A 57,671-nucleotide genomic window follows, 5' to 3' on the forward strand; every position below is an offset into this window, starting at 1 on the left:
GTGGCGCGTGGCACGCCGCTCGATACTGCGCTGAAGCGTGCGCAGGAGCTGCTGGCGATGGTCGGGCTCGATGCCGGCGCCACCGGTCGCTATCCGCATGAATTCTCCGGCGGTCAGCGCCAGCGCATCGGCATCGCACGCGCGCTCGCGCTCGATCCGGAGATCATCGTCGCCGATGAGGCCGTCTCCGCGCTCGATGTGTCCGTGCAGGCGCAGGTGCTGCGCCTGCTGGAGGATTTGAAGGCGCGGCTCGGCCTGTCAATGCTGTTCATCACGCATGATCTGCGCGTCGCCGCGCAGATCTGCGATCGCATCGCCGTGATGCAGAAGGGCGAGATTGTCGAGCTGAAGCCGACGGCGGCGCTGTTCGCCAATCCTGAGCACGCCTACACGCGCGAGCTGCTCGCGGCCGTGCCCAGACGCCGCCCCGAGATGGCGGTGATCTCGTAGGATCCGTCCGGGACGCGCCAGCAATGCTCGCGCGGGATCAGCGATCGTTTCGGAGACTAAGCCCTTGCAGGACCGCTGCCAGTCGTAGGTGCGGAGCTCGGCGGCAGCCCGCGCGGCGGTCGTGGCTGCAATATCTTCTTCACGGGAGCGGGCAGCAGTCCCTCGCGAATGGCCTGCTTGCGGGCCACCTTGCGCTGGCGCCGGATCGCATCCGACTTCTCGCGCGTCTTGCGCTCCGACGGCTTCTCATAGGCTCTGCGGCGCTTCATCTCGCGGAAGACACCTTCGCGCTGCATCTTCCGTTTCAGGATGCGCAACGCCTTGTCGACGTCATTGTCACGAACCAGAACCTGCAAAAGCGTCCTCCTTGCTTCATTTGTCGAAATGTCTGTAGGCAAAAGCAACGGCAGCGGTGCTGGTCCGGCATCGCGTGAGCCGGACGGCTGCGATCTTTCGATCTAATGAGTTGTGCGCGCTGCCATTCGACACAGTGATCCGCTTCGGGGGAAGGCGGGAGCACAATGTGTCTCTCAGCCATCGATGGCCGGGCCGTTATCGATGGTGTGACGAAGATAGGCGTTGTGGGCAGCCAACGCCAGCTCGCTGATTGGGCGCGCTGCGACGCCGAAACATTTTTGCTCGCGGCCTTGTATTCTCGCCGGAAAGGTTTAGTTTGACAGGAGTTCGATTAGCCGCTGTGCCTTTCTGAATGTGCCCGTGGGCTATTTCCCGAAGTCATCGCTCAGTTGAATGAGATCGCGCGGTCGTCGTGCGATGATTGATTTCTTGGAGAAAGAACATGCCGCAGGGTACCGTTAAGTGGTTTAATGGTCAGAAGGGTTTCGGTTTCATTCAGCCGCAGGACGGCGGAACTGACGTTTTCGTTCATATCAGCGCCGTCGAGCGTGCTGGTCTGGGCGGGCTGGCCGAAGGCCAGAAGGTCAACTTCGACCTGAAGACCGACAAGATGCGTGGCAAGGTCAGCGCAGAGAATCTCTCGCTGGCTTGATCACTGCCAAGCCATTTCACGGATGTACTGAAATGGTTGGTTTGCCCGCTCGATCCTGCGATTGAGCGGGCCATTTGCGTTCGCACGACAACCGCAGCCTTGCGGAAGGAGCTGTCCATGGCGAAGCGAGCCTCGGAGCCATCGCCAGAGAGCGTCGCCAGGGCGCAGCGGCGGCAGATCGCTGCCGAAGAGGGCGCCAAGGCGATGGCCGATACCGACCAACGTGCCGCTGCAATACGCCAGAACATGGCGCGGCTGCGCGCACTCAGGCTTGCCAAGGAAGCCGAGGACGCAATGGCGGGCAATGCTGCGGCCTCTGCGCCAAGTCCCAAGCGACGGAAGAAGGCGCTCCGTTAGAGCGCGCGTTTGTGCGCCTGCTGCTATGGCGTCAGCGCGTGTCCAGGCGAGTGTTTCGCGTCCAGCTGTAATGTCCTGCCGAGGAGGCTGACGTGGCCAGATCCATCGCATTGAACTTGCGTATCGCCAAGGATGATGCGGACGGCGAAGGGAAGACGATCGCGTTTGCGCTGGCGATCGGTTCTGCGCGGCAGGTCTGCCACCTCGAGACCAGCTTCTGCACCCGCAATCAGGCCTTTGCCTATTTGCAGCGAAATCGCACCGTGTTCGAGCAGCGGGCCCGCGAATTATTTGCCCGTGGCGAAGTCACGGATGGCGTCATTCATCTGAAGATGATCTGACATCTCGCCGCCAGGCGGCGCCCTGGTCGCGGCAGCATAGCCGCCGGTGCGGCGCCGACCGGCGCTCGAGCATGATCCGGACAGCCGCAACGGGGTGTTCGAAAGCGCCTGCTCCAACCAACATCGCTATCTTAGTCCGCCTTCTGCTTGATCGGCAGCGGTACGCGTTCATAGGTCGCCGGCAGGTTCACCGGTCGATAGTCCTTCGATTCCGCGATTCGCATCAGGACGCTTTCGTGGATGAAGGCGCCGTCGGGGATGAAGCGCGGCTCGCAATTCGGAATGTAGAAGCCGAAATGCACCTTGCGTTCCGGCCATTCCTTGTATTTGGCCTTCTTGGGAAGATATTCGAGCAGACGCCAGGCTGGCGTCATCGAGTGATGGAGCTGACCCTGGACGCTCGGGGCGACATAATGAAACGGGCTGTTCTTGCGCTGAACGCCCCAGGCCAGCTGGTTGACGGTGCGCGGGTTGACCGCGAGCCCGGCCTCGACCGCCTCATCGATCATCCATAGCAATGGATATTTCGACGCCGCCGATTGCGCTTCCGGATAGCCGCCGCCGACGTCGCAATGCACGCCGGCGAACCACACCTGCTTGGCATCCTGCGGCCGCGCCTGCGCCTTGTTGAAGCGGTTTGGCGTGAAGGTCTGCGGGATGTTCCATGCCTTGAGGCGGAACATGCAGCGCCGCTCGTCCATCGCTGCCGCTTGGCGGAAGATCTTCACGCTCGGATTCTGGATGGTGAAAGCGAGTTCTTCCAGGCTGGGCCATGCAAGCAGGCGATCGGTGCGCGGCACGATGACGCTCGCGACCGTATCCCATACGCCCACGAAGTGGATGGTCGGCCAGCGTGACGACGTGATCCGCGCGAATTGCGCGGCCTGGTCGTCGCGGCTTTCCGGAATCGGTCCGTCTTCCTCGGTGCTCTCGAGCTCGGTGGTGACGCCGCGCCCGGCCTTCGGATTGTCGGACGAGTATTTCTTGTAGGCGATCACGCCCGAGCCGGCGAGATTGATCTGATCAGGAGAGATCAATCCGACCTTGTGAATGAGTCCGGCCAGCACGCGTACAGTATAGGCGCCGCGCGAGAAACCGAACAGGAAGATGCGGTCGCCGTCTTCGTAATGCGTCGCGAGGAAGCAATAGGCATTGATGACGTTGTCGTCGAGCCCGTAGCCGGTCGCAAGCCCGAGCACCATGTTGAAGTTGGCTTTGAAGCGATGCCAGCTGTCGGGCTGCGTCAGCGTGCCGACACCGGGATCGTAGAACACCGCCTGATGCGGCGACGTCTTGTCGGTCTTGCGCAGGCAGCGATAGAGCTTGAGGACATTCGAGATGTTCTCGCTGATCTCGTTGCCGGTGCCGTCGCAGCAGATGACAATGTTCTTCATGGCAGCGTAATGCCCACAATAATTCTACCGCAACGAGTGTAGAGCATCCGACGAAGCTTGGGGAGATTGGTTGGCAGTGGCGATCGGCTCGCGTCGTCGACAGGTGGCGGGCGTGCTCCGGACGGCGATGTCGCTCGATGATGAGGCTGCGTTGTGAACTTCCGGTCGCTGGTCTTGGTCGCACGTCGCCCGTCGCGCGAGGTGTTCGTGCCTGCAGTCAAGTGTCGTCCAGGCGCTGTCGGGCGTCGTCAAACAGAAACGGCCGGATCCTGCGATCCGGCCGTAGTTTTACTCGACGTGCTCAAGCGGGGCCTTGATGCACCCGCTTTCGCGTCATTGATGAATTCAGCTGGCCTTCGCGACCGGCGCTGCCTCGGCAGCCTTCTTTTCGATCGCGCGCTTCAGCTCCAGCGCGCGCGGCGACAGCGTCGCGGCGTTCGCCTTCAGCAGATAGGCGTCGAGGCCGCCATTGTGGTCGACGCTCTTGATCGCATTGGTCGAGACGCGCAGGCGCACATTGCGGCCGAGTGCATCCGAGATGAAGGTCACGTTGCACAGGTTCGGCAGGAAGCGCCGCTTGGTCTTGATGTTCGAGTGGCTGACCTTGTGGCCAACCTGGGGGCCCTTGGCCGTCAGTTCACAGCGCCGCGACATGGCAATAAATCCTCTCTCATCCCCGCACCCTTCGTCCGCCAGTCTCGGCGGGCCGCGGGGGTCCAAAACTCGTCCAGCTCTTCTCTGGGAGATGCGGTCCTATAGGGGGGATGCGGCTTTTCGTCAAGGTTTTGAAGGCCGCAGCGAAACACGATGGCTGCGGCCCGCCGATCGATGGGTCCTCGCCGCGCGCCGCACGGGATGAAGCTGCGGGCCGGGCGCGAACGCCGGCGGATCGAAAAGCGGGCGTACAATCAATGGTATAGGGGGCAGTTTAGACCATATAAAGGGCGTATTCGCGGGCGATGGATCGGATCCCGGTGCGAGCAGGGCGACGCGGCAAAGCAGGCGCCGGCGGGCAAGGCGCAAGCCCAGCCTCCGGCAGATGTCTGGGCGCGGTTGTGGCGGGCGGTTGGAGCGCAAAGCGCTGGACAAGCCGCTATTGTCGGATGGTTCGCGTTGTTTGAAGGCGTTTTTGGCTTAAGTAGCAAGGACGACGCGCCGGGGTGATCCGGCGCACAGGCAGGCGGATCGGCAGGATCATCCCTCACGTGAGCATCATTTCGGCTTCCTCATTCCTCTCCTGTCGGCTGGTCGCGGCCGGTTCCGCTCTCGGCCTGCTGCTGCTGGCCCAGAACGCCCAGGCGCAGGCCCGGCTGGATGCGCAATATGAAGCTTCGCTCGCCGGTATCCCTGTCGGCAAGGGCACCTGGGCGGTCGAGATCGGCGACGACCAATATGGGGCCTCGGCCCAGGGGGGCACCGCCGGGCTGCTCAAGAGCTTCTCGCAGGGGGCCGGTACCGGCGCAGTCCAGGGACGTGTGGTCAATGGTGCGCTGGTCGGCCAGAGCTACCAGGCCTCGACCACCACGGGGAAGAAGTCCGAGCAGATCCACATCAATCTGCAGAACGGGAATGTGAAGGATTTCGCCATCGAGCCGACGCCGCCGGTCGATCCCGACCGTATTCCGGTGACGGATGCGCATAAGCGCGGTGTGCTCGATCCCATGACGGCCTCGCTGGTGCGCGTGCCCGGCAATGGCGAGCTGCTGGCGCCGGATTCGTGCCGCGGAGCGGCGCCGGTGTTCGATGGGCGCATGCGCTACGAGCTCAAGCTCGACTACAAGCGCATGGAGAACGTGAAGGCCGACAAGGGCTATCGCGGCCCGGCGCTGGTCTGCGCGATCTATTTCACGCCGGTGGCGGGCTACATCCCTGATCGTCCCGTGATCAAATATCTGGCTCAGGCCCGCAACATGGAGATCTTCTTCGTGCCGATCGCGGGCACCCGCGTCCTGGTGCCGTTCAAGATGGTGATCCCGACGCCGCTGGGAACCGCGATGCTGGAGGCCACGTCCTTCATCACCCAGGCGACACCGCACGTCGCCAAGACGCAGTAGCGGCAGACTCTCATCGCCGGCGGCTGCCCTGTGAACGTCCGAGCGCAGCCGAAAGCTTGGCTCACACGCTCGCGTCATCGCCGTTTTGCGCGAATCCGTTTGACTCTTTCCTTATTCTGATTCGACTCAGACCCTGTGACCATGCGTGGCGGTTCCATGGCGAAAGCGTTGCTTGTGGACTGGCCAAAAGCTTGATCTAGTGGAGTGGTCAACGCAGAGCGCGAGATGTTGCGGTGAACGAAGCCGGAAAGGCGATGGAGTCAGCGATTCCTTCGTGATTCGTTCTCAAGGCGTTCCGAAGCTTAAGCGGCGTCACTATATACGTCACAATGTGAGACAAGGGCGAGGATCGCAGCCGCTTCAGAACCCCGACAAATTCAGCATCCATCGCGCCTGACCCGCGCGCCTACAACGCCGGCCCGAGACCCAAATTTAACGAATGGCTTTTTCGTCTTCTTCGGCTGCCTCGCCTTTCGAGCGCACGCCCGATCGCGTTGCCGGCAACGGTGTCACCGCCGTGCTCGGCCCGACCAACACCGGCAAGACGCATCTGGCGATCGAGCGCATGCTCGCGCATTCCTCAGGGATCATCGGCCTGCCGCTGCGGCTGCTGGCGCGCGAGGTCTACAACAAGATCGCCGACCGGGTCGGCAGCGAGGCGGTGGCGCTGATCACCGGCGAGGAAAAGATCAAGCCGAAGGCTCCGCGCTATTGGGTCTCGACCGTCGAGGCGATGCCGCGCGATCTCGATGTCTCGTTTCTCGCCGTCGACGAGATCCAGATCGCCGCCGATCTCGAGCGCGGCCACGTCTTCACCGATCGGATTCTCAACCGCCGGGGTCGCGACGAAACACTGCTGCTCGGCGCTGCGACGATGCGCCCGATCATCGAGCGGCTGTTGCCGGGCGCCTCGATGGTGACGCGGCCGCGTCTGTCGCAACTCGAATTCGCCGGCGACCGCAAGATCACGCGGCAACCGCGCCGGACCGCGATCGTCGCCTTTTCCGCCGACGAGGTCTACGCGATCGCCGAGCTGATCCGGCGCCAGCATGGCGGCGCCGCGGTTGTGCTGGGCTCGCTATCGCCGCGAACGCGCAACGCGCAGGTGGAGATGTTCCAGAACGGCGACGTCGACTATCTCGTCGCCACCGATGCCATCGGCATGGGTCTCAATCTCGATGTCGACCACGTCGCTTTTGCCTCCGACCGCAAATATGACGGCTATCAGTTCCGTCGTCTCAACCCGTCGGAGTTTGCTCAGATCGCGGGGCGTGCGGGCCGTGCAACGCGTAACGGCACCTTCGGCACCACTGGGCGTTGTGCGCCGTTCGAGCCGGAGCTGGTCAACGCGCTGCAGAACCATACTTTCGATTCCGTGAAGGTCCTGCAATGGCGCAATTCGAGGCTCGATTTCGCGTCCCTGAGCGCGCTGCAGGTGTCGCTGGCGCTGGCGCCTGCGCATGAGGCGCTGACGCGGGCGCCGATCGCGGAGGATCTGCGCGTGCTCGATCACGCCGCGCGCGACGCCGAGGTGCGCGATATGGCCCATGGCGCGGCGGCCGTCGAGCGTCTGTGGGAGGCCTGCCAGATCCCGGATTATCGCCGGCTGTCGCCGGCGGCTCATGCCGAGCTCGTGACCACGCTTTACGGGTTTCTGATGCAGAAAGGGCGGATTCCCGATGCCTGGTATGCCGCGCAGGTCGATCAGGCCGACCGTGTCGACGGCGACATCGACACGTTGTCGGGCCGGATTGCACAAATTCGCACCTGGACCTTCGTCGCGAACCGACCGGATTGGCTGCGTGATCCCGACTATTGGCAGGGGATTACCCGCGAACTTGAAAATAAATTGTCAGACGCCCTTCATGAACGGCTCACGGAGCGTTTCGTTGATCGTCGTACCAGTGTATTGATGCGGCGCCTGCGGGAGAACAGTGTTTTGAATACGGAAATCGGCAAGACCGGCGAAGTGATCGTTGAAGGGCACACGATCGGTCGCCTCGATGGATTCACCTTCGCGCCCGACGCCGCTGAGGCTGGCTCTGAAGCCAAGGCCCTGCAGGCTGCCGCCCAGAAGGCGTTGGCTGGCGAGATCGAGGCCCGGGCTGAGAAGCTGTCCAATGCGCCGGACGAGCATCTCGTGCTGACCGCCGACGGCACCATCCGCTGGACCGGCGATGCGGTCGCCAAGCTCGTCGCCGCGGACGACGCGCTGCATCCGCGGCTGCGGATCATCGCCGATGAGCGCCTGACGGGCGCGGCGCGCGACAAGGTGCAGGCGCGGCTCGATCTGTGGCTGAAGACCCATATCGAGAAGCTGCTCGGGCCGCTGTTCGAGCTGTCCAAGGCCGAGGACATCACGGGAATCGCGCGCGGCATCGCCTTCCAGCTGGTGGAAGCGCTGGGTGTCATCGAACGCGCAAAGATCGCCAACGAGATGAAGGATCTCGACCAGCCCTCGCGGGCGACCTTGCGCAAATATGGCGTGCGCTTCGGGGCCTATCACATCTATGTCCCGGCTCTGCTCAAGCCCGCCGCGCGGGCGCTGGCCGCTTTGTTGTGGGCCGAGAAGCAGGGCAATGTCGACATGTCGGCGCTGACCGGCGCACAGCATCTGGCGAGCTCGGGCCGCACGTCGTTCCCGGTCGACAAGGCGTTGCCGCGCGATGCCTATCGGGTGCTCGGCTACAAGCAGGCCGGCGAGCGCGCTGTCCGTGTCGACATTCTCGAGCGCCTCGCCGATCTGATTCGTCCCGCGCTGGCCTGGCGTGAGAATGCGCCGGGCGAGAAGCCAGCGGGGGCCTTCGACGGCCGCAGCTTCGTCGTGACCCAGGCGATGACCTCGCTCACCGGGTCGGCCGGCGAGGATTTCGCCTCGATTCTGCGCGCCCTCGGCTACCGCATGGAAAAGCGCCCGCCGCTTTCGCCGAAGGTGGTCGAGCAGCCCGCAGAGTCGCCGGCGGCAGAGGTTTCTCCCGCTGCGGCGGAGGCGACCGGCGAGGCCGTGGTGGCAGAGACGCCGTCGGCCGATGCGGTCGAGGCGAGTTCCCCCGAGCAGGCTCCGACCTTGGCGGAAGCCGCCGTCGCGCCGGTGACCGAGCAACTGATGGCCGCGCCCGAAGCGCTCGCGGAGTCTCCTGCGCAGACCGCGCCGGCCGATGAGGCGCCCGCGCCGGTCTCCGCGCTGGCGTCGTTGCCACTTGTCGATTTCGTTGCCCGGGCTGCGGCTGGTGAGCCTGAAGCCGCCGCGCCCGATGCGGCGGCTCCAGATGCGGTCGCGGTGGACGCTGCGTCCGGCGCCGCTGAGACCGAGGCCGCGCAGCCGGCAACCGGCGAGGCGACGCCGGCCGGCGCAGCATCTGCCGAGGCTGTGCCCGCCGAGGCGGAGCCGGCGGTCGCGGCCGAGCCGGTTCTTATCGAGGTCTGGCGGCCTGGCGGGCGTTCGGAGGAGCGCCGGCCGCGCCATGACCACCATCAGCGCAACCGGCACCAGCGCCCGCAGCACGACCGCGGACAGCCCGCCGCTGGCGGACAGCAGGCCGGTGGCGAGCAGGCCGCTGGCGCGGCGCCAGCCGAGGGCGAGACGCGCGACCGCCATCGCGGCCATGGTCGCCGCGACCGGATGAAGGAGTTCGGCAAGGACTTCCGGAAGGGCCCCCGTGAGGCGGCCGCGGCGCCGGCCGAAGGCGCGCCGGCGCGTGAGGACCGTGGTCCGCGCCGCGACCAGGACGCCAAGGGGCGCGACCAGAACCGCGATCGCAACAAGGGCGGCAAGTTCGGCGGCGACCGTGGCGGCCGGGACTTCGGCAAAGGCGGTCGCGACAAGCGCGACGGCGGCCCGGCGCTGCGGCCCTACGCCTCCAGCGGCGGCGGCGGACGGGACCGCGACCGGCCGGTCGATCCGAACTCGCCGTTTGCCAAGCTCGCCGCGCTCAAGGAGCAACTCGCGGCGAACAACCGCAAGGACTGATCCGCGTCGCTTGAGCGCGCCGAGCCGAGATGACAACGCCGACGTCCGACGTCCCTTCAGAGCGCCAGCGCCTCGACAAATGGCTCTGGCATGCGCGGGTGGTGAAGGCCCGCACCAGCGCCGCGGCTCTGGTGACCTCCGGCCATGTCCGCATCAACGGCGTCCGCGAAACCTCGCCGGGCCATGGCGTGAAAGCGGGGGACGTGCTGACGATCGCGCTCGACCGCAATGTGCGCCTGCTCAGGGTGACCGCCTTCGCCGAGCGCCGCGGCGATGCGACATCGGCCCGTGCGCTCTATGATGAGCTCGATGGCGGCGCACGATGACGATCTGCTGTGTTCAATCCGACAGCGGTTCAGTTCTTCGTTCTGCTTCACTTGCGGCACATCACGTCCTGCGCTAGTGCAGGCGTGATTTGTCGATCCGTTCCGGAGCCCTGGATGACTTACGTCGTCACCGAAAACTGCATCAAATGCAAATACACCGATTGCGTTGAGGTCTGCCCGGTAGACTGCTTCTACGAAGGCGACAACATGCTCGTGATCCATCCGGACGAATGCATTGATTGCGGCGTCTGCGAGCCGGAGTGCCCGGCCGACGCCATCAAGCCGGATACCGAGCCGGGGCTCGAGAAATGGCTCGGCGTGAACGCCGAATATGCCAAGGCCTGGCCGAACATCACCCAGAAGAAGGACCCGCCGGGCGATGCGAAGGAGCACGACGGCGAGGCCGGCAAGTTCGAGAAATATTTTTCGCCCAAGCCGGGCGCCGGCGACTGAGCAACCCGAGGCGGCGCGGCCAAGCCCTCATCGAGGCCTCGCCGAGAGATCACAGCCGAGAGGAATCCCGGCGCGCAAACAAAGGGGTAGGACGATTTTGCAGCCGGCGGGACGGCCGCAAAATTCTTCGAAACAAGCGCGCCTCGTTTAACCCTAACTTTGCGGATCCGTCACAATACCGCCCCTGCGCCCTCTAAATCATTGATTTTTGCGGGAAATGTGCTATATATGGCACATTCTCAGAGCCGAACCCGGCCATGCGTATACTTTTTTGGCCGCCCTTTTAGGTTCCCGCAACATCAAACAGGGGCGTGGCAGTTCCGCGCGCAGGCTGTGTCACAGAAAACGCGTAAAAAGAGTGCTTCCAAGAGTACCAAAAAAGCCGCCGCGGCCAGCCGCAGCGTTTCCAAGGGCCGTGCACGAGCTCCTGTAAAGGAGATTCGGGCTGCCGCAAAGGCCTCGGCTGCCAAGTCCACCAAGAACAAAAGAAGCGCAATGCCTGAAAAGACTGCCAAGACTGCCGCGAAAGCATCCGCCGCGAAGACCACTCTTGCAAAGGACTCTGTTGCGAAGACCGCAGCGAAGCCGGCAGCTGCGCCCAAGGCTACCAAGACGGCTATTCCTGCGGCTGCCGCCGCTGCCAAGGCCCCTGCCGCCGCCAAGCCGGCTCCGGCGCCCGCGGCTGCCGCTGCTGCTCCCCGGGTCGAGGAGAAGAAGTTGCCGACCCAGCGTCAGGGCTTCAAGACCAACGAATTCGTCGTCTATCCTGCTCACGGCGTCGGCCAGATCCTGGCCATCGAGGAGCAGGAGATCGCAGGCGCGAAGCTTGAGCTGTTCGTCATCAACTTCATCAAGGACAAGATGACGCTGCGCGTGCCGACCGCCAAGGTCGCCAATGTCGGCATGCGCAAGCTGTCCGATCCGGCGCTGGTCAAGAAGGCGCTGGAGACGCTGAAGGGCCGTGCCCGCGTCAAGCGCACGATGTGGTCGCGCCGCGCCCAGGAATACGAAGCGAAGATCAATTCGGGCGACATTGTCGCGATCGCCGAAGTCGTGCGCGACCTGTATCGTTCGGAGTCGCAGCCGGAGCAGTCCTACAGCGAGCGCCAGCTGTACGAAGCCGCGCTCGACCGTCTGTCGCGCGAGATTGCGGTCGTGCAGCACTCGACCGAAACCGAGGCCGTCAAGGAGATCGAGACGCAGCTCGCCAAGAGCCCGCGCCGCGGCGCCAAGACTGAAGCCGATGCGGTGGCCGAGGGTGATGCCGACGCCGAGGGCGATATCGATGATATCGACGGCGACGACAATGCCGTGGCCGACGAGGCCGCCTGATCAATCGTTAGCGCGTTTTCGAATTTGTTGCTTACGAAGGCCCGGCCGCAAGGTCGGGCTTTTTGTTTGGCGAGCGCGACGGCGGCCCATCGCCGCCCCCTCATGACCCTGGGGCGCGGTGCCGAGCCTTGCCTCGCGCGCCTGGAGCTTGTGGTCGGCCCTCCGGAAGCCCGGCTCAGGCTCAGAAGGGGCGGCAGGCGCCGTTGTGGGCTGCTCTGCGTCGACATGGAAACCCGGGCGCGAGGGCTCTGAGGACGCCCGCCTCGAGGCCGCGGAGCGGCGGCAGATGACGCTCTGGCTGCAGCGCTTGAGGAGGCCGGTTACCGAGGGCCAGCCCCATCGGGAGCTGTCGTCCACGAGGGACGGCAAGCCGCAGGCGATCTTGAGCCGGTCGTTCAAGCCAGGACGGAGGAGCAGGTGCTTCTGTGGCGACCGGAGGAAAATTCGTGGTGCGCCGCGCCGCCGACGCCCAAGCTGGCGTCAAGCGAATGATCGTCGAAATTGCGTCGCTGCAGGCCACAGGCTGGTCATTCACGGCATTTGTTCATTCAGGGGCGTCCAGACTAGCCCTCAGCGACCGCCGCCTGCACTGACCAAAGGCCGCCGCGCGACACAGCAGCATGTGCGCGGGCAGGGCAAGCCGTCAGAAACACGCCTGCCCGGCGGGCCGCGTCACTCCACCACGATCTTGACGCGGTCGCGGACCTTGACCTGGGCGCGGGCGTCGAGGCCGTTGAGAACGCGGAAGCGCTCGATCGGGCGGTCGACGCCGGACATCCGGTGCGCCAGCGACTCGACGGTGTCGCCCGGCTGGACCGTGATGACCTTGATGCGCAGCGGGCGCGCCGACTGCGATTCCTCAAGGCTGAGGCGGCGGAAGGAATTCACCGTCTCGCGCGCGTTGCGCTCGCTCTCGGTGCTCTTCTGGCGGGACGCGAAGATGAAGCGGTAGACGTCGCTGCCGACGCGCAGCGCATAGACCTTGAACTGCCAGGGGTCGCCGCTGGCCGTGGTCGACGCCGCCGGGAAGCCGTTGATGGTCAGCTCCTCGGTCGCTGACTTGTCGACATTCTCCATCCAGCCGGAGTTGAGATAATCGCCGAGCGTCTGCTGTGCGGGCACCCGCACGACGTCGAACCGCATCGCCTGGGCGCCACCTTCGCGCACGCCGATCACCGCCTGCGCGGTGTTGTCGAGGGTGAAGTTTTCGGGGGCCTGGAACGTGAAGCCCAGCTTGGGATGCAGGAACCGCCGCCCACGCACGAAGCCTTCGCTGGGGTCCTCGCCGAAGACGATATTGTCCACCGCGGCCAGATAGGTCTCGCGGTCGTGCTCCCTGGCCTCCGGCGAGACGTATTGTTTCGCAATCGCCGCCGCATTCTGCACCCGCTCCGGCGTCGCCGGATGCGAGGAGAGGAAATCCTGCGCGCGGGGGTCGATCGCGACCTTGCCGGCCTTCAGCTCGGCATTGCGCTCCATCGAGGTCAGGAACCGGGCCGCGCCATAGGGATCGAACTTGGCCTTGGCCGAGATGCCGACACCGATGCCGTCGGCCTCGAACTCCTGGGTGCGCGAGAAGCTCGCCATCGTCAGCTTGGTCTTGGCGAGCGCCAGCGCCGTCAGATCCGGATCATTGCTCATGTCCGACACGACGCGGGTGACGACCGCCGCCTGGCGCGCCTGGTCCTCGCGGATCGCGGCGTGACGCGCCAGCACATGCGCCATTTCGTGGCTCAGCACCGACGACAGTTCCGAGGTGTCGTTGGCAAGCGCGATCAAGCCGCGGGTGACGTAAAGCTGTCCGGTCGGCAACGCGAAGGCGTTGACCGCACCCGAGTTCAGGATCGTGACCTTGTAGCCCTGGTCGGGCCGGTCCGACGCGGCAACCAGCCGGTCGACGATACGGCTGATCAGGCCCTCGAGCTGGGGATCCTCATAGGCACCGCCGTAGGTTGCCAAAATGCGCTCGTGCTCGCGATCGCTGGCGGGCGTGCTCTGAACCATCGCCGGCTTCGGCCGCGGCGTCGGCATCGGCGCAGTCGCTTGCTGCAGCTTGCCCATGTCGCTGCAGCCGGCCAGCATCAAGCCGACGCACAGCAAAGCTGGTGCGATCCGCGAACCGCAGTTCACCATCGTCATGCGTGCACGAACAGACAGGTTCACGTCGCTACTCACGTACCTTCGCGGATCAGTTGCCGCTCAACATCTCGATCTGTGCGATCTGCGTCAGTTCCAGTCTCGGGCCTTGATGCGCCTCGATCCAACCGCGCACCCGAACCCGCCGATTCGCAAGTGATTTTGTGTCGATGCCGGCACCTTCCATTACCGGCATCATACGCTTTGGAATAATCACCGCGAAGCCCCGTGTCCAGTTACGCGCGAAGTTCAGATAAGTTGTTGTCCCTGTCTGTCGTACGGACAACACCTTCCCTTCGACAACCGTAAATAGCCCTGCGCGAGCCAAAATATCGTCTGGACTTTCCGCGTTTTTTATGACGGTCGGGGACGTCCAGAGTCCGCGCGACGCGATGCGCGCGTCTGCCTCCGCTGCAACCAGGGTGAGAGCGCAATCCCGGTCCTGAACATCGGTGCCACGCAGGACGCTGCCGCGCGCCAGCAGCTCGCCCTGGACCGTGCGCTCCTCCCCCGCCAGGAACGCGAAGGCCCGCTGGCGGCCATAGCGGTCCGGGGCATCGTCCTCGCCGCGGAGCACGACATCGCGATCGCGCAGCAGCGCGCCGAGGGTCGCGACGGCGGCCGCGGCATTGTCCGGCGGCGGCTCGATGCCGGCGAGCCTGACCTCGCGGCCATCAGCTAATCGGAAGCTGCGCGCATCGACGATCTCGGTGACGCGCCCCTCGCCCAAGGTCGCGAACATGCAGGGCGCCGCGCCGCTCGTCGTGATGGCCACTGACTGCGTCGCCAATATCAGGACGGCCCCGAGCCAATCTCTGTTGCGAAGTCCGCAGCGGATCGTCGACGCATTTGCCATGCTGCATGATGGCACTTTTCATCCATTCCATTAAGCGGAAAACCACGTTGCGCGATGGCACTTGTGAGTGCTTGCCGCTGAGATGCGCCTGCGCCATGATGCGAACTATCAACGAGGCTGCCGCCATGTAGCGGCATGTCCGGCAGGGAGGAATCGATGAACAGGTCCATTGGCGGCGCGGCTGCGTCGTTGTTCATGCTGGCGTCAGCGCTGACGCTGTCGGTCGGCGCGGCGCATGCGCAGAGCAAGCCGCCGCTGAAGATCGGCGGCATTCTCGACATGTCGAGTCTCTATGCCGACATCACCGGTCCCGGCAGCGAGACCGCGGCGAAGATGGCGGTCGAGGATTTCGGCGGCGAGGTGCTGGGACGCAAGATCGAGGTGCTCGCGGCCGATCATCTCAACAAGGCCGATCTCGCCGCCAACATTGCCCGCGACATGCTCGACAATCAGGGCGTCGAGATGATCTACGACGTCGCGGCCTCCGCCACCGCGCTCGCCGCTGGCGAGATCGCCAAGGCGCGCAACAAGATCATCATCTTCAACGGCCCCGGTTCGGTCCGGCTTTCCAACGAAGCCTGCGGCCCCTACACCGTGCACTACGTGTTCGATACGTTCGCGCAGGCCAACGTCACCGGCCTTGCGGCCGTGAAGTCCGGCCTCGATAGCTGGTTCTTCCTCACCGCCGACTACGCCTTCGGCCAGGACCTGGAGAAGGACACGACCGCTGTCGTGGTGAAGTCCGGCGGCAAGGTGCTGGGCAGCGTGCGGCATCCGCTCAATACGTCCGACTTCTCGTCCTTCCTGCTGCAGGCGCAGGCCTCCAAGGCCAAGGTAATCGGGCTCGCCAATGCCGGCGGCGATACGATCAACGCGATCAAGCAGGCCGCGGAATTCGGCCTCACCAAGGGGGGCCAGAAGCTGTCACCGCTGCTCGCTTTCGTCTCTGATATCGACAGCGTCGGGCTGGAGACCGCGCAGGGGCTGCTGGTCGCGGAGGCGTTCTACTGGGATCTCAACGACGAGACCCGCGCCTTCACGAAGCGTTTCATGGAGCGCACCAAGCGGGTTCCGACCTCGGCCCAGGCCGGCGTCTATTCGTCGGTAACGCACTATCTGAAGGCGGTGAAGGCGGCCGGCACCACGGATCCCGACGCCGTGATGAAGGTCATGCGGGCAACCCCGATCAATGACATGTTCGCCAAGGGCGGCCGGATTCGCGAGGACGGCCGCATGGTGCATGACATGTATCTGTTCGAGGTCAAGAAGCCCTCGGAGTCGAAGGCCAAGTCCGACGACTACAAGCTGCTTGCGACGGTGCCCGGCAACGAGGCCTTCCAGTCTCTGGAATTGTCGCGCTGTCCGCTGTTGAAAAAGTAGCAATCGCCATGGCGCGAAGCCGCCGGGCTCGCCGCAGGCGGGACTCGCGGCTCTTCGCATCGAGGGCCAACCCGGAGACGTTCCGTCATGACCACGAACACCACCGTGCTGCAGCATCTGGACGCCGGCCTGCTCACGATCACGATGAACCGTCCTGAGCGGCGCAACGCGCTCAACAGCGACATGACCAAGGGGCTCGTCGAGGCGGCGCATCGCGCGGCCGATGACCCGGAGGTGCGCGCGGTGCTTCTCAAAGGCGCCGGCGGCACCTTCTGCGTCGGCGGCGACGTCAAGGCGATGGCCGAGGCGAAGGGGGCGCCGTCGTTCGAGACCAAGGTGTCGACGTTGCGCGAGCGCATGGAGGTGTCGCGCTTGCTGCACCAGATGCAGAAGCCGGTCGTCGCGCAGATCGACGGCGCCGCTGCGGGCGCCGGCCTCTCGATTGCGCTCGCCTGCGATCTCCGCGTCGCCGCAGCCTCCGCCAAGATCACGACCGCTTTCGCCAAGGTCGGCCTGTCGGGTGATTTTGGCGGCACCTATTTCCTGACGCAGTTGCTCGGCAGCGCCAAGGCCCGCGAGCTCTATCTGACCTCCCCGATCCTTTCCGCGCAGGAGGCGCTGGCCCTGGGCATGGTGACGAAGGTGGTGCCAGACGCCGAGGTCGACGCCGCCGCGCGCGCCCTTGCGCTGTCGCTGGCGGAGGGACCGAGCGTGACCCTCGGCTACATCAAGCGCAACATCAACAATGCCGAGACGATGACCTTGGAGGCCTGCTTCGATGCCGAGGCGGTGCATCACTCGCGCTGCAGCGACACCGAGGATCACAAGGAGGCCGCAAAGGCCTTCGTCGAGAAACGGGCGCCAGTGTTCCGAGGCCGATAGGCCGGGCCGGCGCCATGATCGATCTCCATCTGCGCCAGATCTGTCTCGTCGCGCCGCGGCTCGCGCCGGTGGTGTCGGACATCGCGGCGATCATGGGCCTCGACGTCTGCTATCGTGATCCGCATGTCGGCAAATACGGGCTGGAGAATGCGCTGCTGCCCGTCGGGCCGATCCTGCTCGAAGTGGTGGCGCCGATCCGCGATGGCACCGCGGCGGGCCGCTTCCTGGAGAAGAGCGGCGGACGCGGCGGCTATATGGCGATCTTGACCTGCAAGGATCCGGACAGCCGGGCCGCTCGCGCCAATGCCATGGGCGTGCGGACCGCCAATGTCATCGATCATCCGCCCTATCATGGCGTGCAGTTGCACCCACGCGACTGCCGCGCGGCCTTCATCGAGCTCAATCACACCGCGGGAAGCGACGACCTGTTGGGCCCGTATCCGCCCGCGGGGCCGGATTGGACGCGAGCCATCCGCAGCGACGTGACCCGCGCGCTGACGGAGGTCGCGCTGCAGAGCCCCGAACCGGCGTCGCTGGCGGCGCATTGGGGCCGCATTCTGGACCTGGCCCCTGCAACGCGTGCCGACGGCGTCCAACAGCTGACGCTGCCGAATGCCCGCATCCGTGTCGAGCCGGGTGAGCGCGAGCTCATGAGCGGCCTGACGTTCCTCGTCGCGGACGCAGCGCGTGTCGCCGATGCCGCGCGGGCGCGCGGCTATCGGATGTCACATGATCGCTTCGAGATTGCCGGTGTGACCTTCACGCTCACCGCGTGAGCGCGTCTGCGAGTCGGGCCAGCCGCAGCACCGGCCCTCTGCTCACCGCCCCTTGAAATTCGCGAAGCGCCGTTCCTCGGTGGCCTTGACGCCTTCCTTGAAATCCTCCGTCGCGCGGAGCCGTGTCTGCTCGGCAAGCTCGTGCTCGGTGGCGGCCATCACCCGGTCGGCGAGGCCGGCGCGCATCGTGGCGCGGGTCGAAAGCAGGCCGAGCGGGGCGCATTCGGCGATCTCTGCGGCGAGCTTCATGGCGGCTGTCCGCACCTGGTCCTGCGGCACGCATTCATTGGCGAGCCCCATTTTATAGGCGTCCTCGCCGGTGACGCGGCGGCTGGTGTAGAACATCAGCTCGGCGTTGTTCTTGCCGATCAGCTCCGGCAAGGTCACCGTCAGTCCGAAGCCCGGATGGAAGCCGAGCTTGGTGAAGTTGGCCGAGAAGCGTGCTTCCGGGCAGGTGACACGGAAATCGGCCGACACCGCGAGGCCCAGCCCGCCGCCGATCGCCGCGCCATGGACGGCGGCCACGATCGGCTTCTTGCAGCGGAAAATGCGCACCGCCTGCATATAGAGATGGTTGATCGGTCCGAGACTGTCGGCCGGGTCGCCTTTTGCCTCGGCTGCCTCCTGCGCCTGCCGCGCCGGGTCGGTGAAGTTGGCGCCGGCGCAGAACGCCTTGCCCTGCGCCGCCAGCACCGACGCGCGGATCTCGATGTCGCGGTCGAAGCCCTCGAGCGCATCCGCGATCTGGTTGATCAGCGAAATGTCGAAGAAGTTGAGCGGCGGCCGGCGGATCTCGATCAGGCCGACATGGCCGTGGATCTCGACGCCGATGTCAGGAAAGTGGGTCATGTGGGGATCTCCAATTCTGCTTCTCGGGGCGTCATTGCGAGCGAAGCGACGCAATCCAGAGTCCTTGCTCGGTCCTGGACTGCTTCGCATCGCTCGCAATGACGGAGTGTGTTGTCGATGCTGTCAGCTTGCGATAGCCAGGATGCGACCCGGCCTCACCTCAGCCCCAGCCCGCGCGCGATGATGCCGCGCAGCACCTCCGTTGTGCCACCCTGAATGGTGAGCTTCGGCGCGGTACGGATCGCAAAGCTCAGCTGGTTCTCCAGCGTCTCGCGATTGCCCGCCTCCTCCTCGACAAAGGCCGCGAGATCGCGCACGCGGTGCGGCAGTTGCTGCTCCCAGATCGTGCCGACATCCTTCACGATCGAGGCCTCCACCACCGGCTCCTTGCCGGCCTGCAGCATGCCGGCGACCGAGACCGACATCCGACGCATCGTGTGCAACTGCGCCACCAGGCGGCCGATGCCCTCCGCGCCACGGGTGTCAGGATCAGGACCCACGGCGCGCACCAGCTCGGTCAGCACATAATAGGTTTCAAGGAAGCGTTCAGGCCCCGACCGTTCATAGGCGAGCTCCGAGGTCGCCTGCTTCCAGGCGCCGTCGATCTCGCCGAGCTGATGATCGTCGGGCACGAACGCGTCGGTGAAGACGACCTCGTTGAACTCCTTCTGGCCGGTGATCTGTCCGATCGGGTTGACCTTGATGCCCGGCGATTTCATGTTGACGAGGAACTGCGTCAGCCCGTGGCGCCGGTTTTCCTTGGTCGCCGGCGAGGTCCGGAAGATCGCGATCATGTAGTCGGCCATGTGCGCCGACGTGGTCCAGATCTTCGAACCATTGATCAGCCAGCCGCCCTCGGTCCTGGTCGCGCGGGTCTTGGCGGCGAACAGGTCCGAGCCGGAATTGGGCTCGCTCATGCCGATGGCGAAGCACAATTCGCCGCGGCAGATCCGCGGCAGGATGTCCATCTTGATATGTTCGGGCGCATAGCGCAGCAGGATCGGCCCGCTCTGGCGGTCGGCGACGAAGAAGCGGCGCACCGGCGCGTTGGCGACCCGCATCTCCTCGGTCACCACGTAGCGCTCCAGGAACGAGCGCTCGTGACCGCCATATTTTTTCGGCCAGGTCATACCGATCCAGCCACGCTCGCCAACCCGCCGCGAGAACTCGCGGGCATCGGCATCCTCGCGCAGCGGCTGGAACGGGTTGAACGTGCCGGCTGCGATCTCCTCGGCGAGAAAGGCGCGCACCTCCTTGCGCAGTTCCTCGCATTCGGGCGGCAGACGGATCGGATCGAAACGGAGCGCGGTCATCGGCTATCCTTCTCGTTTCGTTTCAGCGTGATGCGACCAGGGGCCACAGCTCGTCGGCGCCGCGCGCAGCGATGCGCCGGCCGAGCGCGACGGCCCAGTGGCTCTCGGAGCCGAAATCGTCGCGCCAGGCCAGCGCGCGCAGCGAGAACCGGTGCAGGATGTGCTCGGTGGTGAAGCCGATCGCGCCGTGCACCTGGTGGGCGATCGCGGCGCCTTTTTCGGCCGCCTCGGCACAGCGAATCTTCGCCGATGCAGCCTCGAGAAACACGGCGTCGTCGAAGGCGCCGCTGCGGGCGATCGCATCGGCCGCCGAGGTCGCGGCGGCGTTGGCGGCCGCAGCCTCGCCGGCCAGCCGTGCAAGGTTATGTTGCACCGCCTGGAATTTGCCGATCGGCTTTTCGAACGCGACACGCTCGCCGGCATAGGTGACGCTGATCTCGAGCAGCCGGTCGAGCGCGCCGGCGATCTGCAGGCCGCGCACGACGCCGCCCATCAGCATCATGTTGTCCTGATCGAAGCCGGCGGGCGCCGAACGGATGGCCACCGGAGCCATCCTGTCGAAGATGACGGTGTCGCTAGGATCGTTGGCGAGCGACAGGCCGGGCTCGATGCGCAACTGGTCCGCCGCGACCAGCGCAATCGAGACGCCGTCATCGCCATGGGCGACCACCGCGACGTGTCTTGCCGCTTTGGCGAACGCGACGCCACGGGCGCGGCCGGACAGCGTGCCGTCGGCGCCGAGCGCGATCCTGTCGTTCGGGCGCGCGGGCGCGATCGTCATGCTGCCCTCGGGCGCAGCGATGCCGCCTTGTTGCAGCAGCCAGCCGGCCAGCAGCGTCTCCGCCAGCGGCACCGCGACGGCGAAACGGCCGGCAGCATTGACGACCGCGAAGCCGTCGGCGAGATCGGCACCGGCCCCGCCGAGCTCCTCGGCGACCCATGCGAGCGGCAGGCCGGCCTCGCTCAGCGCCTGCCACAGCGGTAGCCGCCAGCCGCCGTTCTTGTCGTGATTGATCGTCTGCGGATCGGCGAGATCAGCGAAGATCTTCTCCGCGGTCGCGACCACGATGTTCTCAGCTTCCGCCACGGCGTTCCTCGTCCTGATTATTCGACCTTGTTCGACCTCGCTGCAGCACGAGATCCGCGTCGGTCGTTTGCCCGGCATGATGAGCGCAAGCGGCGATGATGACAAGCGCTGGCGCCGCAACGCCGTGCCCGCGCGCCGCATGGGCTGCGTTGATTTCCGCGTTGCGGAGATTGCAGCGATTTGCACGGCACCAGAACTTGGCTAAGAAGGCAGCCGGATCAGATGAGAGGGAGAGGCCGGCATGCCGACCAAGGGTCTTTGCGCGATCGTGACGGGTTCGGCATCGGGTCTCGGGGCCGCGACCGCGCTCTTGCTGGCGAAGGCCGGCATGCGCATCGTCGTCAATTATTCGAACAGCAAGACCGAAGCCGAGCAGACGGCGGATCTCTGCCGCACGGCGGGCGCCGACGTCGTCGTGGTGCAGGGCGACGTGTCGCGCGACGAGGACTGCAAGACCATCGTCGCGGCGGCCGCGCCCTGGGGACGGCTCGATGCGCTCGTCAACAATGCCGGCACCACCAAGCATGTCCCGCACGATCAGCTGGATGGCCTGTCGGCCGAGGATTTTCAGCGCATCTACGCGGTGAACACGATCGGTCCGTTCCAGATGATCCGCGCGGCGCGTCCGCTGCTCGAAGCCGCCGCCAAGGCGAGCGTCCGCGCCTCCGCCGTCGTCAACGTCTCCTCGGTCGCAGGCATCAGCGGCATCGGCTCCTCCGTGGCCTATGCCGCCAGCAAGGGCGCGCTCAACACCATGACCTTGTCGCTGGCGCGCGCGCTGGCGCCGTCGATCCGCGTCAACACCGTCTGTCCTGGCTATATCGACACGCCCTGGTTCACCAAGGGCCGTGGCGAGGCCGGCGCCAAGCAGGTGCGTGATGCCGTGGTCGCGCGCGTGCCGCTGCGCGCCGCGTCGACGGCAGAGGACATCGCGCAGCTGGTCGCGTTCCTGGCCACCCCGGCATCGGGGCACATGACCGGCGAGGTCGTGCGTATGGATGCCGGGATGCATCTGGTCGGGTAGTCGTTGCGAGCAGCCGAGACAGTCCAGCTCTTAGACGCTGGATTGCTTCGGCCGATGCCGTTCGCGCGCCGGCGCACACGTCGCTTTCGTCCGCAATGACGGGCGACGTCGGCGCTACCCGTTGAAATCGCGGACCTTGCCGCTGGCGACCAGCCGGTTCCACACGAACAGGACGACGATGGCGCCAATGGTCGCCGTGATGTAGCCGGCGCCCTCGTCTGGGCTGTAGTGGCCGATCGTCTGCCCGATCGCGGTGGCGACGAACGCGCCAACGATGCCGAGCACGACGGTCAGAATGAAGCCGGAGGGATTGTTAGGCCCTGGCGAGAGAATCCGCGCGAGGAAGCCTGCAACCAGCCCGACGATGAGAATGTGCAACACGAGTCCTGTCCTTCCCGTCACGTCATCCAGGATCGTCAGATCCGGCCTGCGAGCTCATGCTCGGTCGGCAGCCGTCCGTCCGGCGTCAGCTGATCGATCACCTTCGGCAGGTACTGGCTCAGCCCGTTCAGCAGTTCGTCCCGCGACAGACCACTCTGCGCGGTGAGCTGATCGAGCTGGTCGGCGCCGAGTGCGTTGGCGAGGTCGCCGGGCGAGATCGGCTTGTTCTCACCGGGCGAAACCCAGGAATTGGCGGTGTCGCCGTGGCCGTTCTCCTGGAATTGCCGCAGCAGATCGCCGAGGCCGCCGGACAGCACGCTGCCTGCTGCACCACCGGCCAGCAGGCCGCCAAGTCCTCCGGCGAGAATGTTGCCAAGTCCGCCGCCAAGTCCCCCGCTAAGCCCGCCGCCAAGCGGCCCGCCCTGACGGCCGGTCGGCTGCGGCGGCGGAACCGGCGCAGGCGCCGCATTGGGCTGCTGATTGCCTTGCGAGAAGTGCTTCACCGCCTTCCACGCCAGCAGCGCGAGGATGGCCATCGTCATCGGCGACATGCCGCCGTTCTGCTGCGTGGTGGGGTGACTCGGCCCATGCGGGCCGTTCTGCATGCCGTTCAGGATATCGAGTAGACCCATGATCCGCCTCCTGCGCCCCGCACGTAAAAATACTGATTGGAGATGACGGTTACAAGGCGCTTACGGCAACTCGATTGCATCGGCCGCAATTCTACCGGAAGGCCGCGCAAGGCCAGCCGTGTCGGTGATCGGCTTAACTTCAGGACAACGTGCCGCATGACCTGTGTCCGTGAACAGCCCTTCACGGACAAAGGATATCAGCATGTCGTCCGCGTTCCGCGGTTTCCTGCAACAGGCGCTGCGTCTTGGCCATGACGAGCGTGCCAACATATCCATCATCTTCGCGATGGCGCTGCTGCCGATCCTGAGCGCGATCGGCTGCGCGGTCGATTATACCCAGGCGACCCGGTTGCGCAGCAAGCTGCAATCAGCCGCGGACGCAGCCAGCGTCGCATCGATCTCGCAGCAATCGCTCGGCTATAATGCGGCGCTGCAGATGACCAGCGACGGCACGGTTCAAGTCGCGGTCGAAGAGGCGACCAAGCTCTTCAACGGCAACGCCGCCAACAGTCTCGGCTATACCAACCTGTCGCTCAACGCGCAGGTCACGAAAACGGGCGTGAAGCTCGCCGCGACGGTCGCGTTTTCCGCCGACGTGCCGACCACCTTCATGACGGTCGTGGGCTACCGCAAACTGACGGTGACCGGCACCTCCAAATCGACCTCGTCGCTGCCGCCTTATCTGGACTTCTACCTGATGCTGGACGTCTCCGGATCGATGGGCCTGCCATCGACCGACGCGGAGCAGACGCGCCTGGCCGCGATCAATCCCGACAACTACAAGCAATATCCGAACGGATGCACCTTTGCATGCCACTTCACGAGCGCGAGCTCCTGTCCGGCCGCGAACCAGAAGTACAATACCAACGGCTCTTGCATGGGCTATCCGATGTCGCGGGTCAGCTATAGCGGTGTCAAGAAGCTGTTGACGAGCAATGGCGGCAAGCTCCCGAGCTCGCTCCTGTCGAGCCTCGCCGCGGTCACCTCGTGCCCGACGGATGGCTCCGATGCCTGCATTCAGCTGCGTGCGGACGCGGTCGGCGCGGCCGTGCAGCAGCTCCTAGTGACGGCGAACGCGACCCAGAAGACGCCGAATCAGTTTCGCATCGGCCTCTATCCGTTCGTTCGCTATCTCTATGCCTATTCGCCGCTGACGGCGAGCATCAACGGCTCTCCGACGACGCCCGGTACGATCAATTACGCCGCGGCCAATCTCGCAAGTCAGCTCGATACCGGGGCCAATGCCAGCCTGGGCTCGGGCGGCACTCATTTCGAGAACGCCTTCCCGACGATGAACGGCATCATCACTTCGGTCGGGGACGGCAGCGCGTCCAACAAGACGCAGCCTTACGTCTTCCTGATCACCGATGGCGCGCAAAATCCGCAAGTCTATTGGAACGGATCATGGTCGGGCAGCAATTCGGCGACGACCATGGACACGTCGAAATGCACCACGCTGAAGAGCCGTGGCATCATCGTGTCCGTGCTCTACATTCCCTATCAGCCGATCCAGAATCCGACGAGTTTCGCCAATTCCGAGGATTTCTACGCCAACGCCAACATTCCCAAGATTCCGCCGAGCCTGCAGGCCTGTGCGTCACCCGGCTATTTCTATACTGCGAATTCGCCGGCGGACATCACGGCGGCGCTGAACGCGATGTTCAACCACGCGCTGGTCACGGCTCACATCACCAATTGAGTGTCAGGGAAGGGTTGAGCGGTCAGCGCAGCGCGCTCGCGTCACGTTGCGAACTGAGACGCTGCTGCGCGCCGGCTCCGACGCGGGGCCATGGCAGCTGGTGCGGACAGAACAGGGTGGCTCAGGACCTGACCTCAGGACATAGCCTCAGGACTTGGCCAAAATACTTGGCCAAAATACTTGGCCTCGGTACCCGGCGTCAGCACCGGGCTCAGTACTTGGCGTCGGCGCGCTTGGGGGCTTTGCCGGCCGCGACTTGTCCCTGGCCAGGCCCGCTGAAAATCTTCTTCAGCTCGCCGAGCTTCTCCGAGAGGACCGGGAAGTTGCAGGAGAAGGAGTCCCTGATGACGCCCTTGGCGCATTGCGCCGCTTTCACACGCGCCCGTGCTTCAACCGTCGAGCCCGGAGGCGTCCCGGCCTGTGGCGGCCGGGCCGGCCGCTGTGGCGGCGTCGCAGGGATCGCTGGCTTCGGCGGCTCGATCGCAGCCCGCGCTGTCATGTCCTTGAGAGATGTCGGCTGCAGGTCCTGCGGCTGCGGCCGCGTCATCATCGCCGAGCTCATATTGGCATGGCGCTGCCGCTCGAGATATTGCGTGTACTGCTGATCGATGAACTTTTGCTCGTCGGGAGTCGGATTGGGACCGGCGATGTCGAAGCTGCGATCCTGCATGAAGTCGTAGTAGACGTAGCCGCCGCCCGGTTTCCGTCTCCCGGCAAATTTCGCGTTGCATTGTGCGAGCGCAGCCGTCTTCTCTTCTTTGGTCGCGGACTTCTCGGCCGCGTCGGCGCATTCCTCGAAGTCCGACGGAGCGCGACTCCACCATTGCGCTTGCGCGCGTTCAGGTTGAATCGCGGGCAGGCAACTCAATGCAGCAAAGACCAGAATTGGCAGGCGGGGTGGATACACGAACGGCTTCCTCAGCGTGTCCCGCCTCAGATGACGGGAGATTGTCGCCAATTTGCGGCGGGGTGTCTCTCTGATGTTGCGCAATTTCCGGCTTTCTTCGTGGCGGACTCGAGTTCCGTGATCTTGTTGCCACAGTTGAGCGGCGCCGGAGCGGCACGACGCGCCTGAATCGTTCCTTGCTGTGGCGGCGGTACGATAGGGAGCACCCTTCTACCATTTTTATCACGTCTCGGTTGATGAACGAATCTTGACGCTGGAAAGATTTGCGTTGACCTGCGCTGGAGCTCGTTCTAGGTTATCTTGACAATGGAAAGATATGTCGCGGCGTCGCGCCGAAGAGAGGCTGGTATGAAGGTATTCCTCACCATCAAGCTCGCGCTGCTGCCATTCGTCGTGTTCTGGGCTGTGCTCGCCTGGCAACAGCCTGCCTGGGCGGTCTGGTCGGGCCTCGGCCTGTCCCTGGCCGGCAATCTCTGGCGCGCCTCTCGCGCGGAGCTTGCCCCGCTGGAACTCGGCGGCCTTGCGCTGTTCGTTCTGCTGGGAATCGCCAACGACGTGGCGCCGAGCTGGACGGCTGCCAATGCATTATGGCTGTCCCTTGCGGGTCTCGGTGGGATCAGCTTCGTTTCGCTCGCGGTTGGCCGTCCCTGGACGGCGGATTACTCGCGGGCGAGCTACGCGGACAGCGCGTCGACGCCGCAGTTCCAGCTCATCAACATGCTGATGACGGGACTCTGGGGCATGCTGTTCCTCGTGCTCGGCCTGTGCCGGTGGGCCGGCGTGTCGTCTTGGATCACGACCGCGATCGTGGTCGGCGGTGCGCTGATCTCGATTTTCGGTCCGCACTTTGCGATCCGCCAAGCCTTGATGCGGATGCGGGCCTCACGCGAGGAGTGCCATTGGCCGGCTCCGAGCTTCTCCGAATCCTCGACGATCGATTGCGACGTCGCGGTGATCGGTGCCGGCATCGGCGGGCTCACCGCGGCAGCGCTGCTCGCCGACGCTGGACTGAAGGTGAAGGTGTTCGATCATCACGTCGTGCCCGGCGGCTTCTGCCATAGCTATCTGCGCAAGGCCCATCACGACAACAAGCCGGTGCTCTACCGCTTCGATGCCGGGCCGCATGACTTCTCCGGGGTCTGGCCGGGCGGGCCGGTCGATAGCGTCTTGCGCCGGCTTGGCGTCGCCGACCGGATCCAATGGAAGCGCGTTACTCATTCCTACCGCCTGCGCGGTCGCCGCATCGACGTCCCCGCGGATTGGCGCGCTTATGTCCGGCTGCTGTGCGAGATGTTTCCGGCCAGCGCAGACGGGCTCGTCAAACTCTTCGATACGATCCATGCGATCTTCGAGAGCATGTACGCGACCGGGCGCGGCCGCAGCGGCATTCCCGGAATGCCGGAAACGCTGGAAGAGCTGCTGGCCTTCCCGCGCAAGCATCCGCAGGCCTTTCGCTGGATGAGCCGGCCGTTCGACGACCTGGTCGCCGCGCATGTCTCGGATCCGGAGCTGATTGCCTATCTCAACGCGTTGTCGGGCTATCTCGGCGACGGCAGCGAGCGACTGAGCTGCGCGCAGATGGTCCCGATCTTCGGCTATTATTTCAAGGGCGGCTTCTACCCGGTCGGCGGCTCCGGTCGGTTGGCCGACGTGCTGACGGAAGCGATCACCGCGCGCGGCGGCGAGGTGCTGCTCAAGTCCAAGGTGACGCGCATCCTGGTCGAGCAGGGCCGTGCCGCCGGCGTGGCGCTCGGCGATGGCCGCACCATCCGTGCGCAGGCCGTGATCTCCAACGCCGATCTCGGGCGCACCTTCACGGAACTCCTGAAGCCGGACGATCTGCCGGCCGCCTTCCGCGCGCGCGCCGCCGCGATCCTGCCGGCGAACTCCTGCTTCTCGGTGCATCTCGGCCTGGATGTCGTGCCGGAGATCGCGCCAGCCACGCATCTCGATACGCCGATGGGGGTGGGCCTGGCGGTGATGTCCAAGCTCGATCCCTCCGCGGCGCCGGAGGGGCATGCGACGATGACGATCATCAGCCTGCTGACGCATGAGGAAGCCAAGGCGTGGTTTCCGGACGAGGGCGGCGACGACTGGAAGAACTGGCGGCGCTCGCAGGCCTATGACGCGCGCAAGCAGCAGCTCGGTGATGCCATGGTCGCGGCCGCCGAGACCATCATTCCCGGCCTCTCGCAACATATCGTCTACCGGACGGACGCCAGCCCGGTGACCTATGCGCGCTACGATCTCGCCAAAGCCGGCTCGATCTACGGTGTGGCCCGTGCGGGCAGGCTCAAGGGCGCCAAGGCGCCCGTGCGCGATCTCGTCATTGCCGGAGGCGGCAATGCGGGGGCGGGTGTCGAGGCCGTGGTGATTTCCGGCGCCGAGGCGGCCGAGGCCCTCGTGCCCGGCCTGTTGGCGCGCAAGCAGGCCATGCCGACTCAACGGCCAACGCCCGTGCTGGCGATCGCCTGAATGTATTTTGGATGGCTGTGGAGCACAGATCTCCACCGTTGTCTCGCGCCATGCGCGAGACTGTCGTCGATGGCACGCTATACTAAGTCCGGCCAGCTTGCGGGGGGATGGCCGTGCGATACCGTCACAGACAATGGGGCCTGGTCGCCATTGCGACATGTCTCGGATCGGGCGCGCTTGGCGCGGTGCTGCTGTGGAATGCGGGCCATGGCATCGTCGCCGCCGGGTTGCTCGCGACCGAGCTGGTGATCGCGCTGCTGTTCGCGTCGCTGACGGTGGAGATCGGCGACGGCGAGCTGTGCTGGTTCTTCGGCCCCGGGCTGTGGCGCTACCGCGTGCCGCTCGACGCCATCACCGAGATCGCGGTCGTGCGCAACAAATGGTGGCATGGGCTCGGGGTCGGCATCGTCTCAGGAGTCCGATTCTACACCGTATCCGGACTCGACGCGGTCGAGCTGCGGCTTGTGCACGGCCATGTGCGTCGCATCGGCACCGACGATCCGCACGGTCTCGCCGCGGCGATTCGCGGCGCGCGGTCGGCGCAGCGGCGCGCCGCTCAGGGGGCGTAGAGATAGCGCAGCAAGGTGCGGCCGACACTCTCCAGGCTCTGGGCCGAGCACTGCTCGATCGTATCCTGGGTGGTGTTGAAATAGGGTTCGTAGTCGAAGTCGATGACCAGGAAGCTCGGAATGCCGGCCGCCTGCAGGGCGGTGTGGTCGTCGCTGATCGGGAAGGTGGTCGGCTCGGGCGAGAAGGCCGACGGCGCGATGCGGCTGCCGATGCTCCAGAACTTCTTGACCTCGGGCAGGGCCGAGGTCAGTGAGGACGGCTCCGGCTGCAGCTTGAGGTCTTTGTCGCAGACCATGTCGAAATCGACCGCCTTCTCCGGCTTGCGCGACGGATAATAGTCCTTCAGGTGCGCGGCGAAATGCGGCGAGCCCAAAGCACGCCAGGCCGGATCGCCCGCGCCCAGCGATTTCGGACCTTCCTCGCCGTCGAAGAAGATCATGTCGATGCCGACATCCAGCTTGGGCGACAGCGACAGCACGCGCGCCGTCTCCAGCAGCAGCGCCACCGCCGAGGCGGAGTTGTTGGCGCCGGGCATCGGCGCGTCGGGCGATTTCGGATCGCGATAGGCCTTGATGATGCTGTCGTAATGGGTCGCGACGATCACGCGGCGCGGATTCTGGATCTGGAAGCGGGCGATGATGTTGGTGAGCGGGATCGCCTTGCCGTCATCTGCCTTGGCGGTGAAGCTTTGCGTCAGCACTGCATCGGCCGCGCTCTTGGCCATCGCCGCCTTGATGTAGTCGATCGTCTTCTGGTGGCCCGGCTCGCCCATCGAGCGCGGCGTGAATTGCAGCAGATCGGCAATGTGCGCCATCGCGCGCTGGCCGTCCCACAGCTCGATCTGCGGCTCGGCCGCGCGTGTGGCAGGCGGGGTCAGCAGCACCACCGCCGCGGCCGCCAGGGCGGCGAGGCGAGGCCAGGACTCAGTCATCGACTCAGTCATCGCAAAGCTCTTCAATGATAAATGTCAGGACGTCTTCTTGCCGAAGGGGATGAACGGGATGGCGGCGCAGCCGGCCAGGATCACGGCGAAATAATAGGTGATCGCGCGCGAGCCGATGGTGGGGATCAGCGCGAAGGTCGTGACCAGCGTGCCGACGACATTGCCGATGGTGGAGACGCCGTAGACGAGGCCGGCGACGCGGCCGGCTTCGCCGGCCGAGCGGGTCAGCAGGCTGACCGCGATCGGCGAAAACGTGCCGAGCAGCGTCAGCGGCACCAGCAGCAGCGCTGTCGCGGCCATCAATGTCGCCGAAGGGCCATCACCGATCGTGTCGAGAATGTCGGCCATGACGGTGTCGGCGGTCGCCGGCACCAGCGCCATATAGGCCGCGGCGATCAGGATCATGGTGCCGATGGTGCGCGTCGTGGGCTGGCGGTCGACGATGGCGCTGCCGGCGAAATAGCCGATCGCCAGCGCGCACAGCACGGTCGAGATCAGGCTGGCCCAGGCGCCGATGCCGCTGCCGAAATAGGGATTGAGATAGCGGCTGCCGAGCATCTCGAAGCCCATCAGCACGCAGCCGACCAGGAACGAGCAGATATAGATCGCCAGCAGGCCTGCGCGGGAGACCGGTTCGCTCACGGCAGCTTCCTGTTGTGGCGCTCGATGCTCTTGAGCGCTTCGACCGGCGCGAAATCGTCGGTCAGCACTTTGGCCTTGGCATCGATCACCTGGCCGTTGTCGATGTCGACGCGCTTGCGCTGTGCCAGCATGTCGGCGAGCTTGTAACGGAAGCCGAACTCGTTGTCGCGCTCCTGGGCGATGGCCGCCAGATCCTCCGGCTTCCGCTCGTCACCCGGATAGGCGACCATCACGATGTTGCCGCCGGCTTCGTAGAAGTCGACCTGCGGGAATACGCTGTGAATGGTCTTGACCGCGGCATCGAACAGCATGGTCGAGGGTTCGACGTTCTGCGCCACCACGCCGCCCTCGGCGAGATGGTCCTTGATCAGCTGATAGAATTCCTTGGTCAGCAGGTGGAACGGCACGAACGGCCCGCGATAGGCGTCGATCAGGATGATGTCGTAGCGCTCCTTGGATTCCTGCACGTAGAGCCGGCCGTCGCGGTTGACGACATGGAAGTTCGGCTCTTCCTTGATGCCGAAATATTTCTTGGCCAGCTCCAGCACGGTCGGGTCGAGCTCCACCGACGTCACCTGCACCTTGGGCAGGAAGCGATGGAGGTACCAGGCGGTGCGGCCGCCGCCGAAGCCGATTTCCAGGATCGAGCGGACGTCCTTGGCGTACATCACGCTCGCCGTCATGAAGCGGGTATAGTCGACCGGCAGGTCGAGCTCGTCACGGGTATTGTAGACGCTCTCGGTATAGATGCGCCGGTTGTGACCGAAGGTCATGCTGCGGTAAGGCGCCTGCTCGTAGACATAGATGTTGTTGTAGAGGGACTCCTTGGACTCCAGGAGATTACGGGTGTCCTGCGCGCTTGCGGCGGCGATGGAGACGAGTCCTGCGAGTGCGCCTGAGATGACCGACCGGATGAGCATCGACTTGACTGTTTCCCTCAGCTGAATGGAACGGGCATAAACGGCTGCCAACATTGCGTCGCGAGACAGCCGCCCCTTGAGGCCACGCGCTGCGCTCAGGCACGACCAATACGGCGATCCCGAGGCCGGTTCCATGCTGGCGCCGCTCTCTTAGACCATCGGCAGTCTCCCGGATAGTCAAACCGCCGCCGCCAACGGGGCTGTGATCGATCCGCAAGACCGGTCACAGCCCAGTCGCAACTGATGTCAGGTTCCCGTCGGCAGCGTATGGTCGCTCGGGGAGACCGTTCTGCCCCTCGTCAGGTCCAAGGAGGCCGCATGACGTCGTCGAAATGGGCGCTGATGGGCTTGTTGGGGGTCCTGCTGTTCGCCGCCGTGGCGCTCGGTCGCCTTGCCGTCGCGCAGGACGAGACAGCACCGAACCGCCGGCCGGTCGCGATCGTCGCCGATCAGCGCTTTGCCGTGGGCGACCGCGGCGTTCTGCCGCTTTATGTGTCCAGGCCATGGACCGAGACGCTGCCCGACGTCACGCGCGCCGTCGTGGTGCTGCATGGCCGGCTGCGCAACGCCGACGCCTATTTCGAAACGGCCAAGAAGGCCCAGGCTGCGGCCGGCGCCGCGGGCGCGACGACGCTGCTGATCGTGCCGCAATTTCTGGCCCAGGCCGATGTCGAGTTTCATCACCTGCCCGCCGACACCCTGCGCTGGACCCTGACCGGCTGGCAGGGCGGCGACGCGGCGCTCGGGCCGCAGCCGGTGAGCTCGTTCGAGGCGCTGGATGCGATCCTTGCCCAGCTGGCGAATCGCGCGCTGTTCCCGGCCTTGACCGACGTCGTGATCGGCGGCCATTCCGGTGGCGCGCAGGTGGTGCAGCGCTACGCCATTGGCGCCCGCGGCGGGGCGGCGCTGGCGCAGCAGCACATCGCGGTGCGCTATGTGGTCGCCAACCCTTCTTCTTACGCTTATTTCTCGGCCGAGCGGCCGGAGCCGGCGATCGCCGCGGCCTGCCCCGGCTATGACAGCTGGAAGTTTGGCATGGTCGATCGCCCGCCCTATCTGGCAGGCGCCACCCCCGCCGAGCTCGAACGGGCCTATATCGCGCGCAACCTGATCTATCTGCTCGGGACCCGCGACATCGATCCGCACCATCCTGCCCTCGACAAGAGCTGCATGGCCGAGGCGCAGGGGCCGACCCGCTACGTGCGCGGCCATGCCTATGCCGCGATGATGTCCGCGCGACCCGGCGGCACCCCGCATCACCGGCTGTGGGACGTCAACGGCGTCGGCCACAATGGCGACAGGATGTTCACGTCGGCCTGCGGGTTGCAGGCGCTGTTTGACCTGCCGGGCTGTGCGGAAAGCCAATGATCCAGCCGCCCCTTGGCACGGCTGTGCCGGGTGGAGCAATCCCGGTTGGACTTAAAGGCTTCCGGTCGGTTTCCGGGTCTGCTATGCAGGCTGCCGAAGCAGGTGCACGTCGGTGCAGGCTCCGGTCCCGTAGCTCAGCTGGATAGAGCGGCGGTTTCCTAAACCGTAGGTCGCATGTTCGAGTCATGCCGGGATCGCCATCTGCCGCAGCGTCAGGCGCGCGCAGACCTCGTCCAGATCGAAGCGTCTTCTGCTCACGCCTCCCGCTCGGGAATCGGGTGGAGCATGGCGTCCCGATCGATGAACCTTCCAGGGTGAGGCGGCGGCTTAGGTCCCGTCCGCGCGGTGCGCGACGGCGCCGCGACATGCATCACCTGGAGAATCTTCCCATGCACGCGACCATCGAGCCCGGCATCCTTTATTTCGGGACGCCTGTGGTCCTCGTCAGTACCGTCAATGCGGACGGCAGTTTCAATCTTGCGCCGATGTCGTCGGCGTTCTGGCTCGGCTGGCGCTGCATGCTCGGCCTCGCGGCAGGATCGAAGACGCCGCAGAACATGCGGCGTACCGGCGAATGTGTCTTGAATCTGCCGTCCGTCGATCTCGTCGCCGCGGTCGATCGCCTCGCGCTGACCACGGGCTCGGACCCGGTGCCGGCGATGAAGCAGCGCAAGGGCTACCGCCATGAGCCGGACAAGTTCGCGGCGGCCGGTCTGACCGCGGTCAGGTCCGAAACCGTCGCCGCGCCGCGCGTCGCCGAATGTCCGGTGCAGCTCGAAGCGCGCGTCGAAGCCGTGCACGGCATTGCCGATGACGACGCGCTGCTCAAGGGGCACATCCAGTGTTTCGAGGTCCGCGTCCAGCGCGTTCATGTCGAGGCGGGCCTCCTGATGGATGGCGCGCGCGACCACATCGATCCGGACAAATGGCGGCCGCTGATCATGAGCTTCCAGCAGTTCTATGGCCTCGGCCCGCGTCTTCACGATTCGCGGCTGGGAACCATTCCGGAAGCGGCCTACCGCACGCCCGATATCGATCGCGCGCGCAAGGCGCCGACGGCGGACGCAAGCGGCGGCGAACTGACGACACGTGCAGTCTGATGCGGAGAGAAAAAGAGCCGCGTCCTTGTGGGCGCGGCTCCGGATGATGGAAGGGGCGTTAGCTCACCATTGATAGCGCAGCCGGCCGGTGCCGGCCCAGGTTGTGGCCGACGGCGCGAACTGGCCGTCGATCTGCCCGGACAGCGACAGATGCGAGGTCAGCGCGACCTCGGCGACACCGGACAGCAGCGCCGAATCCGCCGCGATCCGCGCGCCGGTGGTCACGAAACTCGCGCCCGGCAAGGTCTGGAATGTCGCCGTCACCGTCGCATCGTGATTGTAATCGTGCGACCAGGCCGCCCGACCGCGCAGCAGGAAGGTCTCGGAGATGCGGCGATCGGCCCAGACGCCAAGCTCGGTGCGCGGCAAGGTCGTGTCGCGAGCGGCGAAGCTGAGCGCCGAGCCGTTGGCGCTAAGCGAACTGGTCTCGGTATAGGACGGGCTCCAAACCTGCTGCAGCTGCAGCGCGGCGTAGGGCGTCAGGCTGCTCCAGCCGAGATCGAAGCGGTATCCGGCCTCGGCCCGCGCGGCGAGCGTCGGAGCCGTGTAGCTCGCCCGCAACGTCTCGGCGGCGCCGGTCGCAAGGTTGCGGGTCGTCGACATCCAATGCGCGCCGGCGGCGAGGCTGCCGGAGAGATAGGCCTGGCCGAAGCGCTTGGTCGCATAGGCCGCCGCCTGGATGAAATCCGAGCTGCCATAGCCGCCGCCTTGCGCGACGTTGAAGCTGGTCTGGCCGCCCGACAGCGCGAAGCCGACGGTCATGTCCGGCGCCAGCCGATAATCGGCGCCGGTTGCCAAGCCATAGATTCGCGACGAGACGTCCTGGCTGCCTGCCGCTGTGTCGCCGCCGATATGGCCGCCGCCGCCGAACGCCGACCCCCACACCGCCCAGCCCGGCTCCGCCGGCATCGCCTTGGCGAACATCTTCGCCGCCTTCGTGCTCGGGCCGCCGGTTGCGTCCGCATAGGCCATCATCGGCGAGCTGCCGGTCGATGCGAAGCCGCCGGCGCGGCCGCCGCTGCCGAAATCGAGCACCGTGGTCATGAAGCCGGTCATGCTCTGGCCGAGGCTCTGGGTCGCGGCCGGCGCGCTCTGGCTTGCGAGCTGATTGAAGACGGCCCCAACGCCTGCGGCATTCTGGAAGTAGATCGACTGCAGCGACACCGGCAGCGTGCCGCCTTTGCTGACCGCGTTGTTGAGCGCAGCATAGATCTGCTGCCCATTGCCATTCACGCCGGTCGCCGGCAGCGACGGCAGCGCCGCCTGGTTCAGCGTGAGATAGGCGTTCTGGCCGTCATAGCTCAGGCTCGGCGCCACGTTGGTGGGGCCGGTCATCGTGGTGCTCAAGCCCGCGAAGCGGCCGCTCACGCCGCGGCCGCTCGAGACGATCGCGAGTCTGCTGCCGGCCGCGTAGATGCCGCCGGCGAATGTCGCCGTGACCTGGCCCGCCAACGTCGCCGTGCCGGAGACGCTCGTGGTGCTGAAGCTGCCGGGCGTGAGCTGCAGCGCGTAGGTCGCGCCGCTGGTGAAGGCGAGGCTGCCGAGCACGTTGAGCTTGCCGGCTTGGCCGGTGAGGCCGGTGACCGCCTGGTAGCCCGGCGCCAAGGTGCCGGCGACGCTGACGTCGCCGACCGTGCCGAGGCCACTCAGTGTGCCGCCCGCATTGACGGTGACCGGGCTCGTGACCGTGGCGCCGGCCGCGACGACCAGCGTGCCGCCGTTGACGGTGGTGCCGCCGCTATAGCTGTTGGCGCCGGCGAGCACGAGCGTGCCGGAGCCGCTCTTGGTCAGAGATCCCGCCCCCGAGATATCGTTGCTCCAAATGTCGAAGGCGTTGTAGCCGCCCTGCGCCGCGTCCATGCTGACGGTGACGGCGCTGTCGAACGCGCCATAGCCATAGGCTGCCTTGTAGAGGTTGATGCGGCCCCAGCCGTCCCAGGTGTTGCCGTCCAGCAGAGCGTAGCCGGACGGCAGCGCCGTCGTGCGCAGGATTTCGGTGCGCTGTGCGTCGCTCAGATAGGGAAAGCGCGTCAGCAGCAGCACCTGCGCCTGCACCGGCACGGTCTCCGGCAGGGTCGTGCTGGCGCCGGCGAGCTGCATCCCATAGGTCATGCGATAGGTGTAGCTCGACGGATCAGCGTTGCTGAGATTCACGTCCTTCGAGGATGCCGCGATCGCCGCCGCGCCGCCCTGGCTCTGAAGGATGCAGGCCTGCACGCTGACCGTGCCGCAGGATTGCGACAGGTAGGACTGCGTCTGGGTATAGGCCTGGTACACAGCATAGGCGCTCGCATTGGCGGGATTGGTCCAATCCAGCCGGTTGCCGTTGGCATCATACAGCGAATTATAGATGTTGGTCGCGGCGACCGCGGTCGCGAACATGCGGCCGCCGATCACGTCGAGCGGCGAGTGCATGCCGGCGAGAATGCGGTTGTTGCCGAGATCGGCCGCGCGCGCCAGCAGGCTCTGATATTCCTGCGGCACCAGGAAGGCGAGCCCGAGCGCCTGCGTGTAGCCGGAATTGGTGTGGCCGCTGATGAAGCCGCCATCGGCATAGGGGTTGGTGCTGTTGATGATCTGCAGCAACGGCGTGGGCACGTTGACGTCGGTCGACAGCCGGTAGGGCCGCGCCGACGCGCCGATGCCGGGCACGTAGTCGCCGACATTGAACTGAGTCGGCTGCAGCACGCCGTTCACGATGGTGCCGACATTCGGCACGGTGAGATAGCCGAGGCTGGTGCCGTTCGCCACGTTCTGCGCGTCGATCATCGCCTGGGTCACGGTGAATCCGCGCACCCAATTGGTCACGTTGCCATAGACCGCAGGCACCGTGAGATTGCCGTAATAGGAAGGGACGACGATGTTGGCGGTGTCGGCGGTGGAGAGCCCGGTCTTGGTGGTGGCGTTGTAGTTGCCGAACGCCGCCGCGAGCGGACTCACCGTGGTCTGGTTGACCGATGCACCCAAGGCGGACGGGGTGGTGACCGGCGCGGTCGAGCCCATGTAGCGCTCGAAAGTGCGCTTGGAAGGCTCGGTCGACGAGTTGGCGCGCACGACATTGTTGACGAAGTTGACGGCGGAGGCGAGCGGCGTTGCTGTGCCGTTGCCGAAGCTGGTGGCGCCCCAGCTCGCGCTGTTCAGATAGTTGATGTTGGACTGGAAGTTCTGCAGCGTGTACGGCGCGTAGGTGGTCGGCGTCAGGCTGGTCGGGGTGGTGCTGGCGGATGCGCCGGTGCCAGTCATGAAATAGCCGGTGAGAACGCCGAGGCCGTTCAGCACGCTGTATTGCTGGCTGGTGCGGTCGTCATGGATCGCCTCCAGGGTCTGCGCCGCCGTGCGCGCATTGGTCATGCGGATCACGGTCGCGAGGTTCTGCTCCATGACGCCTGTGCCGTTGGTCAGCTTCGGATCGTTCAGCATCAGGTTGGTATAGGCATCGACCACGTTGACCATGGTCGAGCCGACCGTCGCGGTGCTGGAATTGGTGAAGTTCACCGGGGGCGTGGTCGGGATGTCGCCGGCCTTTGCGGCGATGGGCAGCAGCGCCGAGCCCAGCGCGGCATATTTCCAGACCTTCAGATACGCAGACGACGACATTGCAACGGTCTCCAGACACACGAGATCGATGCCGGGCGCGGGCGCCCGGCGAGGACCAGCCGCAAATCCTGCGACGTTTTGCCCCGCCGCCGTCACTATTTACCGTTTGTTTCAGATTCTTAACGGATTGTTAGCGACGTCCATTCCTTGGTCTCTGTCGTCGGAAAGGCACACAATCCAAGGTGAATCGCGGTGGCCTCGAAGCCGCGCAGCGCGATTATTGCAACGAAATTGGTGTAACGCGGGTCGTTTCGCTGATTTGGTGTGTCGGTTGCGCGCGGCCGGATGGGAAGCGCTTTCGGCCGACACCGAACTCAGCGGCCAGGACGGGTCGTCCCAGAGGATCGCTTCGACGTCTGGTCGGGCGTCGCCACACCGCCTGCTTGCTCCTGCATCGGAATGCGCGCCGGAGAGGCGTCGTCGGGCAATAGGTGCGCCTACTGCCTCAGAGACACACGGCGCGTTCGCACCAGGTATCGGGCCCTGAACCACGAATGGTGTGTTCGAGTCTTGGCCGGATCACCACCCGACGTCCAACGTGCTCGATCGTGCCTGTCTGATTTGCGCGTTCCGAGTTGAGTACATTGCTCAAGCGGACTGCGTCATTTCGCTTTCGTATACGCCGGGGAGATGTTGCCTAAATCCTGGCTGCACAGTTTGGCAGTGCATCCGGTCCTGATTGGCTGATATGCATCATTCTTAGCGGCTTCGTCCGCGTTGTTCGCCAGCGACAGCGGGCGGTTGCTACAGACACTGCGCCGGCCGCAACCGGGCGATACGTCGCTTATCTTAAAGCGAGTAGTATAATAAAAGCATCCTTGAATGGATTCGTCTTGATCCTTCGGGAACCCAGGTATTACGATACTGCCGCAGTGCAGCGAACCCAGCTCTAAGACGTGATCATCGACGGTGCGTTCGCGACCTGCCGGCTGCCGGGAGCCGTTCAACAGAGTGGTTGGGGAACGGATCGCGATGCGAATGTCAGACTTGATTGATTGCCGTGGATCGGTTTTGCCGAGCCCAGACGGGGCCGGTGAGTTCTCAAAAGCCCATGACGGGCGGGGGCTGGCGCAAAGACGTCAGGCAAGGGCCTTGTTCGCTCCGCTCTGTCGAGCGGCCTGTTCCGCGAGCCCGATGTTTGCCACGCTCATCGAAGCGGCCCTGCTTTCCACGATGAATGCACGGCCGGCCGACGCCCATGTGAAATGGTTCTGTGCTTTCGACGTTGCGGCACAGCCGAGGACGCTCGAAAACGTGCTGTGTCTGGACTTTGAGCTGCTTCTCAGCCTGGCCGCCTTTTCCGTGCTGATGGCCTGCTTGGCCGAACCGACTGCGCTGGGGCATGCGGCCACCCGTGCATTCGACCACGTCACCATGCCGCTGCGGCTGCGGACCGAAGAAATGATCCGTGCGATCTGCGGCTTCTTCTTCATCTCCATTGGCATTTTGGGCGGTTTCCTGTTGACGCCCGAACTGAAGACGACGGCGCCGCAGGTCGCCGTGCTGCAATTCGCTATTGCTGCCGGAATGTTGTGGCGGCAGACGCTCCCGCTCTCGGCCGCGGGAATCGTCGTGCTGTTCGGGATTGCGGTCAGCAATTATGGCGTCTTCCACCTGATGGATTATCCGATCTTCCTCGGCCTCGCCGCCTATCTCGCGCTGGTCGGCCTGCAGAAGAACTCATTGTTCGGAGTCAGTCCGATCGACGTGCTGCGATATGCGACCGCGCTGACTTTGATGTGGGCCTCCGTGGAAAAATGGGCCTACCCGCAATGGAGCTTCCCGATTCTCATCGAGCACTCCATCATCACGCTCGGTTTTGACAGCGAGTTCTACATGCGCGCGGCCGGAATGGTGGAGTTCACCCTTGCCTTTGCGCTGCTTTGGACGCCGCTGATCCGGCGCTGCTCAGCCGCCATCCTGGTCGTGGCGTTCATCGCCGCGTGTTTCGAGTTCGGAAAGATCGATGCGGTCGGACATTCGGCCATCATCGCTGCCTTGTTTGCCATCGCCTGCGACGACAAGGCCTATGCACGTGATCGGCGTGTGCCATGGCTTGCACCTATTGCGCTATGCGCATCGCTGGCCGCGACGCTGCTCGTCTATTATCTCGATCATGCGGTGTCGTTCGACACGGCGCTCCTCTGAAGAGCTTCATATGGGAAGGTGGAAGCCGGTTATCCGAAAAGGTCACGTCTGAGCAATGAGCTAAGATCATGATGGGTGCATCATGATCCAGGCGTCGCGTGACCTCCGAGAGCGGGCCGTTGTCCGCCACCGCGGGTTTCTTCCGGGAGTCGGACGCCGCCGGACGCACGCTCCCGGGCGCCGCTGCATCGCGCTTCCGCGCCTGAAATGGCCCGGCCGCACGTTCAACTCTCATCAGAATGCGGGAGGCGGGGTCGTCATGGGGGGAGCGGTTGTCAACCGGTTGCTGATCGAGGCGGCTGATCACTACAATGCAGGGCGGTCGGAGCCCGCGCAGGCGCTCTGTCGCGACATTCTCGATCGTCAGTCGGATCATCTGCCGGCGTTGCATCTCTCGGCGATCCTTGCTTTCGCCGACGGCCGCATGTCCGAGGGCGCGGCGCTGCTGGGCCGTTTGTTTGCGCACGATCCCGGCCACGCGCCGGCCTATGTGACGCTCGGCGATGCGCTCGCGGTCAAGGGTGAGCGCCACGGCGCGGCCGATGCGTTTGCGCGCGCCGCCGCGCTGCGGCCGCGGGATGCCAGCATCCACAGCAAGCTCGGCACCGCGCTGCTCGCGCTGTCGCGCTTCGCTGAGGCCGAGGCCGCCTATCGCCGCGCGCTGGCGCTCGATCCCGCGCTGTCGCATGCGCGCTGGAATCTTGCGCTCGCTTTGACCCGTCAGGGACGGCTCGCCGAGGCCGAAGCCGCCTATCGTGCGCTGCTCGACCACGATCCGGCCCATCCCGATGGCTGGCGGGCGCTCGCGCATGTGCTGGCCGACCAGGGCCGCTACGATGCGGCCGTACCTGCCTATCGGCAGGCGCTGGCCGCGCAGCCGGCTGATGCCGGCCTTCATGTCAGTCTCGGCGACGTGCTCTACAAGCAGCGGGCCTTCGCCGATGCCGCGCGTCATTATCGCTTGGCCGCCGAGCTCGCCCCCGACGACGCCAACGCCGCGCGGCTGCTTGGCCATGCGCTGCACGAGGCTGGACGCGCGACCGAGGCGATCGATGCCTATCGCCGCGCGGTCGCGCTCGACCCGACCGATGTCGTCGTGCTTTCCAATCTCGCCGCCTGCCTGTACGGCGCCGGCCAGCTCGAGGCCGCCGCCGCGGCTTGCGAGCACGCGCTGGCGCTGCAGCCCGACCACGCTCCGGCGCACACCAATCTCGGGATCATCCATGAGAAGCGCGGCGAGATCGACGCGGCCGTGTCGGCGCATCGTCGCGCCATTGCCGCCGACCCGGCCTATGCCAGGGGCCATGCTAATCTCGCGGTGGCGCTGCGCAATGCCGGCGACATCGACGCCGCGCTGGCCGCCTCGCATCGCGCCGTCGCGCTGGCGCCCGACAATGCGCTCGCCCGCTACAACCACGCGCATTTCCTGCTGATGTGCGGCGACCTGCCGAACGGCTTTGCCGAGCATCGCTGGGGCCGCGACTGTCCGGACCTCGCCGCGGGCATGCCGCGCTTCGATGTGCCGGAATGGCAGGGCGAGCCGCTTGAGGGACGGACGCTGCTGCTGTTTGCCGAATACGGCATTGGCGATGCGCTGCAGTTCGTCCGCTACATCGATCGCGTCAAGCGAATGGGCGGTTCGGTCGTGTTGCAGGTGCAGCCGGCGATTGCGCCGCTGCTGCGCTGCCTCGAGGGCGTCACCGTGCTGGCGCGCGGCGAGACGCTGCCGCCATGCGATCTGCAGCTGCCGCTGATGGACCTGCCGCGCATCTTCGGCACCACGCTGGAGACGATCCCGGCCGATGTGCCCTATCTGACCGCCGATCCGATCAAGATGGCGGCGTGGCGCAACGTGCTCGGCCGCGCGCCGCAGTTGAAGGTCGGCGTGGTCTGGGCCGGCAATCCCCGGCACAAGGGCGACCGCCAGCGTTCGCTCGCTGCGCGCGACGTGCTGCCGCGGCTGCTGATGCCCGGCGTACAGCTCTACTCTCTGCAGAAGGAGCCGCGGCCCGACGATGCGCCCACGCTGCTCGATCTCGGCAGCGACATCATCGACCTCGCGCCACTGCTGAAGGATTTCGCCGAGACGGCTGCGGCCGTCTCGGCGCTCGACCTCGTCATTTCCGTCGATACGTCGGTCGCGCATCTCGCTGGTGCGCTGGGCCGCCCGGTGTGGATGCTGCTGCCCTATGCGCTTGACTGGCGCTGGCTGCGCGACCGCGCCGACACCCCCTGGTATCCAACCATGCGGCTGTTCCGGCAGGAGCGGCCGATGGCCTGGGACGGCGTGCTGGCGCGGACGGCGGCCGAGCTGGCGCGGGTGGCCGCGGGGGAGCGCGGGTTGTTGCTGCCTGAATCGATGCCGAGTTGATGAGATCGAAGACCTTGCTGGGACGGCGCCCTCGCGAAGCCGCTCTGCTTGCAGTCCAGTCCCCTGCGTTCGATCCGGCGGACGTGGTCACGCTGTGCCGTGGTCTTCTCACCTCTGCACGGGCTGCGTGATCGGCTTTCCCTTCTCGATAACGAACACGTTGAATGTTCGTGCTGGCTTGCTGTCGACAGCAACGCGGGGCCGCGGCCGGCCCTACCCCGCCGCCACCAACTCCCGCACCCGCGGCACCACCTCCCGGCCATACAGCTCGATGCTGCGCATCAGCTTGGCATGCGGCAGCGGGCCGGCGGAGTATTTCAGCTGGAAGCGCGACAGGCCGAGGGCCTTGATCGTCGCAGCGATCTTCTGCGCCACCGTCTCTGGCGACCCCACATACAGCGAGCCGTGATCGGCCTCCTGGACGAATTCGTCACGGCCCATCGGCGGCCAGCCGCGCTCGCGGCCGATGCGGTCGCGCATGGTCTTGTAGTCAGGCCACAGCTCCGCGCGCGCCTGTTCGTCGGTGTCGGCGACATAGCCCGGCGAATGCACGCCGATCGGCTTCAAGTCGCGGCCGAACTGCTTGATCGCGCGGTGATACAGCTCGACATAGGGCGCAAACCGCTTCGGGTCGCCGCCGATGATCGCGAGCATCAGCGGCAGCTCGTAATGCGCGGCGCGCACGACGGACTCCGGGCTGCCGCCGACGCCGATCCAGGCCTTCAGCCGGCCATGCTCGACCGGCGGATAGACCAGCTGTTCGCGCAGCGGCGGCCGCAGATTGCCCTGCCAGGTGAGCGGCTGCTGCGGCAGCAGGCTGACGAACAAATCGAGCTTCTCCTCGAACAGCGCTTCGTAGTCCTTCAGGTCGAAGCCGAACAGCGGAAAGGATTCGGTGAAGGAGCCGCGGCCGAGGATGACCTCGGCGCGGCCGTTCGACACCGCGTCGAGCGTGGCGAAGCGTTGAAACACGCGGATCGGATCGTCGGAGCTGAGCACCGTCACCGCCGAGCCGAGCTTGATCTTCGTGGTGCGCGCCGCGATCGCCGCCAGCGCCACCTCAGGCGCCGAGATCGCGAAGTCGCCGCGGTGGTGCTCGCCGAGCCCGATGAAATCGAGCCCGAGCTCGTCGGCCAGCACCGCCTCCTCGACCACGTCACGGATCACCTGGGCATGCGTGGCCAGCGCGCCATCAGCGCCGCGCGTGACGTCGCCAAAGGTGTCCAGGCCGAATTCAAGTGCTGTGGTCATGTCTCGTTCCATCCCGTCGTGCCGTCATACGGCGTCCCGCTGTCAGCTGGAAGGGGTGGAACCGGATTGCAAGCCGGCTGCGGCGAAACACAGGGTTTCGCCGTTGCGGCGACAGCTTGTCTCGCACAGCCCGCGTGATCGCGCACGCATTCCTCCGTCATGGCCGGGCTTGTCCCGGCCATCCACGTCGCCCGGCGATGCCGATGGACGTGGATGCCCGGGACACATTGTCGAGGGTGTTCCATCCTGCAACACCCGGGCGCAACCGGCCGCGGGAACGCGAGCGCATGGCGACGCGAAGCGATTCGTCCCGGCCACGGCCGCCGTGCCGACCATGCGGTCATGCCATGCCAAAAAATGGGCGTGTGAACCGGCTGCGCATCACCTAGGCTTGCTGCAGCTTCTCCATGGAACGGCGCGCATGACATCAGTTGCGGACTATCAAATCTTCGAAGCCGGCGACGTCGTGCTGCAATCGGGCGCGACGGTTCCGTCGCTGCGGCTTGCCTACAAGACCTATGGCACGCTGAACGCGGCCAAGGATAACGTCATCCTCTATCCGACGTCGTTCAGCGCCCAGCATGTCGACACCGAGTGGCTGGTCGGACCCGCTGACATTCTCGACTCCGACAGATACTTCATCATCATCCCGAACCTGTTCGGCAACGGCCTGTCCTCATCGCCTTCCAACACGCCGCCTGCAGACGCGCCGTTCCCTGCGATCAGCTATCACGATGCCGTCGCGATCCAGCGCCGGCTGGTGGAGGAGCAGTTCGGCATCACCAGGATCGCGCTGGTCTATGGCTGGTCGATGGGCGGCATGCAGGCCTATCATTGGGCCGCCTGTCATCCGGACATGGTCGAGCGCGCCGCGGTCGTGTGCGGCAGCGCGCGCTGCTCGCCTTACAATCATGTGTTCCTCGATGCGGTGAAGGCGGCGCTGATCGCCGATCCCGCCTGCAAGAATGGCCGGTTCGTCGCCAAGCCCGTGGCTGGCCTGCGCGCGATGGGCCGCATCTATGCGGGCTGGGCGATGTCCTATGAGTTCTATCGCGACGAGGTCTGGCGCGAGCAGGGCTTCGCCGCGCAGGAGGACTATCTCGCTGCGACCTGGGACACCGCCTTCGCGCATCGCGACGCCAACAACCTGCTGGCGCAGATCGCGATCTGGCAGAACGGCGATATCAGCCATTGCTCCGCCTTCGGCGGCGATCTCGATCGGGCGCTGTCGGCGATCACCGCGCATATGCTGCTGATGCCGGGGCAGACCGATCGCTATTTCGACTGGCGCGACAATGAGCGCGAGCTGCCGAAGCTGGTCAACGCTAGCTCCGCCGTGCTGCGGCCGATCCCCTCGATCCACGGCCATCGCGCCGGCAATCCGATCCGCATCCCCGCCGATCGCGACTTCATCAAGGCCAATATCTCGACCCTTCTGCAGAGCTGACAGCTGAGTCCGACATGACCGATGTGCCCACCGACGCGTTCGCGCCCCGCCTGAAGCTCTTGACCCCGCCGGTGCTGCAGGAGCTCTGCAGGCGCTCCGACCTGCAAGGTGCGCTGCGCACGCTCGGTCATTACGGCGCAATCATCGTGGTCGGCATCCTGATCGCGTGGATCGCATCGACCCATGGCGTGCTGTGGGCGCTGCCCTTGTTGCCGGTGCAGGGCGTGCTGGTCGCGTTCCTGTTCATGGCCGTGCATGAAACGGCGCATAAGACGGCGTTCGACAGCCGCAGGCTGAATGTCGTGATCGGCAACCTGTCCGGCTTCTTGATCGGACTACCCTACGACTATTACTGCCTGTTCCACTGGGAGCATCATCGCCACACCCAGGATCCCCAGCGCGATCCCGAGCTGATCGTCGGCCCCAAGCCGCGCTCGGAGACGCAACTCGCGATCGCCTATTCCGGCCTGGTTCAGGTCGCCGGCCGGCTCAGGCTGGTGCTGAAGCATGCCGTGACCGGCGAGGTGACGGTGCCCTGGGTGCCCGCCGGCCGTCGGGCCGCCATCGTGCGCGAGGCGCGCGCTTACGTCGCCGGCTACGCGCTGCTGCTGATCGGCTCGCTCGTGTTGCACAGCACGCTACTGCTGTGGGTCTGGGTGCTGCCGCTGCTGCTGGGACAACTGATCCTGCGGCCCTATCTCTACGCCGAGCACACCGGCTGTGATCACACCAGGAGCGCCTTCCACAATACCCGCACCACCTTGACCACGCGCGCCGTGCACTGGCTGACCTGGAACATGCCCTATCATGTCGAGCACCACGCCTATCCGGCCGTGCCGTTCCACGCCCTGCCGAGGCTGCATGCGATCGTCGACGACGAGATCAAATATCGCGGGCAGGGCTACATCGCTGTGACGCGGCAGACCTGGGCGTGGTTTCGCGCGCAATGGGAGGATTGAAGTCCCATACAAGATGAGTTCGGGTCCGATCGCCGCGCAGACGTTGAGGGGGGTGCTCCGCAGAGACGGTGATGCCGTGGAGAGACCCTCCTCACCCGAGCGAGTATGACGCTGATATCGGCGATGCCCTCTCCCGCAAGGGGAGAGGCCGCCATTATCAGCACCGTTGGTGCGGCGTCTGCTCACCGCCAGCGCTCGCGCATGCGCGCGCCGAGGTCGATGCGCGGGCCTTGGCTGGCATATGTCGCGCCCGGCTGCACGCGCGGCCAACTGGTGCGGTCGAACAGCGTCACCAGGGCCTCCGGAATGAACCGCGTGCGTGAGGCGTAGACATGACGATCGCCGCGCACCGGCTGGCCGTGAACGAAGAAGCGCTGCGGCACCAGCAGATGCAGGTCGTCCTTGGCGCGGGTCATCGCGACGTACAGCAGCCGGCGCTCCTCCTCCAATTCGGCGCTGGAGCCGGCGCCGAGATCGGACGGCATGCAGCCGTCGACGACGTTGAGGACGTGCACCGAATTCCACTCCATGCCCTTCGCGGAATGGATGGTGGACAGGATCAGATAGTCCTCGTCGAGCAGCGGCACGCCGGCCTGGTCAGAGGTCGCGTCGGGCGGGTCGAGCGTCAGCTCGGTGAGGAAGCGCTCGCGCGAGGGATAGCCGCTCGCGATCTGCTCCAACTGCAGCAGGTCGGCGCTGCGCATCTCGGCGTCCTCATGAACGCGCTCGAGATGCGGCTGATACCAGTGCCTGACGCGCTCGATATCGGCCGGCCAGTCCGAGATCCGCAACTGCTCCAGGATGCGTATGAACGCCGTCCAATCCTCGCCGGCGCGCGCCGGCGCCGGCTGCGCGCACAGCGCACCGATCGGATCGACGCTGTCGCCGGCGGCGTCGAGCAGCCGCTGTGCCGAGGCGGGGCCGATGCCGGGGATCAGATGCAGCACCCGGAAACCGGCGATGCGGTCGCGCGGGTTCTCGATGAAGCGCAGGCAGGCCAGCATATCCTTGATATGCGCCGCATCGAGGAACTTCAGCCCGCCGAACTTCACGAACGGGATGTTGCGGCGGGTCAGCTCGACCTCCAGCGGCCCGCTATGCGACGACGTCCGGAACAGCACCGCCTGCTGCTTCAGCACGATGCCTTCTTCGCGCTTGGCCAGCACTTGTTCCACGATGTAGCGCGCCTGGTCGGCCTCGTCGCGCACGCTCACCAGTTGCGGCTTGCGCGACGCGGTGCGGTCGGTCCACAAATTCTTGGTGAAGCGCTCGCGCGCCAGTCCGATCACTGCATTGGCGGCGGAGAGGATCGGCTGGGTCGAGCGATAGTTGCGGTCGAGCGTGACAATGTCGGCGCGCGGGCTGAACTGATCGGGAAATTCCAGGATGTTGCGCACGGTGGCGGCGCGGAACGCGTAGATCGACTGCGCGTCGTCGCCGACGACCGTGAGCCCCACCCCGTCAGGCTTCAAGCCGAGCAGAATCTGCGACTGCAGTCGGTTGGTGTCCTGGTACTCGTCGACCAGCACGTGGTCGAAGCGCTCGCCGATCTCGCGCGCGATGGTTTCGTCGGCCATCATCTGCGCCCAGTAGAGCAGCAGATCGTCATAGTCGAGCACGGCGTTCGCCTGCTTGGCTTCGACATAGGCCGCGAACAGCCCCTTCAGCTCGGCCGCCCATTCCGTGCACCACGGAAAATGCCGCACCAGCGCCTCGTCCAGCGTCATGTCGGCATTGACGCAGCGCGAGTAGATCGCGAGGCAGGTGCCTTTGGTCGGGAAGCGCCGCTGCGTATTGGACAGGCCGCGCTCATGCCGCACCAAATTCATCAGGTCGGCGGAATCTTCGCGATCATGGATGGTGAAGACCGCATCGATGCCGATGCGCTCGGCGTAGTCGCGCAGCATCCGCGCGCCGAGCCCGTGAAACGTGCCGGCCCAGGTCAGTCCCGCGGTGATCGCCTCGGCCTGGCCGCCGAGCACCTTGCGGGCGATGCGCTCGACGCGGCGGCTCATCTCGGCGGCGGCGCGGCGCGAGAATGTCATCAGCAGGATGCGGCGCGGATCGGCGCCGTTGACGAGCAGATGCGCGACACGATGCGCCAGCGTGTTGGTCTTGCCCGAGCCCGCGCCGGCGATGATCAGCAGCGGCGGACCCGGTGCGGCGCAAGTGCCGCCATGCTCGACGGCACGGCGCTGCTCCGGATTGAGTTCGTCGAGATATGTCGCCGCAACCGCCTGCACGAATCGCCCCTCGATCTGCGAGAATCCGCGATTTGCCGCGCCGACGCAACGACATGGCGCCGTCGCTGCAGCGTTTTACATGATTCGCAACCGGTCTTTTTTGCCACGGTTGCCCACAGAGCGTCAGCCCGCCGCTTGCGCCGGCGCGCGCGGACTCCTATCCAATCAGCCCCGTCACGAATCTCGGAAGAACACCGTGTCGAATTTTGCCTCCATCATCGCTGCTGAGCTCTCCGTCAGGGATGCCCAGGTCCAGGCCGCGATCGACCTGCTCGACGGCGGCGCGACCGTTCCGTTCATCGCGCGCTACCGCAAGGAAGCGACGGGCATGCTGGACGACACGCAGCTGCGCACGCTCGAGGAGCGGCTGCGTTATCTGCGTGAGATGGATGCGCGGCGCACCGCGATCATCGAGAGCATCAAATCCCAGGGCAAGATGACGCCCGAGATCGAGCTCGCGCTGGCGACCGCCGACACCAAGGCGCGCCTCGAAGATATCTATCTGCCGTTCAAGGAGAAGCGCCGCACCAAGGCGCAGATCGCCAAGGAGGCCGGGCTCGAGCCGCTCGCCGACATGCTGATCGGCGATCCGATGAAGAATCCGGAAGACGAGGCGAAGGCGTTCATCAAGAAGGACGGCGACAATCCGGTCAAGGACGTCAAGGCGGCGCTCGATGGCGCCCGCGCGATCCTGGTCGAGCGCTTCGCCGAGCATGCCGACCTCGTCGGCTCGCTGCGTGAGGAGATGTGGACCCGCGGCGCCGTCAAATCGACGGTGCGCCACGGCAAGAAGACCGAGGGCGCCAAGTTCGCCGACTATTTCGATTTCTCCGAGCCGTTCACCAAACTGCCGTCGCACCGCATCCTGGCGATGCTGCGCGGCGAGAAGGAAGATGTGCTGCAGCTCGACTTCGGTGATGGTGAGCCGGAGGATTCGAAGGATCCGTCGCTGTATGAGAACCGCATCGCGGTGACCTTCGGCATCTCGCGGCAGGGCCGCCCCGCCGATCAGTTCCTGTCCGATTCCGTGCGCTGGGCCTGGCGCACGCGCATCAAGACCTCGCTGGCGCTCGATATCCGCATGCGCCTGTGGCAGGAGGCGGAGAAGGAGGCGGTGCGCGTGTTCGCCGCGAACCTGCGCGATCTCCTGCTCGCCGCGCCCGCCGGCGGCCGCGCCACGCTCGGGCTCGATCCCGGCTTCCGCACCGGCGTCAAGGTCGCGGTGATCGATCGCACCGGCAAGTTCGTCGATCACGCCACGATCTATCCGCATGAGCCGCAGCGGCAATGGAACGAGAGCATGCTGACCTTGGCGCAGCTCTGCATCAAGCATCGCATCGAGCTGGTTGCGATCGGCAACGGCACCGCCTCGCGCGAGACCGAGAAACTGGTCAACGACCTGATGAAGCTGAAGCCGGATCTCAAGCTGACCAAGGCGATCGTGTCGGAAGCGGGTGCGTCGGTCTACTCCGCCTCAGAATTCGCGGCCAAGGAATTCCCGAACCTCGACGTCTCGATCCGCGGCGCGGTCTCGATCGCGCGCCGCCTGCAGGATCCGCTCGGTGAGCTCGTCAAGGTGCCGCCGGCCTCGATCGGCGTTGGCCAATATCAGCACGACCTCAACCAGTATGAGCTGGCGCGGGCGCTCGATGCCACCGTCGAGGATTGCGTGAACGCGGTCGGCGTCGATCTGAATACGGCCTCGGCGCCGCTGCTCGCGCGCGTGTCAGGCATCGGCGAGAGCCTGGCGCAGAACATCGTCGCGCATCGCGATGCCAACGGGCCGTTCCCGACTCGTGACAAGCTCAAGGACGTGCCGCGGCTCGGACCGAAGGCGTTCGAGCAGTGCGCCGGCTTCCTCCGCATCCGCGACGGCGACAATCCGCTCGATGCCTCCGGCGTGCATCCGGAATCCTATCCGGTCGTGAAGAAGATTCTCGAGACCACCAAGAGCGACATCAAGGTGCTGATCGGCGACAGCAAGACCCTGAAGACGCTCAATCCGGCGAAGTTCGCCGACGAGCGCTTCGGTGTGCCGACGGTCACCGACATCATCAAGGAACTGGAGAAGCCCGGCCGCGACCCGCGTCCCGAGTTCAAGACTGCGACCTTCCAGGAGGGCGTCGAGAAGATCACCGATCTCAAGCCCGGCATGATCCTGGAAGCGACGGTCACCAACGTGGCGGCGTTCGGCGCCTTCGCCGATATCGGGGTGCATCAGGACGGCCTCATCCACATCTCGGCGATGTCCGAGAAGCGCATCAACGATCCGCGCGAGGTGGTGAAGCCGGGGCAGGTCGTGAAGGTCAAGGTGCTCGACGTCGACGTCCCGCGCAACCGCATCTCGCTGACCTTGCGGCTGTCCGATCCGCTGCCGCCGAAGGGTGAGAAGCGTACCAGCGCGCGGCCGCCGGCGGAGGCGCGCATGACCACGCGCGAGGAGAAGCCGGCGGGCGGCGGCGCATTCGCCGCGGCGATGGCCAAGGCGGTGGAGCGGCGCAAGGGCGCATAGGCGCCGCGCTTGCTCTTGCCAAGCCAATACGGGCCGCGGAATTGACCTTCCTTCCGCGGCCTTGCCCAAAAAGAACGGGCCGCTGCCTTCCCTGTCGTCGTCGCGATGCCTACCTTCATCGCCAGGTCGACAGGGAGATCGGACATGGCAAACCGCACCGTGATCATTGCCGGCGCGACCGGCCTCGTCGGCCGGGAGATTCTCCGTGGCTTGCTGGCCGATCCCGCCATTGACCATGTGCATGTCCTCGGCCGCCGCGCGCCTCCGGTCGTGTCTCCCAAGCTGACGGCCCATGTCGTCGATTTCGCCGCGTTGCCGTCGCTGCCGTCCGCTGACGAGCTCTATCTGGCGCTTGGCACCACGATCAAAACCGCCGGCAGCCAGGCGGCCTTCCGCGCCATCGACCACGACGCGAATCTTGCTATCGCCAAGGCTGCGCTCGCAAGCGGCACCAGGCGTGTCGGCCTCGTCAGCGCCATGGGCGCCGATGCGACGTCGCGCATCTTCTACAGCCGCGTAAAGGGTGAGCTCGAGAACGACCTGACCGCGCTGCCCTTCGCGGGGCTCGTCATCGCACGGCCATCGCTGCTCGTCGGCGCGCGCGCCGAGCTCGGCCAGCCGAGCCGGCCCGGCGAGGATTGGGGCGCAAGGCTGTCGAGGCTGCTCGGCGTCCTGATCCCGCCGAACTACAAGCCCATCAAGGCGGCAGACGTCGCAGCTGCGCTGCTGGCCGCGGTGCCGTCGGCCACGGGCACGATGGTGCTTCTGTCTGGCGCGATGCGTCGCTGATCTCGCACGCCGCCCCTTACGCAACCGTGCGCTCTGATTATCGAAGATGCAAGCACGATGGGAGTCATGTCTTTTGTGCCCGTGTCGCCAAGCCGGCGCTTCCGTCCAACTACTGAGTTCGGGGCCTGAAGCGTGACTGATGAGTGCCAGGTTCCGTAGTTTACCGGAGCGTCAGCGTTCCGGCGGATCAGCTTTTCTTAATCCGAAGCGGGTCTAATTCGTGCAGTCCAACCGAATGATGCCAGCGCTCGCAGTCGGCGAAGAATTCCCAGGAAAGATCGATGATGCCGCGTAGCCTCACCGCACGTTCGCTTTCGCTCGGTACTGCTCTCGCCCTCATTGTCGGATTCTCCAGCGCAAGCCTCGGTGCCGCCCTTGTCGGCGAGACCAAGCAGGTCACGCTGCAGCAGAAGGGTCCGTCGGGCACCGATGCACTGAAGGCGCTGTATCGTCGTCCCGCGACGATCCCGTTTCCGAAGGACAACGCTTACACGCCGGAAAAGGCCGCGCTCGGCAAGAAGCTCTATTTCGACACCCGCCTATCGGTCTCGATGGCGCAGTCCTGCGCGAGCTGCCACAGCCCGAGCTTCGGCTGGGGTGATGGTCTCGCGGTCGGCGTCGGCAACGGGATGAACAAGCTCGGCCGTCATTCGCCGACCATCGTGAATGCGGCCTGGGGCGAGATCTTCATGTGGGATGGCCGGCTCGCGACTCTCGAAGATCAGGCGCTGGGACCGATCCAGGCTGCCGGCGAGATGAACATGCCGCTGGATCATCTGATGCAGCGGCTCAGCGGCATCCCCGATTACAAGCCGTTGTTCGAGGCTGCATTCCCGCGCGAAGGGATGACACCGAAGACGCTGGCCAAGGCGATTGCCACCTATGAACGCACGGTCGTGTCCGAACGTGCGCCGTTCGACGCCTGGATCGATGGCGATGAGAAGGCGATTTCGGAAGAAGCCAAGCGCGGCTTCGCGCTGTTCAACGGCAAGGCGCAATGCATGACCTGCCACGAAGGCTGGAACTTCACCAATGACGGCTTCCAGGACATCGGTCTGCCGAGCAAGGATGTCGGGCGCGGCGAGTTTGCTCCCGGCGTCATCAAGATGCAGCACGCCTTCAAGACGCCCGGCCTGCGCGAGATCACGCGCCGTGCGCCCTTCATGCATGATGGCTCGCTGGCGACGCTCGAACAGGTGATCGACCACTACGACAGCGGCGGCGTCGACCGGCCGAGCCGCTCGGACCTGATGCGCCCGCTCGGCCTTACGGCGCAGGAGAAGTCCGACCTCGTTGCCTTCCTGAAAACCCTCACCAGCAATCTCACCCCGACGGCCGCCCCGGTGCTGCCGCGCTAATGACGGGAAACACCATGTATCGAGCACGAACCGTTCTCGCCCTCGCGGTCGTCGCGGGCCTCTCCACCGGCGCGCTGGCCGCCACCCAGGTCATTCACCAGCAGGGGCGCGCCTTCTCGGAGGAAAGTGTGACCGTGACGAAAGGCGGTGCCATCACTTTCCTGAACGACGACACGATTCCCCACAACATCATGTCGACCAGCAAGGGCAACGAGTTCAATCTCGGCTCCCAGCCTCCCGGCGCGTCCACCGACGTCACCTTCAAGGAGACCGGTGACGTTGCTGTCATCTGCGCGATCCATCCGCGCATGAAGATGACCGTCAAGGTCGTCGACTAGTTTCTGGAGCGTTGGCAAATGTCGATCCGGTTGAGGATCCTCGCGGTCCTGAGCATCATGCTCACATTGGCCTGCGGCCTCGCGCTCTACGGCCTGCGTGGCATCACCTCGGCCGGCGATCTCGTCGTCCGTCTTTATGACGGGCCACTGATGGCGATCAATCACGCCCGCTCGGTCCATGCCGAGCTCAATGCGGCCTTGCTGATCCTCAACCGGGCGGAGACCGTCGGAACCTCGAAATCGTCGGCCGACAGATTCGAGAAGCTCGTGAAGGCGATGTCGGAGGATCTCGACATCGTGCGCGAGCGGGTGAAGTCGAGCAGCGTCGATTCGGCCCGCGAGCAGGCGACCAAGAAGTTGCGTGACTGGTCGGATGCTGCACTCAAGCTGCTCAAGCCTGCCCCCGAGGGCGTCACAGAAATCCCGACCACTTTTCTGCTCAGCAAGCTCGGCAACGAAGCCCTGGCGACAGTCGACGACCTTGTCGAACTGGTCGCTGCCTATGGCTACGAATATCGCAACGAAGCCGAGTCCCATGTCGCCAGCTCCCGCACGATGATGATGACCGCGACTGGCATGACGCTGGTGCTCGGGCTTGTTCTCGCGCTCGGCTTTGCCTACTCGCTGAGCCGTCCGATCATTTCGCTGGAGAAGGCGATGATCCGGCTTGCCGATGGTGACTTCGACGTCGTTCTCCCCGGAGTCAGGCGCAAGGACGAGATCGGCCATGTCGCGCGCGCGGTCGAACGTTTCAAGCTGCTGGCGGCCGAGCGCGCGCAGCGCGAGGTCGAGGCCAAGCTTGTGCAGGATCAGGCCATCGCAGAGCAGCGCAAGGCGGACATGCACCGGCTCGCCGATACGTTCGAAGCGGCGATCGGCGAGATCGTCAGGACGGTGTCGGCGACGTCCGACGATGTCGAGTCCTCGGCGACCGCGCTGACCGGAACCGCCGACCGCGGACGCCAACTGGCGGAAGTCGTGGCGGGGGCTTCGGAAGAAGCGTCCACGAATGTGCAATCGGTCGCGTCAGCAACCGAAGAGCTGTCCTCGTCCGTCAATGAGATCAGCCGACAGGTGCAGGAATCGGCTCGCATGGCTGGAGAAGCTGTCGAGCAGGCCCGCAATACGACTGATCGCGTGGGCGAGCTGTCCAAAGCAGCCAACCGGATCGGCGACGTTGTCGAGCTCATCAACGCGATCGCTGGCCAGACCAACCTGCTGGCGCTCAATGCGACCATCGAGGCCGCGCGAGCGGGCGAGGCCGGTCGCGGCTTTGCAGTGGTGGCGTCCGAGGTGAAGGCGCTGGCAGAGCAGACGGCGAAGGCCACAGGTGAGATCGGCACGCAGATCGCGGGCATCCAGGCGGCTACACAGGAATCGGTGAGCGCGATCAGCCAGATCAGCTCGACGATCGAGCGCCTGTCCGAGGTGTCGTCGGCCATCGCTTCCGCGGTAGAGGAGCAGGGCGCGGCGACCCAGGAGATCTCCCGCAACATCCAGCACGCCGCACACGGTACGCAGGAGGTCTCGACCAACATCACCGATGTGAAGCGCGGAGCGAGCGATACGGGGGATGCTTCTGCGACGCTGTTGTCGGCGGCGAGGTCGCTCGCCAATGACAGCAAGCGGCTGCGCACCGAAGTCGACCGATTCCTGGCCACCGTGCGGGCCGCGTAGTCCGCGGGTCCGATGTGATGTACGGACGCCGGGTCGGCATTCGTCCGGCGCGGCGAGCTCGTTGTGGCGTGCGGCGAGCGCAACAGCCCGGCTGCAGCCGCGCTGGCATGCCTGCTCCGGACTGGAGCACTCAAGTACCATTCGATCTCGTGATCGTGAGGCTTAATATCTCATCTACCAATCGGAACTATGATTCCAATCATTGGGGTGCGCTGGCGAAGCAAATTGGGTGCGGGCTTGTTCAGATTAGTATCAGTTGTCGTGCTCGCGGCTCTGGCGTCATATCTCCCGCAACAATCGATGGCGGCACCACGCATGCTTTCGGTGGCGTATAATGCGCAGCCGCAAAGCCCGCAGCAGATGGCTGCGGACGAGGTCCGCGCCAAGCTTATTGGAGCGGCCGGCAAGTCTTTCGTCGTCGATGAGCGCGGCGGCGGCGCGCTCGGCAGCGAGACGGCGATCCTGGCGGCAACGCGCAGCGGCGCGGTCGACGTCTCCGTGCTCTCCGGGCCAGTCCTTGGCCCGGTGGTGCCGGAAATGGGCATGTTCGACATTCCATTCCTGTTCCGCGATGCAGCTCATGCCAAGGCCGTTGCCGAAGGGCCGGTCGGTGCCGGGGTGGCCGCCAAGTTCGCCGACAAGGGTCTGGTGCTGCTCGCGGTCGGGCTGCATGGCTTTCGCAACATCACCAACTCAAAGCGGCCGATCATCACGCCGGACGACGTGAAGGGCCTGAAAATCCGCGTGCTGCCGAATGCCGTCTATCAGATGACGTTCAAGGCGCTCGGCGCCGACGTCGTGCCGATGGATTTCCCCCTGGTCTATGCCGCGCTCAAGGACGGCCGGCTTGACGGCCAGGAGAATCCGATCGCGACCATCGCGTCGAGTCGCTTCGACGAGGTCCAGAAGCATCTCACGCTCACCGGTCATTTCTTCTCGCCGGTCGCCATCGTCGCCAACCGAGCGATGTTCGAGCAGCTCGACCCGTCCGAGCGTAGCGCGCTCATCGCAGCTGCCAAAGGCGCGGCTGAGGTGACGTGGACGTCGAAGATCAATACGGAGAAACTCGACCTGTTGCGCCAAAAAGGCATGCAGGTGGTCGAGACATTCGATCGCAGGGCCTTTGTCGAAGCGATGAAGCCGCTCGAGCCGGAGTTCGAGAAGCGCTTCGGCAAGGAAGCGCTTGCCGCGATCCGATCCACGCCTTGAAACAGCCAGGTCCTGCCATGAAGATGTATTCGCTGATGTCCTGGCTCGGTATACGCCCGCGCATCTTCGGCGGCTTTGCCCTGATTCTCAGCTTCCTGGTGGTGCTCGGCGGCTTTGCCAAGATCCAGGTCGAGCATATCGGCAGCACGGTAGACGAGCTCGTGGCGAGCGGCGCGGCTGACGCCGGAATGTCCCAGGTCCGCGCGGCTGTGCTCAATGCCAACGGTTTGGTGGAGAAGTTCATCCGCACCTGGAATGTCGCCGACAAGGACGCGGCCACCAAGGCGATCGACACGGTCGGTCAACTGACCGAGCAGGTCGAGCGGGATTCCGGAAGGCTCCAAACCATCGCCCAGGGCGTCGGCGCGATACGGAGTGCGATCGCGACCTATCGGGCGTCGTTCGCGGCCGCCGCGGAGGCCGTCGACCGGCTGCGCGCTGCGACGAACAAGACCGACGCGCTCGGCGCTGTCGCGGGGATCAATGCGGGCGGCATCCAGGTCGCCCTCGCCAATCGCTCCGGATCGCCGATGCTGCTCAATCCGATGCGGCTGGCGGCCGTGGTGGACAGCGTCCGTGTGACATTGATGCGTCACAACGCCAGCTTTTCGGGCGGCGATGCGGATGATGCCCGCCTTGCTTTTCGCTACGCCAATCTCGCGATCGCGGATACTGAGGCCGAAATCGCCGGACTCGTGGAGCCCAAATTGGCCTCGCTGGTTGCAGCGCTGAAGGAAGCGCTGACGGCAGACGCGGCTGCGCTCGAGGATGTCGTGAAGGTGGCCGCCGAACTGCGCGGCAAGCAGGCCGAGCTCGCCAGCGCCAGCGCCACGATCGATGCGCAGGTCAGCCGCATCAACCAGCAGCTCGCGACGACGCGTGCGGAGCAGGGCGCCCGGACCAGGGTCACCGTTGACGATACCAAGCAGACCGTGATTGCGACGGCCGGCGGCGCGCTCGCACTGGGGGCTTTGCTGGCCTGGCTGATCGGCAGCAGTGTCTCGAGCCCGATCCGCAACATGACCGAACGCATGCAGTCGCTGGCCGCGGGCGAGCTGGAGCAGCCGATTCCGGGCGGCGAGCAGCGCAACGAGATCGGCCGGATGGCGCGTGCCGTGGAGGTGTTCCGGGACAATGCACTCGCGGTCCGGCGGATGGAGCAGGAGGCCGCGGCCCAGCGCGAGGCATCGGAGGCCGAGCGCACCCGGATGATGGCTGATCTGGCCGGGCGCTTCGAACATGGCATGCAGGGCGTCATCACCGGCGTTGGCGGCCGTGCGACCGAGATGGGCCAGAGCGCGAGCGAACTGGCGCGTGTGGCCGAACGCGGCCGTGGCTTGGCGGAAGCCGTGGCCAGCCGCGCCGAGCAGGCTTCAGTGAACGTGCAGACAGTGGCTTCGGCCACCCAGGAACTCGCAGCGTCGATCCGCGAAATATCCGGGCAGGTGCAGCGTTCGGTGACGGTCTCCACCCGCGCCACGCACGAGACGCAGCGAACCTCCGAATTGATCAATGGCCTGTCGAGCGCCGCTGAGCGGATCGGAACCATCGTGCAGCTGATTCAGGCGATCGCGAGCCAGACCAACCTGCTGGCGCTCAACGCGACCATCGAGGCGGCCCGTGCCGGCGAGGCGGGCAGGGGATTTGCGATCGTTGCCAGCGAGGTGAAAAATCTGGCGTCGCAGACGGCGCAGGCCACCGAGCAGATCTCGAGTCAGATCGCCACCATTCAGAGCGCTACCGAAGAGACGGTCGGGGCGATTGCCCAGTTCGGCACCACGGTGCGCGAGATCGCCGAGATCTCCAATGCAATCGCTGCGGCGGTCGAGCAGCAGGGCGCCGCCACCAGTGAGATCGCGCGCAATGTCGAACAGGCGGCCAGCGGCACCGCGGCCGTGACGCAGGAGATCGGCGACGTTCGCAACGTGGCTGGACAGACCGATGCGGGCGCCGAAGCGGCGCTGGCGACCGCTGCCGCGCTCCAGCAACAGGCGGAGTCGCTCAAGAGCAATGTGGCGGATTTCCTGCGGACGATCCGCACCGCTGCCTGAGCGGCGCGCGACGGCGGTGGCGATGATCGCCGCTCGGTCGGATGAAGGGAGTTGACCCTCCGCGGGCCGCAGCCGCAAGCTGACGGGATGACCGG

At 65.5% G+C, this 57,671-nt stretch carries 48 protein-coding genes and 1 tRNA gene (2 of these 49 only partly in view); 32 read left to right on the forward strand and 17 right to left on the reverse strand.

The genetic code is table 11. The annotated features are described in order from the left end of the window. Positions 1-450, forward strand: partial view of an ABC transporter ATP-binding protein gene (locus tag HL671_RS05565; protein WP_172235838.1) — the final stretch only. It extends 1,185 nt beyond the left edge of the window; the window shows 450 of its 1,635 coding nt (coding positions 1,186-1,635); the start codon falls outside the window, past its left edge; its stop codon occupies positions 448-450. 56 nt (positions 451-506) lie between these two features. Here HL671_RS05565 and rpsU read toward each other — a convergent pair whose 3' ends face one another. After that, positions 507-806, reverse strand: a complete 300-nt coding sequence (gene rpsU / locus HL671_RS05570) for a 30S ribosomal protein S21 (RefSeq protein ID WP_012047293.1) — start codon at positions 804-806, stop codon at positions 507-509. A 443-nt stretch (positions 807-1,249) separates the two neighbouring features. Between rpsU and HL671_RS05575 the strand changes: the two genes are divergently transcribed. From HL671_RS05575 to HL671_RS05585, 3 genes are all read left to right on the forward strand, one after another. Further along, the gene (locus HL671_RS05575; protein ID WP_012047292.1) at positions 1,250-1,459 is read left to right on the forward strand and encodes a cold-shock protein; all 210 of its coding nucleotides are present in this window, start codon (positions 1,250-1,252) and stop codon (positions 1,457-1,459) included. 117 nt (positions 1,460-1,576) lie between these two features. Then, on the forward strand, positions 1,577-1,816 hold the full coding sequence (locus tag HL671_RS05580; RefSeq protein ID WP_012047291.1) for a hypothetical protein: 240 nt from the start codon (positions 1,577-1,579) through the stop codon (positions 1,814-1,816). A 92-nt stretch (positions 1,817-1,908) separates the two neighbouring features. Beyond that, the gene (locus tag HL671_RS05585; protein ID WP_012047290.1) at positions 1,909-2,157 is read left to right on the forward strand and encodes a hypothetical protein; all 249 of its coding nucleotides are present in this window, start codon (positions 1,909-1,911) and stop codon (positions 2,155-2,157) included. Positions 2,158-2,288: 131 nt separating this feature from the next. Here the strand turns inward: HL671_RS05585 and HL671_RS05590 are convergent, their stop codons facing one another. Both HL671_RS05590 and rpmB read right to left on the reverse strand, forming a co-directional pair. Then, positions 2,289-3,551, reverse strand: coding sequence for a DUF2235 domain-containing protein (locus HL671_RS05590; RefSeq protein WP_172235839.1), 1,263 nt, complete (start codon positions 3,549-3,551; stop codon positions 2,289-2,291). 345 nt (positions 3,552-3,896) lie between these two features. After that, entirely contained in the window at positions 3,897-4,205 is a 309-nt protein-coding gene (gene rpmB / locus HL671_RS05595) for a 50S ribosomal protein L28 (RefSeq protein WP_012047288.1), read from the reverse strand. 590 nt (positions 4,206-4,795) lie between these two features. Between rpmB and HL671_RS05600 the strand changes: the two genes are divergently transcribed. The 5 genes from HL671_RS05600 to HL671_RS05620 all read left to right on the forward strand — a co-directional run bounded on the left by HL671_RS05600 (position 4,796) and on the right by HL671_RS05620 (position 11,686). Further along, positions 4,796-5,605, forward strand: coding sequence for a DUF3108 domain-containing protein (locus HL671_RS05600; protein ID WP_172235885.1), 810 nt, complete (start codon positions 4,796-4,798; stop codon positions 5,603-5,605). Positions 5,606-6,044: 439 nt separating this feature from the next. Beyond that, on the forward strand, positions 6,045-9,575 hold the full coding sequence (locus tag HL671_RS05605; RefSeq protein ID WP_172235840.1) for a helicase-related protein: 3,531 nt from the start codon (positions 6,045-6,047) through the stop codon (positions 9,573-9,575). Positions 9,576-9,604: 29 nt separating this feature from the next. Continuing rightward, on the forward strand, positions 9,605-9,901 hold the full coding sequence (locus HL671_RS05610; RefSeq protein WP_172235841.1) for an RNA-binding S4 domain-containing protein: 297 nt from the start codon (positions 9,605-9,607) through the stop codon (positions 9,899-9,901). Between the two features lie 114 nt (positions 9,902-10,015). Next, positions 10,016-10,354, forward strand: a complete 339-nt coding sequence (gene fdxA / locus HL671_RS05615; RefSeq protein ID WP_012047284.1) for a ferredoxin FdxA — start codon at positions 10,016-10,018, stop codon at positions 10,352-10,354. 495 nt (positions 10,355-10,849) lie between these two features. Beyond that, positions 10,850-11,686, forward strand: a complete 837-nt coding sequence (locus HL671_RS05620) for a CarD family transcriptional regulator (RefSeq protein ID WP_012047283.1) — start codon at positions 10,850-10,852, stop codon at positions 11,684-11,686. A 672-nt stretch (positions 11,687-12,358) separates the two neighbouring features. On the opposite strand, the gene HL671_RS05625 is transcribed toward HL671_RS05620, so the two are convergent. Together HL671_RS05625 and HL671_RS05630 are read right to left on the reverse strand one after the other, a co-directional pair. Then, complete coding sequence (locus HL671_RS05625; protein WP_012047282.1) at positions 12,359-13,825, reverse strand: M48 family metalloprotease; 1,467 nt, start codon at positions 13,823-13,825, stop codon at positions 12,359-12,361. Positions 13,826-13,874: 49 nt separating this feature from the next. Continuing rightward, complete coding sequence (locus tag HL671_RS05630; RefSeq protein ID WP_041751109.1) at positions 13,875-14,564, reverse strand: thermonuclease family protein; 690 nt, start codon at positions 14,562-14,564, stop codon at positions 13,875-13,877. A gap of 309 nt (positions 14,565-14,873) precedes the next feature. Between HL671_RS05630 and HL671_RS05635 the strand changes: the two genes are divergently transcribed. The 3 genes from HL671_RS05635 (at position 14,874) to HL671_RS05645 (ending at position 17,716) form a co-directional block, all read left to right on the forward strand. Further along, the gene (locus HL671_RS05635) at positions 14,874-16,058 is read left to right on the forward strand and encodes an ABC transporter substrate-binding protein (RefSeq protein WP_172235886.1); all 1,185 of its coding nucleotides are present in this window, start codon (positions 14,874-14,876) and stop codon (positions 16,056-16,058) included. Positions 16,059-16,145: 87 nt separating this feature from the next. Continuing rightward, positions 16,146-16,940 (forward strand): enoyl-CoA hydratase, encoded by a 795-nt coding sequence (locus HL671_RS05640; RefSeq protein WP_012047279.1) that lies wholly within the window; start codon positions 16,146-16,148, stop codon positions 16,938-16,940. Between the two features lie 14 nt (positions 16,941-16,954). Further along, positions 16,955-17,716: a VOC family protein gene (locus HL671_RS05645; protein WP_172235842.1), complete on the forward strand. Its 762-nt coding sequence runs from the start codon at positions 16,955-16,957 to the stop codon at positions 17,714-17,716. Between the two features lie 42 nt (positions 17,717-17,758). Here HL671_RS05645 and HL671_RS05650 read toward each other — a convergent pair whose 3' ends face one another. From HL671_RS05650 to HL671_RS05660, 3 genes are all read right to left on the reverse strand, one after another. Then, positions 17,759-18,565: an enoyl-CoA hydratase/isomerase family protein gene (locus tag HL671_RS05650; RefSeq protein WP_012047277.1), complete on the reverse strand. Its 807-nt coding sequence runs from the start codon at positions 18,563-18,565 to the stop codon at positions 17,759-17,761. Between the two features lie 155 nt (positions 18,566-18,720). Further along, a complete protein-coding gene (locus HL671_RS05655; RefSeq protein WP_172235843.1) occupies positions 18,721-19,878 on the reverse strand; it encodes an acyl-CoA dehydrogenase family protein in 1,158 nt (385 codons plus the stop codon). Between the two features lie 22 nt (positions 19,879-19,900). Then, positions 19,901-20,965, reverse strand: coding sequence for an acyl-CoA dehydrogenase family protein (locus tag HL671_RS05660; protein ID WP_012047275.1), 1,065 nt, complete (start codon positions 20,963-20,965; stop codon positions 19,901-19,903). Between HL671_RS05660 and HL671_RS05665 the strand changes: the two genes are divergently transcribed. Further along, a complete protein-coding gene (locus HL671_RS05665; protein ID WP_148221562.1) occupies positions 20,946-21,170 on the forward strand; it encodes a hypothetical protein in 225 nt (74 codons plus the stop codon). The genes HL671_RS05660 and HL671_RS05665 overlap by 20 nt on opposite strands. Before the next feature lie 36 nt (positions 21,171-21,206). Further along, positions 21,207-21,989: an SDR family NAD(P)-dependent oxidoreductase gene (locus HL671_RS05670; protein WP_012047274.1), complete on the forward strand. Its 783-nt coding sequence runs from the start codon at positions 21,207-21,209 to the stop codon at positions 21,987-21,989. 114 nt (positions 21,990-22,103) lie between these two features. Here the strand turns inward: HL671_RS05670 and HL671_RS05675 are convergent, their stop codons facing one another. Then, a complete protein-coding gene (locus HL671_RS05675; RefSeq protein ID WP_172235844.1) occupies positions 22,104-22,370 on the reverse strand; it encodes a GlsB/YeaQ/YmgE family stress response membrane protein in 267 nt (88 codons plus the stop codon). 35 nt (positions 22,371-22,405) lie between these two features. Next, complete coding sequence (locus tag HL671_RS05680; RefSeq protein WP_012047272.1) at positions 22,406-23,002, reverse strand: YidB family protein; 597 nt, start codon at positions 23,000-23,002, stop codon at positions 22,406-22,408. A gap of 202 nt (positions 23,003-23,204) precedes the next feature. On the opposite strand from HL671_RS05680, the gene HL671_RS05685 reads away from it, so the two are divergent. Then, positions 23,205-24,701 carry a TadE/TadG family type IV pilus assembly protein gene (locus tag HL671_RS05685; protein ID WP_172235845.1) on the forward strand — a complete coding sequence of 499 codons (1,497 nt, stop codon included), beginning with the start codon at positions 23,205-23,207 and terminating at the stop codon, positions 24,699-24,701. 211 nt (positions 24,702-24,912) lie between these two features. On the opposite strand, the gene HL671_RS05690 is transcribed toward HL671_RS05685, so the two are convergent. Next, entirely contained in the window at positions 24,913-25,608 is a 696-nt protein-coding gene (locus HL671_RS05690; RefSeq protein WP_012047270.1) for a hypothetical protein, read from the reverse strand. A 348-nt stretch (positions 25,609-25,956) separates the two neighbouring features. Between HL671_RS05690 and HL671_RS05695 the strand changes: the two genes are divergently transcribed. Together HL671_RS05695 and HL671_RS05700 are read left to right on the forward strand one after the other, a co-directional pair. Then, positions 25,957-28,083, forward strand: a complete 2,127-nt coding sequence (locus HL671_RS05695) for a phytoene desaturase family protein (protein WP_172235846.1) — start codon at positions 25,957-25,959, stop codon at positions 28,081-28,083. Positions 28,084-28,190: 107 nt separating this feature from the next. Then, positions 28,191-28,652: a hypothetical protein gene (locus HL671_RS05700; protein WP_012047268.1), complete on the forward strand. Its 462-nt coding sequence runs from the start codon at positions 28,191-28,193 to the stop codon at positions 28,650-28,652. On the opposite strand, the gene HL671_RS05705 is transcribed toward HL671_RS05700, so the two are convergent. The 3 genes from HL671_RS05705 to HL671_RS05715 are packed head-to-tail and all read right to left on the reverse strand — an operon-like array spanning position 28,640 to position 31,158. Further along, the gene (locus HL671_RS05705; RefSeq protein WP_172235847.1) at positions 28,640-29,584 is read right to left on the reverse strand and encodes a M28 family peptidase; all 945 of its coding nucleotides are present in this window, start codon (positions 29,582-29,584) and stop codon (positions 28,640-28,642) included. The two genes, HL671_RS05700 and HL671_RS05705, sit on opposite strands and share 13 nt — an antisense overlap. Before the next feature lie 36 nt (positions 29,585-29,620). Next, a complete protein-coding gene (locus HL671_RS05710) occupies positions 29,621-30,238 on the reverse strand; it encodes a fused MFS/spermidine synthase (RefSeq protein ID WP_172235848.1) in 618 nt (205 codons plus the stop codon). After that, complete coding sequence (locus HL671_RS05715) at positions 30,235-31,158, reverse strand: spermidine synthase (RefSeq protein ID WP_172235849.1); 924 nt, start codon at positions 31,156-31,158, stop codon at positions 30,235-30,237. The genes HL671_RS05710 and HL671_RS05715 overlap by 4 nt, the downstream gene beginning before the upstream one ends. A 318-nt stretch (positions 31,159-31,476) precedes the next feature. Between HL671_RS05715 and HL671_RS05720 the strand changes: the two genes are divergently transcribed. The 3 genes from HL671_RS05720 (at position 31,477) to HL671_RS05730 (ending at position 33,626) form a co-directional block, all read left to right on the forward strand. Next, a complete protein-coding gene (locus tag HL671_RS05720; protein WP_374050091.1) occupies positions 31,477-32,526 on the forward strand; it encodes an alpha/beta hydrolase in 1,050 nt (349 codons plus the stop codon). A gap of 123 nt (positions 32,527-32,649) precedes the next feature. Beyond that, positions 32,650-32,726 (forward strand) — tRNA-Arg (locus HL671_RS05725). A 189-nt stretch (positions 32,727-32,915) separates the two neighbouring features. Next, entirely contained in the window at positions 32,916-33,626 is a 711-nt protein-coding gene (locus HL671_RS05730; protein ID WP_172235850.1) for a flavin reductase family protein, read from the forward strand. A 63-nt stretch (positions 33,627-33,689) separates the two neighbouring features. Here the strand turns inward: HL671_RS05730 and HL671_RS05735 are convergent, their stop codons facing one another. Further along, positions 33,690-37,223, reverse strand: coding sequence for an autotransporter domain-containing protein (locus HL671_RS05735; RefSeq protein ID WP_172235851.1), 3,534 nt, complete (start codon positions 37,221-37,223; stop codon positions 33,690-33,692). Positions 37,224-38,357: 1,134 nt separating this feature from the next. On the opposite strand from HL671_RS05735, the gene HL671_RS05740 reads away from it, so the two are divergent. Continuing rightward, on the forward strand, positions 38,358-39,371 hold the full coding sequence (locus HL671_RS05740; protein ID WP_172235888.1) for a hypothetical protein: 1,014 nt from the start codon (positions 38,358-38,360) through the stop codon (positions 39,369-39,371). A 259-nt stretch (positions 39,372-39,630) separates the two neighbouring features. Beyond that, complete coding sequence (locus HL671_RS05745; protein ID WP_172235852.1) at positions 39,631-41,742, forward strand: tetratricopeptide repeat protein; 2,112 nt, start codon at positions 39,631-39,633, stop codon at positions 41,740-41,742. Positions 41,743-41,955: 213 nt separating this feature from the next. Here the strand turns inward: HL671_RS05745 and HL671_RS05750 are convergent, their stop codons facing one another. Further along, positions 41,956-42,993 carry an LLM class flavin-dependent oxidoreductase gene (locus tag HL671_RS05750; RefSeq protein WP_012047259.1) on the reverse strand — a complete coding sequence of 346 codons (1,038 nt, stop codon included), beginning with the start codon at positions 42,991-42,993 and terminating at the stop codon, positions 41,956-41,958. Between the two features lie 421 nt (positions 42,994-43,414). Between HL671_RS05750 and HL671_RS05755 the strand changes: the two genes are divergently transcribed. Continuing rightward, positions 43,415-44,440 carry an alpha/beta fold hydrolase gene (locus HL671_RS05755; RefSeq protein ID WP_172235853.1) on the forward strand — a complete coding sequence of 342 codons (1,026 nt, stop codon included), beginning with the start codon at positions 43,415-43,417 and terminating at the stop codon, positions 44,438-44,440. Positions 44,441-44,454: 14 nt separating this feature from the next. Then, positions 44,455-45,399, forward strand: a complete 945-nt coding sequence (locus HL671_RS05760; RefSeq protein WP_172235854.1) for a fatty acid desaturase family protein — start codon at positions 44,455-44,457, stop codon at positions 45,397-45,399. A 182-nt stretch (positions 45,400-45,581) separates the two neighbouring features. On the opposite strand, the gene HL671_RS05765 is transcribed toward HL671_RS05760, so the two are convergent. Next, positions 45,582-47,642: an ATP-dependent helicase gene (locus HL671_RS05765; protein WP_172235855.1), complete on the reverse strand. Its 2,061-nt coding sequence runs from the start codon at positions 47,640-47,642 to the stop codon at positions 45,582-45,584. A 196-nt stretch (positions 47,643-47,838) separates the two neighbouring features. Here HL671_RS05765 and HL671_RS05770 point away from each other — a divergent pair, with 196 nt between their 5' ends. The 8 genes from HL671_RS05770 to HL671_RS05805 form a co-directional block, all read left to right on the forward strand. Next, the gene (locus tag HL671_RS05770) at positions 47,839-50,154 is read left to right on the forward strand and encodes a Tex family protein (protein ID WP_172235856.1); all 2,316 of its coding nucleotides are present in this window, start codon (positions 47,839-47,841) and stop codon (positions 50,152-50,154) included. 144 nt (positions 50,155-50,298) lie between these two features. Continuing rightward, positions 50,299-50,943 (forward strand): Rossmann-fold NAD(P)-binding domain-containing protein, encoded by a 645-nt coding sequence (locus HL671_RS05775; protein WP_012047254.1) that lies wholly within the window; start codon positions 50,299-50,301, stop codon positions 50,941-50,943. A gap of 281 nt (positions 50,944-51,224) precedes the next feature. Continuing rightward, positions 51,225-52,301 carry a cytochrome-c peroxidase gene (locus tag HL671_RS05780; RefSeq protein ID WP_172235857.1) on the forward strand — a complete coding sequence of 359 codons (1,077 nt, stop codon included), beginning with the start codon at positions 51,225-51,227 and terminating at the stop codon, positions 52,299-52,301. A 14-nt stretch (positions 52,302-52,315) separates the two neighbouring features. Next, complete coding sequence (locus tag HL671_RS05785; protein ID WP_012047252.1) at positions 52,316-52,639, forward strand: plastocyanin/azurin family copper-binding protein; 324 nt, start codon at positions 52,316-52,318, stop codon at positions 52,637-52,639. 18 nt (positions 52,640-52,657) lie between these two features. Continuing rightward, complete coding sequence (locus HL671_RS05790) at positions 52,658-54,316, forward strand: methyl-accepting chemotaxis protein (protein ID WP_172235858.1); 1,659 nt, start codon at positions 52,658-52,660, stop codon at positions 54,314-54,316. 315 nt (positions 54,317-54,631) lie between these two features. Next, complete coding sequence (locus HL671_RS05795) at positions 54,632-55,525, forward strand: TRAP transporter substrate-binding protein (protein ID WP_012047250.1); 894 nt, start codon at positions 54,632-54,634, stop codon at positions 55,523-55,525. A gap of 35 nt (positions 55,526-55,560) precedes the next feature. After that, on the forward strand, positions 55,561-57,576 hold the full coding sequence (locus HL671_RS05800; RefSeq protein ID WP_172235889.1) for a methyl-accepting chemotaxis protein: 2,016 nt from the start codon (positions 55,561-55,563) through the stop codon (positions 57,574-57,576). 87 nt (positions 57,577-57,663) lie between these two features. Then, a protein-coding gene (locus tag HL671_RS05805) for an alpha/beta hydrolase family protein (RefSeq protein ID WP_172235859.1) crosses the window boundary here: on the forward strand, positions 57,664-57,671 show its beginning. The gene runs 688 nt beyond the window's last position; the window shows 8 of its 696 coding nt (coding positions 1-8); it begins with the start codon at positions 57,664-57,666; the stop codon falls past the right edge of the window.

Source organism: Bradyrhizobium denitrificans (genome assembly GCF_013179005.1).
Taxonomy (GTDB): Bacteria; Pseudomonadota; Alphaproteobacteria; order Rhizobiales; family Xanthobacteraceae; genus Bradyrhizobium; species Bradyrhizobium denitrificans.

What these genes read in the sequence shown, in the direction of transcription:
- HL671_RS05630 (WP_041751109.1), bottom strand. Translation starts at nt 14,564, where the DNA reads ATGTTCGCGACCTTGGGCGAGGGGCGCGTCACCGAGATCGTCGATGCG.
- HL671_RS05655 (WP_172235843.1), bottom strand. Translation starts at nt 19,878, where the DNA reads ATGACCGCGCTCCGTTTCGATCCGATCCGTCTGCCGCCCGAATGCGAG.
- HL671_RS05605 (WP_172235840.1), top strand. Translation starts at nt 6,045, where the DNA reads ATGGCTTTTTCGTCTTCTTCGGCTGCCTCGCCTTTCGAGCGCACGCCC.
- HL671_RS05750 (WP_012047259.1), bottom strand. Translation starts at nt 42,993, where the DNA reads ATGACCACAGCACTTGAATTCGGCCTGGACACCTTTGGCGACGTCACG.
- HL671_RS05800 (WP_172235889.1), top strand. Translation starts at nt 55,561, where the DNA reads ATGTCCTGGCTCGGTATACGCCCGCGCATCTTCGGCGGCTTTGCCCTG.
- HL671_RS05715 (WP_172235849.1), bottom strand. Translation starts at nt 31,158, where the DNA reads ATGCTCATCCGGTCGGTCATCTCAGGCGCACTCGCAGGACTCGTCTCC.
- HL671_RS05610 (WP_172235841.1), top strand. Translation starts at nt 9,605, where the DNA reads ATGACAACGCCGACGTCCGACGTCCCTTCAGAGCGCCAGCGCCTCGAC.
- HL671_RS05775 (WP_012047254.1), top strand. Translation starts at nt 50,299, where the DNA reads ATGGCAAACCGCACCGTGATCATTGCCGGCGCGACCGGCCTCGTCGGC.
- HL671_RS05635 (WP_172235886.1), top strand. Translation starts at nt 14,874, where the DNA reads ATGCTGGCGTCAGCGCTGACGCTGTCGGTCGGCGCGGCGCATGCGCAG.
- HL671_RS05650 (WP_012047277.1), bottom strand. Translation starts at nt 18,565, where the DNA reads ATGACCCACTTTCCTGACATCGGCGTCGAGATCCACGGCCATGTCGGC.
- HL671_RS05665 (WP_148221562.1), top strand. Translation starts at nt 20,946, where the DNA reads ATGTTCTCAGCTTCCGCCACGGCGTTCCTCGTCCTGATTATTCGACCT.
- HL671_RS05680 (WP_012047272.1), bottom strand. Translation starts at nt 23,002, where the DNA reads ATGGGTCTACTCGATATCCTGAACGGCATGCAGAACGGCCCGCATGGG.
- HL671_RS05695 (WP_172235846.1), top strand. Translation starts at nt 25,957, where the DNA reads ATGAAGGTATTCCTCACCATCAAGCTCGCGCTGCTGCCATTCGTCGTG.
- HL671_RS05670 (WP_012047274.1), top strand. Translation starts at nt 21,207, where the DNA reads ATGCCGACCAAGGGTCTTTGCGCGATCGTGACGGGTTCGGCATCGGGT.
- HL671_RS05795 (WP_012047250.1), top strand. Translation starts at nt 54,632, where the DNA reads ATGCTTTCGGTGGCGTATAATGCGCAGCCGCAAAGCCCGCAGCAGATG.
- HL671_RS05720 (WP_374050091.1), top strand. Translation starts at nt 31,477, where the DNA reads ATGACGTCGTCGAAATGGGCGCTGATGGGCTTGTTGGGGGTCCTGCTG.
- HL671_RS05705 (WP_172235847.1), bottom strand. Translation starts at nt 29,584, where the DNA reads ATGACTGAGTCCTGGCCTCGCCTCGCCGCCCTGGCGGCCGCGGCGGTG.
- HL671_RS05685 (WP_172235845.1), top strand. Translation starts at nt 23,205, where the DNA reads ATGTCGTCCGCGTTCCGCGGTTTCCTGCAACAGGCGCTGCGTCTTGGC.
- HL671_RS05580 (WP_012047291.1), top strand. Translation starts at nt 1,577, where the DNA reads ATGGCGAAGCGAGCCTCGGAGCCATCGCCAGAGAGCGTCGCCAGGGCG.
- HL671_RS05590 (WP_172235839.1), bottom strand. Translation starts at nt 3,551, where the DNA reads ATGAAGAACATTGTCATCTGCTGCGACGGCACCGGCAACGAGATCAGC.
- HL671_RS05785 (WP_012047252.1), top strand. Translation starts at nt 52,316, where the DNA reads ATGTATCGAGCACGAACCGTTCTCGCCCTCGCGGTCGTCGCGGGCCTC.
- HL671_RS05575 (WP_012047292.1), top strand. Translation starts at nt 1,250, where the DNA reads ATGCCGCAGGGTACCGTTAAGTGGTTTAATGGTCAGAAGGGTTTCGGT.
- HL671_RS05640 (WP_012047279.1), top strand. Translation starts at nt 16,146, where the DNA reads ATGACCACGAACACCACCGTGCTGCAGCATCTGGACGCCGGCCTGCTC.
- HL671_RS05780 (WP_172235857.1), top strand. Translation starts at nt 51,225, where the DNA reads ATGATGCCGCGTAGCCTCACCGCACGTTCGCTTTCGCTCGGTACTGCT.
- HL671_RS05745 (WP_172235852.1), top strand. Translation starts at nt 39,631, where the DNA reads ATGGGGGGAGCGGTTGTCAACCGGTTGCTGATCGAGGCGGCTGATCAC.
- HL671_RS05735 (WP_172235851.1), bottom strand. Translation starts at nt 37,223, where the DNA reads ATGTCGTCGTCTGCGTATCTGAAGGTCTGGAAATATGCCGCGCTGGGC.
- HL671_RS05730 (WP_172235850.1), top strand. Translation starts at nt 32,916, where the DNA reads ATGCACGCGACCATCGAGCCCGGCATCCTTTATTTCGGGACGCCTGTG.
- HL671_RS05625 (WP_012047282.1), bottom strand. Translation starts at nt 13,825, where the DNA reads ATGACGATGGTGAACTGCGGTTCGCGGATCGCACCAGCTTTGCTGTGC.
- HL671_RS05645 (WP_172235842.1), top strand. Translation starts at nt 16,955, where the DNA reads ATGATCGATCTCCATCTGCGCCAGATCTGTCTCGTCGCGCCGCGGCTC.
- fdxA (WP_012047284.1), top strand. Translation starts at nt 10,016, where the DNA reads ATGACTTACGTCGTCACCGAAAACTGCATCAAATGCAAATACACCGAT.
- HL671_RS05760 (WP_172235854.1), top strand. Translation starts at nt 44,455, where the DNA reads ATGACCGATGTGCCCACCGACGCGTTCGCGCCCCGCCTGAAGCTCTTG.
- HL671_RS05740 (WP_172235888.1), top strand. Translation starts at nt 38,358, where the DNA reads ATGTTTGCCACGCTCATCGAAGCGGCCCTGCTTTCCACGATGAATGCA.
- HL671_RS05790 (WP_172235858.1), top strand. Translation starts at nt 52,658, where the DNA reads ATGTCGATCCGGTTGAGGATCCTCGCGGTCCTGAGCATCATGCTCACA.
- HL671_RS05700 (WP_012047268.1), top strand. Translation starts at nt 28,191, where the DNA reads ATGGCCGTGCGATACCGTCACAGACAATGGGGCCTGGTCGCCATTGCG.
- rpmB (WP_012047288.1), bottom strand. Translation starts at nt 4,205, where the DNA reads ATGTCGCGGCGCTGTGAACTGACGGCCAAGGGCCCCCAGGTTGGCCAC.
- HL671_RS05620 (WP_012047283.1), top strand. Translation starts at nt 10,850, where the DNA reads ATGCCTGAAAAGACTGCCAAGACTGCCGCGAAAGCATCCGCCGCGAAG.
- HL671_RS05755 (WP_172235853.1), top strand. Translation starts at nt 43,415, where the DNA reads ATGACATCAGTTGCGGACTATCAAATCTTCGAAGCCGGCGACGTCGTG.